At 60.3% G+C, this 57,671-nt stretch carries 52 protein-coding genes and 1 tRNA gene (2 of these 53 cut by a window edge); 42 read left to right on the top strand and 11 right to left on the bottom strand.

Features of this window, described 5'->3' with window-relative positions:
• From BD293_RS03215 to BD293_RS03190, 6 genes are all read left to right on the top strand, one after another.
• Window positions 1-592 carry the 3' portion of a CCA tRNA nucleotidyltransferase gene (locus tag BD293_RS03215; protein WP_142079836.1) on the top strand. Its footprint begins 542 nt before the window's first position, so the window shows 592 of its 1,134 coding nt (coding positions 543-1,134); the start codon falls outside the window, past its left edge; it ends in the stop codon at window positions 590-592.
• A gap of 129 nt (window positions 593-721) precedes the next feature.
• A complete protein-coding gene (locus BD293_RS03210; RefSeq protein ID WP_142084271.1) occupies window positions 722-2,548 on the top strand; it encodes an ABC transporter ATP-binding protein in 1,827 nt (608 codons plus the stop codon).
• Window positions 2,549-2,569: 21 nt separating this feature from the next.
• A complete protein-coding gene (locus BD293_RS03205; RefSeq protein ID WP_142079835.1) occupies window positions 2,570-2,986 on the top strand; it encodes a VOC family protein in 417 nt (138 codons plus the stop codon).
• Window positions 2,987-3,244: 258 nt separating this feature from the next.
• A complete protein-coding gene (locus BD293_RS03200) occupies window positions 3,245-4,453 on the top strand; it encodes a class I SAM-dependent RNA methyltransferase (RefSeq protein ID WP_142079834.1) in 1,209 nt (402 codons plus the stop codon).
• Window positions 4,454-4,490: 37 nt separating this feature from the next.
• Window positions 4,491-5,288: an ion transporter gene (locus BD293_RS03195; protein WP_142079833.1), complete on the top strand. Its 798-nt coding sequence runs from the start codon at window positions 4,491-4,493 to the stop codon at window positions 5,286-5,288.
• A gap of 86 nt (window positions 5,289-5,374) precedes the next feature.
• Window positions 5,375-5,878 carry a L,D-transpeptidase family protein gene (locus BD293_RS03190; RefSeq protein WP_142079832.1) on the top strand — a complete coding sequence of 168 codons (504 nt, stop codon included), beginning with the start codon at window positions 5,375-5,377 and terminating at the stop codon, window positions 5,876-5,878.
• A 2-nt stretch (window positions 5,879-5,880) separates the two neighbouring features.
• On the opposite strand, the gene BD293_RS03185 is transcribed toward BD293_RS03190, so the two are convergent.
• Window positions 5,881-5,967 (bottom strand) — tRNA-Leu (locus tag BD293_RS03185).
• Between the two features lie 57 nt (window positions 5,968-6,024).
• Complete coding sequence (locus BD293_RS03180; protein ID WP_170207050.1) at window positions 6,025-7,515, bottom strand: divergent polysaccharide deacetylase family protein; 1,491 nt, start codon at window positions 7,513-7,515, stop codon at window positions 6,025-6,027.
• A gap of 172 nt (window positions 7,516-7,687) precedes the next feature.
• Between BD293_RS03180 and BD293_RS03175 the strand changes: the two genes are divergently transcribed.
• The 23 genes from BD293_RS03175 (at window position 7,688) to BD293_RS03065 (ending at window position 34,108) form a co-directional block, all read left to right on the top strand.
• Entirely contained in the window at window positions 7,688-8,269 is a 582-nt protein-coding gene (locus BD293_RS03175) for an anthranilate synthase component II (RefSeq protein ID WP_142079830.1), read from the top strand.
• Window positions 8,266-9,288 carry an anthranilate phosphoribosyltransferase gene (trpD, locus tag BD293_RS03170; RefSeq protein ID WP_142079829.1) on the top strand — a complete coding sequence of 341 codons (1,023 nt, stop codon included), beginning with the start codon at window positions 8,266-8,268 and terminating at the stop codon, window positions 9,286-9,288. The genes BD293_RS03175 and trpD overlap by 4 nt, the downstream gene beginning before the upstream one ends.
• A gap of 20 nt (window positions 9,289-9,308) precedes the next feature.
• The gene (gene trpC, locus BD293_RS03165) at window positions 9,309-10,118 is read left to right on the top strand and encodes an indole-3-glycerol phosphate synthase TrpC (protein ID WP_142079828.1); all 810 of its coding nucleotides are present in this window, start codon (window positions 9,309-9,311) and stop codon (window positions 10,116-10,118) included.
• Window position 10,119: 1 nt separating this feature from the next.
• Window positions 10,120-10,599 (top strand): cyclic pyranopterin monophosphate synthase MoaC, encoded by a 480-nt coding sequence (gene moaC, locus BD293_RS03160; RefSeq protein ID WP_142079827.1) that lies wholly within the window; start codon window positions 10,120-10,122, stop codon window positions 10,597-10,599.
• Window positions 10,596-11,768 carry a molybdopterin molybdotransferase MoeA gene (locus BD293_RS03155; RefSeq protein WP_142079826.1) on the top strand — a complete coding sequence of 391 codons (1,173 nt, stop codon included), beginning with the start codon at window positions 10,596-10,598 and terminating at the stop codon, window positions 11,766-11,768. The genes moaC and BD293_RS03155 overlap by 4 nt, the downstream gene beginning before the upstream one ends.
• Window positions 11,769-11,847: 79 nt before the next feature.
• On the top strand, window positions 11,848-12,540 hold the full coding sequence (gene lexA, locus BD293_RS03150; protein WP_142079825.1) for a transcriptional repressor LexA: 693 nt from the start codon (window positions 11,848-11,850) through the stop codon (window positions 12,538-12,540).
• A 319-nt stretch (window positions 12,541-12,859) separates the two neighbouring features.
• Complete coding sequence (locus BD293_RS03145) at window positions 12,860-14,110, top strand: sarcosine oxidase subunit beta family protein (RefSeq protein WP_142079824.1); 1,251 nt, start codon at window positions 12,860-12,862, stop codon at window positions 14,108-14,110.
• An 85-nt stretch (window positions 14,111-14,195) separates the two neighbouring features.
• The gene (locus tag BD293_RS03140; protein WP_142079823.1) at window positions 14,196-14,483 is read left to right on the top strand and encodes a sarcosine oxidase subunit delta; all 288 of its coding nucleotides are present in this window, start codon (window positions 14,196-14,198) and stop codon (window positions 14,481-14,483) included.
• Entirely contained in the window at window positions 14,480-17,428 is a 2,949-nt protein-coding gene (locus tag BD293_RS03135; protein WP_142079822.1) for a sarcosine oxidase subunit alpha family protein, read from the top strand. Before BD293_RS03140 ends, BD293_RS03135 begins: the two co-directional genes overlap by 4 nt.
• Window positions 17,421-17,981, top strand: coding sequence for a sarcosine oxidase subunit gamma (locus tag BD293_RS03130; RefSeq protein ID WP_142079821.1), 561 nt, complete (start codon window positions 17,421-17,423; stop codon window positions 17,979-17,981). The genes BD293_RS03135 and BD293_RS03130 overlap by 8 nt, the downstream gene beginning before the upstream one ends.
• 225 nt (window positions 17,982-18,206) lie before the next feature.
• Window positions 18,207-19,172, top strand: a complete 966-nt coding sequence (locus tag BD293_RS03125; protein ID WP_142079820.1) for a PstS family phosphate ABC transporter substrate-binding protein — start codon at window positions 18,207-18,209, stop codon at window positions 19,170-19,172.
• Window positions 19,173-19,249: 77 nt separating this feature from the next.
• Window positions 19,250-21,874, top strand: a complete 2,625-nt coding sequence (locus BD293_RS03120; RefSeq protein WP_211840985.1) for an ABC transporter permease subunit — start codon at window positions 19,250-19,252, stop codon at window positions 21,872-21,874.
• A 21-nt stretch (window positions 21,875-21,895) separates the two neighbouring features.
• Complete coding sequence (gene pstA, locus BD293_RS03115) at window positions 21,896-23,686, top strand: phosphate ABC transporter permease PstA (RefSeq protein WP_142079819.1); 1,791 nt, start codon at window positions 21,896-21,898, stop codon at window positions 23,684-23,686.
• 9 nt (window positions 23,687-23,695) lie between these two features.
• Window positions 23,696-24,502 carry a phosphate ABC transporter ATP-binding protein PstB gene (pstB, locus tag BD293_RS03110; protein WP_142079818.1) on the top strand — a complete coding sequence of 269 codons (807 nt, stop codon included), beginning with the start codon at window positions 23,696-23,698 and terminating at the stop codon, window positions 24,500-24,502.
• A gap of 6 nt (window positions 24,503-24,508) precedes the next feature.
• Complete coding sequence (locus tag BD293_RS03105; protein ID WP_142079817.1) at window positions 24,509-25,537, top strand: ATP-binding protein; 1,029 nt, start codon at window positions 24,509-24,511, stop codon at window positions 25,535-25,537.
• Between the two features lie 61 nt (window positions 25,538-25,598).
• The gene (phoU, locus tag BD293_RS03100; RefSeq protein WP_142079816.1) at window positions 25,599-26,306 is read left to right on the top strand and encodes a phosphate signaling complex protein PhoU; all 708 of its coding nucleotides are present in this window, start codon (window positions 25,599-25,601) and stop codon (window positions 26,304-26,306) included.
• A 5-nt stretch (window positions 26,307-26,311) separates the two neighbouring features.
• Window positions 26,312-27,004, top strand: coding sequence for a phosphate regulon transcriptional regulator PhoB (gene phoB, locus BD293_RS03095; protein WP_142079815.1), 693 nt, complete (start codon window positions 26,312-26,314; stop codon window positions 27,002-27,004).
• Between the two features lie 260 nt (window positions 27,005-27,264).
• Window positions 27,265-28,161: a class II glutamine amidotransferase gene (locus BD293_RS03090; protein WP_142079814.1), complete on the top strand. Its 897-nt coding sequence runs from the start codon at window positions 27,265-27,267 to the stop codon at window positions 28,159-28,161.
• Window positions 28,162-28,164: 3 nt separating this feature from the next.
• Window positions 28,165-28,848: a GltB/FmdC/FwdC-like GXGXG domain-containing protein gene (locus tag BD293_RS03085; protein ID WP_142079813.1), complete on the top strand. Its 684-nt coding sequence runs from the start codon at window positions 28,165-28,167 to the stop codon at window positions 28,846-28,848.
• 13 nt (window positions 28,849-28,861) lie between these two features.
• Entirely contained in the window at window positions 28,862-30,205 is a 1,344-nt protein-coding gene (locus BD293_RS03080) for an FMN-binding glutamate synthase family protein (RefSeq protein ID WP_142079812.1), read from the top strand.
• A gap of 76 nt (window positions 30,206-30,281) precedes the next feature.
• Window positions 30,282-31,613, top strand: coding sequence for a type III glutamate--ammonia ligase (gene glnT / locus BD293_RS03075; protein WP_142079811.1), 1,332 nt, complete (start codon window positions 30,282-30,284; stop codon window positions 31,611-31,613).
• A 121-nt stretch (window positions 31,614-31,734) separates the two neighbouring features.
• Window positions 31,735-32,841, top strand: a complete 1,107-nt coding sequence (locus BD293_RS03070; protein ID WP_142079810.1) for an AAA family ATPase — start codon at window positions 31,735-31,737, stop codon at window positions 32,839-32,841.
• Complete coding sequence (locus tag BD293_RS03065; protein ID WP_170207049.1) at window positions 32,807-34,108, top strand: vWA domain-containing protein; 1,302 nt, start codon at window positions 32,807-32,809, stop codon at window positions 34,106-34,108. The genes BD293_RS03070 and BD293_RS03065 overlap by 35 nt, the downstream gene beginning before the upstream one ends.
• Here BD293_RS03065 and BD293_RS03060 read toward each other — a convergent pair.
• On the bottom strand, window positions 34,094-34,780 hold the full coding sequence (locus BD293_RS03060; protein ID WP_142079808.1) for a hypothetical protein: 687 nt from the start codon (window positions 34,778-34,780) through the stop codon (window positions 34,094-34,096). The two genes, BD293_RS03065 and BD293_RS03060, sit on opposite strands and share 15 nt — an antisense overlap.
• Window positions 34,781-34,952: 172 nt before the next feature.
• On the opposite strand from BD293_RS03060, the gene BD293_RS03055 reads away from it, so the two are divergent.
• Window positions 34,953-35,669 carry an SDR family NAD(P)-dependent oxidoreductase gene (locus BD293_RS03055; RefSeq protein WP_142079807.1) on the top strand — a complete coding sequence of 239 codons (717 nt, stop codon included), beginning with the start codon at window positions 34,953-34,955 and terminating at the stop codon, window positions 35,667-35,669.
• Window positions 35,666-36,418, top strand: a complete 753-nt coding sequence (locus tag BD293_RS03050; RefSeq protein ID WP_170207048.1) for an SDR family NAD(P)-dependent oxidoreductase — start codon at window positions 35,666-35,668, stop codon at window positions 36,416-36,418. Before BD293_RS03055 ends, BD293_RS03050 begins: the two co-directional genes overlap by 4 nt.
• A 39-nt stretch (window positions 36,419-36,457) precedes the next feature.
• Here the strand turns inward: BD293_RS03050 and cobT are convergent, their stop codons facing one another.
• Entirely contained in the window at window positions 36,458-38,326 is a 1,869-nt protein-coding gene (cobT, locus tag BD293_RS03045) for a cobaltochelatase subunit CobT (protein WP_142084268.1), read from the bottom strand.
• Window positions 38,327-38,776: 450 nt separating this feature from the next.
• Here cobT and BD293_RS03040 point away from each other — a divergent pair, with 450 nt between their 5' ends.
• Together BD293_RS03040 and BD293_RS03035 are read left to right on the top strand one after the other, a co-directional pair.
• Window positions 38,777-39,085, top strand: a complete 309-nt coding sequence (locus BD293_RS03040) for an H-NS histone family protein (RefSeq protein WP_211840984.1) — start codon at window positions 38,777-38,779, stop codon at window positions 39,083-39,085.
• A gap of 8 nt (window positions 39,086-39,093) precedes the next feature.
• A complete protein-coding gene (locus BD293_RS03035; protein ID WP_142079805.1) occupies window positions 39,094-39,999 on the top strand; it encodes a YihY/virulence factor BrkB family protein in 906 nt (301 codons plus the stop codon).
• Here the strand turns inward: BD293_RS03035 and map are convergent.
• Window positions 39,956-40,744: a type I methionyl aminopeptidase gene (gene map / locus BD293_RS03030; protein WP_142079804.1), complete on the bottom strand. Its 789-nt coding sequence runs from the start codon at window positions 40,742-40,744 to the stop codon at window positions 39,956-39,958. The genes BD293_RS03035 and map overlap by 44 nt on opposite strands.
• A 189-nt stretch (window positions 40,745-40,933) precedes the next feature.
• Between map and BD293_RS03025 the strand changes: the two genes are divergently transcribed.
• Window positions 40,934-41,209, top strand: a complete 276-nt coding sequence (locus BD293_RS03025; RefSeq protein ID WP_142079803.1) for a hypothetical protein — start codon at window positions 40,934-40,936, stop codon at window positions 41,207-41,209.
• Between the two features lie 5 nt (window positions 41,210-41,214).
• Here BD293_RS03025 and BD293_RS03020 read toward each other — a convergent pair whose 3' ends face one another.
• A complete protein-coding gene (locus tag BD293_RS03020; protein WP_142079747.1) occupies window positions 41,215-42,498 on the bottom strand; it encodes an IS4 family transposase in 1,284 nt (427 codons plus the stop codon).
• 200 nt (window positions 42,499-42,698) lie between these two features.
• Here BD293_RS03020 and BD293_RS03015 point away from each other — a divergent pair, with 200 nt between their 5' ends.
• The 4 genes from BD293_RS03015 (at window position 42,699) to rpsD (ending at window position 47,890) form a co-directional block, all read left to right on the top strand.
• Window positions 42,699-45,269, top strand: coding sequence for a PAS domain-containing protein (locus BD293_RS03015; RefSeq protein WP_142079802.1), 2,571 nt, complete (start codon window positions 42,699-42,701; stop codon window positions 45,267-45,269).
• A gap of 21 nt (window positions 45,270-45,290) precedes the next feature.
• Complete coding sequence (locus BD293_RS03010) at window positions 45,291-45,929, top strand: response regulator transcription factor (RefSeq protein WP_142079801.1); 639 nt, start codon at window positions 45,291-45,293, stop codon at window positions 45,927-45,929.
• A gap of 123 nt (window positions 45,930-46,052) precedes the next feature.
• Window positions 46,053-47,084 carry a Hint domain-containing protein gene (locus BD293_RS03005; RefSeq protein WP_142079800.1) on the top strand — a complete coding sequence of 344 codons (1,032 nt, stop codon included), beginning with the start codon at window positions 46,053-46,055 and terminating at the stop codon, window positions 47,082-47,084.
• 185 nt (window positions 47,085-47,269) lie between these two features.
• Entirely contained in the window at window positions 47,270-47,890 is a 621-nt protein-coding gene (rpsD, locus tag BD293_RS03000) for a 30S ribosomal protein S4 (RefSeq protein ID WP_142079799.1), read from the top strand.
• A 129-nt stretch (window positions 47,891-48,019) separates the two neighbouring features.
• Here rpsD and BD293_RS02995 read toward each other — a convergent pair whose 3' ends face one another.
• From BD293_RS02995 to argH, 5 genes are all read right to left on the bottom strand, one after another.
• Window positions 48,020-50,500 carry a DUF4175 domain-containing protein gene (locus BD293_RS02995; protein WP_142079798.1) on the bottom strand — a complete coding sequence of 827 codons (2,481 nt, stop codon included), beginning with the start codon at window positions 50,498-50,500 and terminating at the stop codon, window positions 48,020-48,022.
• Window positions 50,501-50,533: 33 nt separating this feature from the next.
• Window positions 50,534-51,799: a diaminopimelate decarboxylase gene (lysA, locus tag BD293_RS02990; RefSeq protein WP_142079797.1), complete on the bottom strand. Its 1,266-nt coding sequence runs from the start codon at window positions 51,797-51,799 to the stop codon at window positions 50,534-50,536.
• An 85-nt stretch (window positions 51,800-51,884) separates the two neighbouring features.
• Complete coding sequence (locus BD293_RS02985) at window positions 51,885-52,199, bottom strand: DUF2834 domain-containing protein (protein WP_142079796.1); 315 nt, start codon at window positions 52,197-52,199, stop codon at window positions 51,885-51,887.
• Window positions 52,196-52,333, bottom strand: a complete 138-nt coding sequence (locus BD293_RS22600) for a hypothetical protein (RefSeq protein WP_170207045.1) — start codon at window positions 52,331-52,333, stop codon at window positions 52,196-52,198. The genes BD293_RS02985 and BD293_RS22600 overlap by 4 nt, the downstream gene beginning before the upstream one ends.
• Window positions 52,333-53,721: an argininosuccinate lyase gene (argH, locus tag BD293_RS02980; protein WP_142079795.1), complete on the bottom strand. Its 1,389-nt coding sequence runs from the start codon at window positions 53,719-53,721 to the stop codon at window positions 52,333-52,335. Before argH ends, BD293_RS22600 begins: the two co-directional genes overlap by 1 nt.
• 190 nt (window positions 53,722-53,911) lie before the next feature.
• Here argH and BD293_RS02975 point away from each other — a divergent pair, with 190 nt between their 5' ends.
• The 4 genes from BD293_RS02975 to BD293_RS02960 form a co-directional block, all read left to right on the top strand.
• Window positions 53,912-54,757, top strand: coding sequence for an EAL domain-containing protein (locus tag BD293_RS02975; RefSeq protein WP_246086194.1), 846 nt, complete (start codon window positions 53,912-53,914; stop codon window positions 54,755-54,757).
• Window positions 54,758-55,086: 329 nt separating this feature from the next.
• Window positions 55,087-55,512 (top strand): universal stress protein, encoded by a 426-nt coding sequence (locus BD293_RS02970; protein WP_142079794.1) that lies wholly within the window; start codon window positions 55,087-55,089, stop codon window positions 55,510-55,512.
• A gap of 338 nt (window positions 55,513-55,850) precedes the next feature.
• Complete coding sequence (gene amaB / locus BD293_RS02965) at window positions 55,851-57,350, top strand: L-piperidine-6-carboxylate dehydrogenase (protein ID WP_142079793.1); 1,500 nt, start codon at window positions 55,851-55,853, stop codon at window positions 57,348-57,350.
• Window positions 57,340-57,671: the beginning of an NAD(P)/FAD-dependent oxidoreductase gene (locus BD293_RS02960; RefSeq protein ID WP_246086193.1), read on the top strand. The gene runs 946 nt beyond the window's last position; 332 of the gene's 1,278 nt are visible here — the first part of the coding sequence; the start codon lies at window positions 57,340-57,342; the stop codon falls past the right edge of the window. The genes amaB and BD293_RS02960 overlap by 11 nt, the downstream gene beginning before the upstream one ends.

Here is a 57,671-nt window from a genome sequence, read left to right as displayed (position 1 = left end):
CTTGGATGCCGACGCACTTGCGGCCTGCGCTGACGGGGCCGAGGGGCTGGAACAGCTATCGGCGGAACGTATCGGCGCTGAGATGCGCAAATTGCTGGGTGCGCCCGACCCTGCCCCTGCCGTCGCCGCGATGGCCCAGTGCGGTGTGCTGGCGCGCGTGGTGCCGGGTGCCGGCTCGGATGGATTGGCCCCTTTGGTTCATCTGGAGGCCGGGATGGAACCGGTCTGGACCCGCCGGATGCTGGTCTTGGGCGGGCAGACGGACCGTTTGCGCCTGACCCGCAAAGAGGCGCGCGACCTGAAGTTGGCGCGCGCCGCACTGGGCCAGATGGAACCACCGGCGCAGTTGGGCTACCGCCTTGGGGCGGCACTTGCGCGCGATGTCATTCTGGCGCGTGCAGTGGTTTTTGAAACGCCCCTGCCGCCAGATTGGCAACGCCAGATCGCGCGTGGGGCGCAGGCCCGCTTTCCTGTCCGCGCAGGTGATCTGCCGCATCTGCAAGGGCCGGAACTGGGCGCGCATCTGCGCGCGCTTGAGGCCCGCTGGATTGCCTCTGATTTCAGCATGAGCAAGGCTGATCTGCTGGCGTGACTGGCCTTTGCCCTGCCCCGCCCCTATATCTGAGGCAGAACCGGGGGCGATGTGTTACAGAAAATCACGACAGATACCGAGACTTCCACCCATATTGAGCGGCCCGGACCTGCGCAGCGTCTGGCCGGGATGATCAATGCGTTTGAACGCGCGCCCGGCGCGCCGCCCCGCAGTCTGTGGGCCTTTATTTTGTGGTCTGTGCAAGGGGCATGGCCGGTCTTGTTGCTGGCCGCCGTAATCTCGGCTCTTGTCGGCACAACCGAGGTGGTGTCTGCGCTGTTGCTGGGCATGATCATTGACGCAGTGGTTGAAACCGGCCCTGTTGATTTCTTCACGCAGCATCTGTGGCTGGTTGCGGGTTTCGTGATATTCTTCGTGGTTCTGCGCCCGGTCGCCTTTGGCCTGTCTTCGGCGGCAAACAGTATTGTGGTGCAGCCCAATGTCTATGTGCTGGTGCAATCGCGGTTGAACCGCTGGACGCTGGGGCAGCCGGTTACGTTTTTCGACAATGATTTTGCGGGGCGGATTGCCCAGAAACAGGTTCAGACCGCGCGGGCGCTGACGGATGTGGCGAATGAAACGATCAACACGATGGCTTTTGCGCTGGCCTCGATCATCGGTTCGGTCATTTTGCTGCTGACGATCGACGCGCGGATTGCCTTGGCGCTGGCGGTCTGGCTGGTCGGGTATCTGGCATTGATCCGGTATTTCCTGCCGCAAGTGCGCCAGCGGGCAGGCGCGCGGGCGGGCGCGCGCGCGCAGGTCAGCGGGCAGGTGGTGGACACGATCACCAATATCAAAACAGTCAAACTGTTTGCCCATTCCGAGTTCGAGGATCGCGCCGCGTTGAATGCAATGGGTGTGTTCCGCGACCGGGCTGTCGAATTTGGCGAAGTGCAGGCATGGTTTCGCTTCTGGCTGATGCTGGTGGCGGGTGTGCTGCCTGTGCTGCTGATCGGTGGCACGCTGTGGCTTTGGTCGCTGGGACAGGCCACTCCGGGGGCGATTGCTGCGTCAGGGGCGGTCGCTATTCGGATTGCGCAGATGACGGGCTGGGTCAGTTTCGTGCTGATGGCGATTTATGGCAATCTGGGCGAGGTAGAGGATGGGATGAAAACTCTGACGCGCCCGTCGAATCTGCAAGACGCGGATGATGCAGTGGAACTTGGCCGCGTCACAGGGGCGCTGCATTTTGACAACGTGAATTTTGCCTATGGCCGCCAGACCGGGGGCGTTGAAGGGTTGGATCTGAAGATCGCACCCGGCGAGAAGATTGGCATTGTCGGGGCCTCTGGTGCCGGGAAATCCACGCTCGTGGCGCTGCTGTTGCGGCTGTATGATGTCGAGGGCGGGCGCATTACCATTGACAGGCGCGATGTCAGGCAGGTCACACAAGAAAGCTTGCGGCGCAATATTGCGATGGTCACGCAGGAAACGGCGATGTTCAACCGCTCGGCCTTCGAGAATATTCGGTATGGCCGCCCGGATGCCACATTGGCCGAGGTCCAGCAAGCCGCCCGCGCGGCAGAAGCGCATGAGTTTATCCTGTCGCTGCAAGACCATGAGGGGCGGCATGGCTATGATGCGCATCTGGGCGAACGGGGTGTGCGCCTGTCTGGCGGACAGCGCCAGCGCATCGCCCTTGCGCGCGCATTCCTGAAAGACGCGCCGATTCTGGTGCTGGATGAGGCAACTTCGGCGCTGGATTCCGAGGTCGAGGCCGCTGTGCAGGACGCGTTGGAGCCGTTGATGGAAGGCAAGACCGTGCTGGCCATCGCGCACCGGTTGTCCACGATTGCCAAGCTGGACCGTATTATCGTATTGGATGATGGGCATATCATCGAGCAGGGCAGCCATGACGAATTGCTCAACGCGGGCGGCACATATGCCCGTTTCTGGGCGCGGCAATCGGGCGGGTTTCTGGGCTTTGACGACGATGCGGATATGACAGCCTGAGAAAGCGCGTGAGGGGGCGAAGTGACTGATCTGGAGCATATCACCCCAGTGGATTTCGGGCGCAGTCTACGCGGGATCGGGGTGAACCTTCTGTGTCGTGACGTGATGGGAATGGCTGCGTTCCTACACGATGTCTTTGATCTGGAAATCCACCGCGCAAGCAAGGATTTCGCGATCATCCGTCATGGTGACTGGATGATGCAATTACACGCGGATGCAACCTATCACGCGCACCCGCTTTTGGCCCTTGTCCCAGAGGTGCCGCCGCGCGGGACCGGCGCGCAGATTTATCTGTTCGGCGTGGACCCCGATCAAGCAGTTGCGCGCGCGCAGGCCGATATGGTGCTGGAGCAGCCTGCCGATAAGCCGCACGGGTTGCGCGAGGCGACGATCCTGTCGCCCGAAGGCTATGCGTTCAGTCCTGCGCGGGTGGTGTGAGTGGCGTCTGACGCGATATGACATGGCTGTTTTGAGGGAATTGTGGGCGGCCCTTTGAGTTGCGGCGGCCTTCGACCGCTTTTTGTGCGGGTCGGGTTACGCGCACATCGGATTATCCCGCAAACCACCCCTTCACGACCGAACGCAGGAAGGTTTTGTCTGTCGGGCAACACCATGATAAAGGCGCCGCAATATGCCGCCCTTGCACGTGCCGCGGGGCGGAAAATCTCAAGAACTAGCGCGCGATACAGGGGCCTTATGATCACAATCCTCCGCCTTGGCCATCATGGCGACGGCATTGCCGAAGGTCCGGTTTTCGTGCCACGCACATTGCCGGATGAAGTCGTGACCGGCGAGATCGTGCAGGGCCGGATGGATGCACCGCGTATCCTGACCCCCTCCCCGCTGCGTATCAGAGCGCCCTGCCCGCATTACCGCAACTGTGGCGGTTGCGCGTTACAACACGCACAGGCAGAATTCGTGACCGACTGGAAAGAGGGCGTGATCCGGCAAGCACTTGCCGCCCAAGGGTTGAGTGCAGAGTTTCGCGCGCCGCATATCTCGGAGTTGCACAGCCGCAGGCGCGCCAGTTTTTCAGGGCGTCGGCTGAAGAGAGGCGCTTTGGTCGGCTTTCACGCCCGCGCGTCCGATGTGATTACGCCAGTGCCAGACTGTCTGATCCTGCATCCCGACCTGACCGCTGCCCTGCCGCTGCTGGAAGAACTGACCGCCCGTTTTGGCGCGCGCAAGACCACGCTGTCGCTGTCACTGACGCGGTCCGATGCCGGGCTTGATCTGGCGGTTTCAGGTGGCAAGCTGCTTGATGATGCGTTGCGCGCGGAATTGGGCCAATGGGCGGGGCAAGCGGGGCTTGCACGGCTGGCATGGGAGGGCGAGGTGATCGCGCAGACGCAGCCGCCCTTTCACCAGATCGCACGCGCGCAGATCACGCCGCCGCCCGGTGGCTTTCTGCAAGCGACCAAACCCGCCGAGCAGGCCTTGCAGATCGCCGTCAGCGAGGCTGTGGGCAATGCCGCGCAAATCGTTGATCTGTTTGCAGGTTGCGGCACGTTTACGCTGCCATTGGCCGAGCGGGCAGAGATCCACGCGGTCGAGGGCGACGCGGACATGCTGCACGCCCTGGATGCGGGGTGGCGACAAGCCACAGGCCTGAAGCGCATCACCCATGAGGCGCGCGATCTGTTCCGCCGCCCGTTGCTGCCAGCCGAGTTGAAAAAATTCGAGGCCGCCGTGATCGATCCGCCCCGCGCTGGTGCCGAGGCGCAGACTGTCGCGCTGGCCGCTTCAACCATTCCGCGCATTGCCGCTGTGTCGTGCAACCCTGCGACCTTTGCGCGCGACGCAAAAATCCTCGTTGCAGGCGGCTATCGCCTTGAATGGGTGCAAATGGTCGATCAATTCCGCTTCAGCCCGCATGTGGAGCTTGCAGCCCAGTTCACAAGATAGCATATCGCGCCCTACAACCGAAAATCGGGGACCAATAATGCTTAGCCGTGAAAAGACCGCCGCGTTTCTGGATCAGCCATGGGTGCGCAACGGGATTATCGTTGTGATCATCTTCAACGCGATCCTGTTGGGCATGGAGACGTCTGACACGTTGATGGCGATTGCCGGGCCGCTGATCCTTGGGTTGGATGCGGCTTGCCTAACCATTTTCGTGGTGGAACTGGTGTTGAAATTCCACGCGCAGCGCGGGAAATTCTGGCGCTCTGGCTGGAATATCTTTGATTTCCTGATCGTCAGCATCTCGCTTGTGCCGGGGGCACAGGGCTTTAGCGTATTGCGGGCTTTGCGTATTTTGCGTCTACTGCGTGTCGTCTCGGTCAGCCCCAATCTGCGCCGCGTGGTCGAAGGGTTCATCAAGGCGCTGCCCGGAATGGGGTCGGTGTTTTTGTTGATGGGCATGTTGTTCTATATCGGCGCAGTTATGGCCACCAAGCTGTTTAAAGAGACGTTTCCAGACTGGTTCGGTGATTTGGGCAATTCGGCCTATACCCTGTTCCAGATCATGACGCTCGAATCGTGGTCGATGGGGATCGTGCGCCCGGTGATGGAGGCCTATCCCTATGCATGGGCCTTTTTCGTGCCCTTCATCATGGTTACGACATTCGCGGTGGTGAACCTGCTGGTGGGTCTGATCGTCAATTCGATGCAGGACGCCCATGCCGCCGAAAGCAATCAGGCCACATCCGATTACCGCGATGAAGTGCTTAAACGTCTTGCGGCCATCGAAGAGCGGTTGAACGCACAAGAGAAAGACAAAGTGCCGCCCGCCGAATGACGTATCCGTGATCTGGCATATGACAGGACTTGGCAGAATCGCGCCTTTAGGGCATGGTCATTGCAAAAAACCCTGAGGCAGCAATAATGATATTCTTTCGTGTCGTCGCCGCGCTGGTGCTGGTTGCCGTTTTGGCATCTTGCGGTGGCCCCCCAAGCAAATTTCGGACCTACAAAGGCCCAGAGGTGACGCATGTCGTCGTGTATAAGACGGCGCGCCGGATGGATTTGTGGCACTATAACCGCTTGTTGCGCAGTTTTGACGTGCAACTAGGCGGCAATCCGTTCGGCCATAAGCAGCACGAGGGTGACCGCCGCACACCAGAGGGCGATTACATCATCGACCGGCGCAACCCGAACAGCCGGTTTCACCTGTCAATCGGGATAGATTACCCGAACGAGGCCGATAAGGCGCGCGCCGAAGAAAATGGCTGGAAACCGGGCGGTGATATTTTCATCCATGGCCGTGGACCTCGATTCCAACAGGCGCGCGGTGACTGGACAGACGGGTGCATCGCGGTGACTGACCGGGAGATGGAAGATATCTATGCCATGGTGCGCGACGGAACGCCCATTCGCATATTACCATGACGTGGTGGCCGCTGTGGGAGTCGAACCCACACGCCCTTGCGAGCAACGGATTTTAAGTCCGGTCTGTCTACCAGTTCCAGCAAGCGGCCAATCACCGCGATGGTCTAGACTGCTGCGCAAGCGGCTTCAAGCCCAGAGTGCGCGGATCATTCTTGCTGCAACAGAATACCGGATACAGGCACAAGTGTGATCTGCCCTGCGCGGCGTTCTTCGCGCCACATCTCGATTGCGTCCAGTGTTTCCTCATTGGTGGCATCGCCAAAGACAATCACATTGCCGATCTGGCTGGCCTGAAACACAGCGCGGTCCAGAAACCGCCGGATGGTAAAGACACTTTCATCGCCTGCGTCCAGCACGCGGAACACTTCGGCATGTGCGACCCCTGCGGCTTCGGCAGAGCGTCCGGCTTGCGAAAGCCCGCCTGAAAAGGTCAAAAACCCATGTCCGTCCTGCGCAAGCAATGGCAGCACCTCGCGCAGAAGCGCTGCATTGCGGGCGACCCCGTTCTCTGGCAGGTCGATCACCCCGACAGCCTGCGGTAGCGCGTCAAAATAGGCATTCAGCGACACATCCAGATCAGACGCCGTGGCCCCCGCAGGCAGACCGGCAGCCAGTATCACAACCTCTTTGCCAGCCTCGTGGTAGATTTCGGCGGCTTCGGGTGCAGTGGGGTCCATCGGGTTCAACGCAATAGTAAAGGGAACCTCCAGCGCGGCAAGCATGCGCCGCCGGGCCATTGGCAGCCCAGGATCGGACAGGACCAAAGCCATTTTATCGGCAGTTCCGGGACCGGCCTGATACAGCGAATTGCGCTGCAATGCCGATTGTGGGGTGGCTGAGGGCAGTGGTTCCTGATCGACCACGATGGGCGCATCCGATCCTTCGCCGATGCGTGGCAGGCCTGATACGCGGGTTCCGGGTATCGTCTGGGGGGCGTCGTTTTGTGCGACTTGTTCTTCGGGCGCGTCCTCTATTTCAAGGTCAGCGCGGGCTTCAGGGGCATCCTCAACCCGACCGATGGGGGCGGGCGGCAACAACTGCGGCCCCTCTAACGCAACATCTGCTTGGGGCGCAGATGCCATGCGCGACGGCAATGGAACAGCACTGACCTGCGCTTGCGCTGCGGGCATCTCGGCGGCACTATCTTCGGTCATACCCTCGGACGGGGTGGGGATGTGCAGTTCAACCTGCGGGACGTTTTCGTCAGGTATGTCTGCGATGTCCATTTCGGTGGCGGGTTCCACGCCCGCCTCCTCTTCCGGCGCGCTCTCTACTTGTGGCACGCTGGCGCTCTCTGGCATCTGCTCGGGCAGACCTTCCGGCGCGGGGGCATCGGCGGCCATGTCGTCAGATACGGGCGCATCCGGCAGACCCTCGGCGGTATCTGCGGCGGGTGTGTCATCTTCCGGCGGTGCGACTTCGACCAAGGGCTGGTCCGTGTCGGCAAGTGTTTCTGGCGGCGCATCCTCAACAAGGGGCAAGGGCGCAAGGCCCACGTCCTCTGGCGTGGGCGGCGCTGTGCTTATGTCCTGCATTGGCGCATCATGCGCTGGTGGATAGACGACATTTACGCCGATAAACCCGACCAAAACCAGTCCGGTCCCGGTCGCAAGCCCTGCAAGTAGATTGCTGTCCACACCACGCCCCATATTATTAAATTACAAATGCCCGCGCTTATACTGCACGGTCTGGCATGATTCTTCCACAAATACGCGTGCGGATCAAACGGATTGGCGCGCGCGCCCTTGACCTTGCTAGCAAGGGGCGGGCATGTAGGTTTCCAATGGACCAGAACCCCGGAAATCGCCCATGCTGCTGCTGATCGATAATTATGACAGTTTCACCTATAATCTGGTCCATTACTTGGGCGAATTAGGGGCAGATGTGCTGGTGCGGCGCAATGATGCGCTGGATGTGCAGGAAGCGATGGCACTGAACCCGTCTGCCATTGTGCTGTCGCCCGGCCCCTGCGACCCGGATCAGGCGGGCATTTGCCTGCCGCTGACCCTTGCCGCTGCCGAGGCGCGCGTGCCGCTGCTGGGCGTTTGCCTTGGGCATCAGACCATCGGACAGGCATTTGGCGGGCGGGTTTTGCGCGCGCGGCAGATCGTGCACGGCAAGCTGGGGCAGATGCACCACACAGGACAAGGTGTCTTTCATGGTCTGCCCTCGCCGCTGATGGCCACGCGCTATCACTCGCTGGTGGTGGACCGCGACACCCTGCCCGATTGTCTTGAGGTCACAAGCTGGCTGGAAGATGGCTTGATCATGGGGCTGCGACACCGCGATTTGCCCGTAGAGGGGGTGCAGTTTCATCCCGAAAGCATCCGGTCGGAACATGGGCATGCGATGCTGCGCAATTTTCTGGATCAAGCTGCGGTTGGTGCATAATGGATGACCTCAAACCCCTGATCGGCATTGCCGCCACCCGCGCTCTGACACGGGCAGAGGCAGAGGCCGCGTTCAACCTGTTGTTTGAAGGCCAAGCCACGCCTGCGCAGACGGGCGGTTTTCTAATGGCCCTGCGCACACGCGGCGAAACCGTAGATGAATATGCCGCCGCAGCCAGCGTGATGCGCGCCAAATGCGTCAAGGTCCGCGCGCCCGAAGGGGCGATGGACATTGTCGGCACAGGCGGCGATGGCAAGGGCACGCTGAACATCTCGACCGCGACGGCCTTTGTGGTCGCAGGCGCGGGCGTGCCGGTGGCCAAGCATGGCAATCGCAACCTGTCATCAAAGTCTGGCGCGGCAGATGCGCTAGGGGCTTTGGGCATTGACGTTATGGTCGGCGCATCGGTGGTTGAACAAGCCCTGAACGAGGCCGGGATCGGCTTTATGATGGCCCCAATGCACCACCCCGCCATGCGCCATGTCGGCCCTGTGCGTATGGAATTGGGCACGCGCACCATTTTCAACATACTCGGACCACTGACCAACCCGGCAGGGGTGAAATACCAACTGACTGGCGCATTCTCGACCGATCTGCTGCGCCCTATGGCCGAAACACTGCGCGCCCTTGGGACCGAGCGCGCGTGGCTGGTGCATGGCGGCGATGGCACGGACGAGCTGTCGATTGCCGCTGAAAGTGCTGTCGTGGCGCTGGAAGCGGGCGCATTGCGCGAGTTCACCCTGCACCCCGAGGATGCGGGCCTGCCCGTGCACAAGTTTGAGGATTTGCTGGGCGGTGCGCCAGATGAAAACGCCCGCGAACTGCGCGCGGTGCTGCAAGGTGCGGGCCGCCCTGCCTACCGCGATGCTGTCTTGCTGAATTCTGCCGCTGCGTTGGTGATCGCGGGCAAGGCCATCGCGTTGAATGAAGGGGTGGAGCGTGCACGCGAAAGCCTTGCCTCTGGTGCCGCGATGCGCGCGGTCGAGATACTTGCCCGCATCAGCCCTGTAACTGCCTGAATTTCGGAAAGACCACAGCCATGGCCACCATTCTCGACAAGATCAAAAGCTACAAATTGCAAGAAATCGCGGACCGAAAGGCCGCGCGCGCGCTGTCAGATGTAGAGGACGCGGCACGCCATGCCCCCACCCCACGCGGCTTTGCCGCCGCCTTGCGCAAGGCTGAAACCACCGGCTACGGGCTGATTGCCGAGATCAAGAAAGCCAGCCCTTCCAAGGGGTTGATCCGCGCCGATTTCGACCCGCCTGCATTGGCCCGCGCCTATGAACAAGGCGGAGCGACCTGTCTGAGCGTGCTGACCGACACCCCCAGCTTTCAAGGCGCTGACAGCTTTTTGACTGCTGCGCGCACGGCCACCACATTGCCCGCGCTGCGCAAGGATTTCATGTATGACACCTATCAGGTGGCCGAGGCCCGCGCGCTGCATGCCGATTGCATTCTGATCATCATGGCCTCTGTCTCTGACGCGCAGGCGCAGGAACTGGAACAGGCCGCGGTCGCATGGGGCATGGATGTGCTGGTCGAAGTGCATGATGCGGCAGAACTGGACCGCGCCTTGGCGCTGGACTCGCCCCTTCTGGGGATCAACAATCGCAACCTGAACACATTTGACGTGACACTGGACACCACGCGCCAGTTATCGCGCCTTGTGCCACAGGGTAAAATGCTGATCGCGGAGAGCGGCATATACACCCCCGCCGATCTGGCCGATCTGGCGGGGTACGGCGCGCGCAGTTTCCTGATTGGCGAAAGCCTGATGCGCCAGCCCGATGTGGCCCAAGCCACCCGTACTCTGCTGGCCAACCCCCTTCAGCCAGAACAGGTGTAATGTGGAAAAACTGACACATTTTGACGCTGAGGGGCACGCTCACATGGTTGACGTGTCGCAAAAGTCGCATACCGCGCGTGTGGCTGTCGCCGAAAGTGCCGTGCAGATGCTGCCCGAAACACTGGCATTGATTACAGAAGGCCGCGCCAAAAAGGGCGATGTTCTGGGCGTCGCGCGACTTGCAGGGATCATGGGGGCCAAACGCTGCGCAGACCTGATCCCGCTCTGTCATCCGCTGCCCATCACCAAAGTCTCGGTGGACCTGACACCCGATGAAACCTTGCCCGGTGTGCGTATCCGCGCCGAAGTGCGCACCACCGGCCAGACCGGCGTCGAGATGGAGGCGCTGACCGCCGCCTCTGTTGCTGCGTTGACAATCTATGACATGCTCAAAGCCGCCGAAAAATCCATGACCATCACCGCCACGCGCGTCGTGTTGAAAGATGGCGGCAAATCTGGCCGCTATCAGGTGCAGCCATGATCTCGGTCGAAGAGGCGCTGACACATGTCTTTGCGTTAATTACGCCCTTGGGCACAGAGCAGGTCGCACTTGCACAGGCCTCGGGCCGCGTGTTGCGCGCACCTGTCACGGCGCAGCGCGACCAGCCCCCATTCGCGGCGGCGGCGATGGATGGCTATGCCCTCTCTGCTGCGACATCGCCCCAGACCAGCTACCGCGTCATCGGCGAAGCCGCGGCAGGCCACGCATTTGCAGGCCGTGTGGGCACAGGCGAGGCCGTGCGCATCTTCACAGGGGCGCCCGTGCCAGAAGGTGCTGACTGCGTGGTCATTCAAGAAGATGTCACGCGCGACGGTGACACGATCACCCTGACCGAAGACCGCGTGGCTGCGCGCCACATCCGCCCCCAAGGCACGGATTTCAGCGCTGGCGACCAGATCAGCGCACCGCGCCGCCTGCGCCCGTCAGAGTTGGCATGGCTGGCAGCAATGAACTGCGCCAATGCGCACGTCAGCCGCCGCCCCGATGTCGCAATTATCGCCACCGGGGACGAATTGGTCATGCCCGGCGAAGACCCGAAGCCCGATCAGATCATCGCCTCCAACGCCTTCGCGCTCAAAGCCATGGCCGAGGCAGAGGGCGCACGCGCACGCATCCTGCCCATCGCCCGCGATAATGAGGCCAGCCTGCGCGCCGTGCTGGACCTCGCCGCAGATGCCGACATGATTGTCACCATTGGCGGCGCGTCAGTCGGCGATCACGACCTTGTCGGGCCGGTCACGCACGCCATGGGGGCCAGCCGCGCCTTCTACAAGGTTGCCATGCGCCCCGGCAAACCGCTGATGGCCGGACGTCTGGAAGGGGCCTTGTTGTTGGGCCTGCCCGGAAATCCCGTCTCCTCAATCGTGTGCGGGCATCTGTTCATGCGCCCTGCCCTGCGCGCGATGCAGGGGCTTGGGGCCTATCCGATGCACAGTGCAACCGCCACGCTGGCCTGTGACCTGCCCGCCAATGGCCCGCGCACGCATTACATGCGCGCCACCCTTGGCCCCGGTGGCACGATTGCGCCCCACCCCGATCAGGACAGCGCGCTTTTGGGCGTGTTGTGTCAGGCTGATGCGCTGCTGATCCATCCCGCAGGCGACGGTGCCCGCAAGGCCGGTGAACAAATGCGGTATATCCTTGTGTGAAACAGTTGACACAGGCGCAGAACATAGATAGAACATTGCTACCGTAATTTGGGACAAAACCATAGCCGGGGGGCGCGCAGTGTTGACACGCAAGCAGATTGAACTTCTCAAGCTTATACATACACGCATGGAAACAGACGGGGTTGCCCCATCATTTGACGAGATGAAAGATGCCCTCGATCTGCGCTCGAAATCCGGCATTCACCGACTTATCACAGCACTGGAAGAACGGGGTTTCATTCGGCGCATGCATCACCGCGCCCGCGCAATCGAAGTGTTGAAATTGCCCGACGCGCTGCAAAAGCAGGGATTTGAAGCCAAAGTTATTGACGGCGGTGCCACCGAAAAACCAGCTCCACCTGCGCAAGCCCTGCCTGTGGACGCATCCTCGCTCAGCCTGCCGATCATGGGCCGCATCGCAGCCGGCACCCCGATCGAGGCGATCAGCGCAGTGGTCAACGACATCTCGGTTCCCGCCAGCATGTTGCGCGGCCGCTCCAGCCATTATGCGCTGGAGGTGCAGGGCGACTCGATGATTGATCTGGGCATCAATGACGGCGATATCGTTGTCATCCGCGAACAGGACACGGCTGATAATGGCGATATCGTTGTGGCCCTTGTCGATGGACTGGAAGCAACATTGAAAAAATTTCGCCGCCAGAATGGCATGATCGCGCTGGAAGCTGCCAATGCGGCCTATGAAACACGCCTGCTGCGGGATGACCAAGTGCAGGTTCAGGGGCGGCTGGTTGGTCTGATCCGCAGCTACTGACAGCGGTCCATTCCAGATAACCGCCTGCGCCAGCGATGGCACAAGCCCGATGCAGAAGGTGCCGCCACAACGGCACCAGTGCAAATGTCGCAGATCGACCATCTTGGATGGTGCGACGCGAGCTGCGGCTGCGCGTCGCATCAAGCACCAGCTCAAGACATGTGCACAGCCAACATGTTGCGCCTCTCATGGCCCCTGCCCGCCCTGATGACTGCGAATTTGTCAGGCCAGTGTCGCATCCGGTGACACCCATGTCCGATTCAAGCAAAGCGATATTCGGATTATTTGCTATCTCTGGCCCCGGCAAGGAGAGCACAGCATGCGCTATTCAGGATTTCGCGTCATCAAGGAAGCGTTGACCGGTCATAAGGGCTGGACACCAGCCTGGCGCGATCCGCAGCCAAAGCCGAAATACGACATCATCATCATTGGCGGCGGCGGCCACGGTCTGGCAACGGCCTATTATCTTGCCAAAGAGTTCCGCCAGAGCAATATCGCGGTTATCGAGAAAGGCTGGATCGGCGGCGGCAATGTCGGGCGCAACACCACGATCATCCGCTCGAATTACATGCTTGATGGCAATGAGCCGTTTTACGAGTTCTCGCTCAAGCTGTGGGAAGGGCTGGAGCAGGATTTCAACTATAACGCCATGGTCAGCCAGCGCGGCATTCTGAACCTGATCCATTCGGATGCCCAGCGCGATGCCTATATCCGGCGCGGCAATGCGATGATGCTGAACGGGGCCGATGCCGAACTGCTCAGCGCGGAGCAAGTGCGCCGCGAATACCCGTTCCTCAATTTCAACGATGCACGATTTCCCATCAAGGGCGGTCTGGCACAGCGGCGCGGCGGCACTGTGCGCCATGACGCAGTCGCTTGGGGCTATGCGCGCGGGGCCGACAGCCTCGGGGTCGATATCATCCAGAATTGCGAAGTGACAGGCTTTCGCATCGAGAACGGCCAATGCCTTGGCGTCGAGACATCGCGCGGCTTCATCGGGGCAGGCAAAGTCGGCGTTGCAGTTGCGGGCAATTCCAGCCGCGTCATGGCTCAGGCCGGAATGCGCCTGCCGATTGAAAGCCATGTGTTGCAAGCCTTCGTCTCGGAAGGGTTAAAGCCCGTCCTGCCCGGCGTCATCACCTTTGGCGCAGGCCATTTCTATTGCAGCCAGTCCGATAAGGGCGGTCTGGTCTTTGGCGGCGATATCGACGGCTACAACTCCTACGCCCAGCGCGGCAATCTGGCCGTCGTCGAAGATGTGATTGAGGGGGGCATGGCGCTCTTTCCCGGCCTTGGCCGCGTGCGTCTGCTGCGCATGTGGGGCGGCGTGATGGACATGAGCATGGACGGCTCGCCCATCATCGACCGCACCCATATTGACGGGCTCTATTTCAACGGCGGCTGGTGTTATGGCGGGTTCAAGGCCACGCCTGCCTCGGGCTGGTGTTTTGCCCATCTTCTGACCACCGACACCCCGCACCCGACCGCCGCCGCCTATCGTTTTGACCGCTTCGAGAAGGGCCGCATGATCGACGAAAAAGGTATGGGCGCGCAGCCCAACCTGCATTAAGGGCGCAGCACATGTTGCCATTTTCTTGCCGAAAATACTCAAATTCCACGGCCACCACCGGGACCAGCCGCCAAAGGGGGCGCGCATGATTATCAACCACCCATTGCTTGGCCCCTGTGATGCGCAGGAATTCACCTATTTGGGCGACGCCCGCCTGATTGACCGCCCCGATGGCATGGCTGCGGGCGCAGAAGCGGCGTTTTTCGACTACGATTATCTGCGTGACAATCCAGCGGGCTTGCACCGCGAATTGTGGTTCCATGAGCAGGGTGACCGCTCTTGGCTGGTGGTCACGCGCAATACCGTAACCCATGAGATCACCAATGTTGAACTGGCGCGCGATGTTGCGCGCAATTCGGGGCGCAGCGCATGAGCAGATTGCCAACAGGCGGCCAGATCGACCGCGCACGCAAGATCAGCTTCCGGTTCGACGGCCAGTATTACAAGGGCCATCCCGGCGATACTCTGGCCTCGGCACTTTTGGCCAATGGCGTGCGGCTGATGGGGCGCTCGTTCAAATATCACCGCCCGCGCGGTGTCTTGACCGCAGGCAGCGAAGAACCCAATGCGCTGGTCGAGTTGCGCACCGGCGGGCGGCAGGAACCCAACACCCGCGCCACCACGATCGAGCTGTTCGATGGTTTGCAGGCCAATTCCCAAAACGCCTGGCCCAGTCTGAAATTCGACGCGCTGGCGATCAATGACCGCTTTTCCAATTTCCTGACAGCGGGGTTTTATTACAAGACCTTCATGTGGCCCGCCGCTTTTTGGGAAAAGCTGTATGAACCCATCATCCGGCGCGCGGCTGGTCTTGGCTCTATCACGACCAAGGCGGACCCCGACCTTTATGACAAGGGGTTTCTGCATTGCGATCTGTTGATCATCGGGGCTGGACCCTCTGGTATGGCCGCCGCACTGACCGCAGGGCGGGCGGGCGCGCGGGTCATTCTGGCGGATGAGGATTTTCGCATGGGGGGACGGCTGAATGCCGAAACCTTCCAGCTTGGCGACGTTGCCGGCGCGCAATGGGCCGCACAAGCTGTGGTCGAGCTTGCCAGCCTGCCCAATGTCCGCCTGTTGCCACGCACGACCATTTTCGGGGCCTTTGATCATGGCATTTATGGCGCGGTGGAACGTGTGTCCGACCATCTGCCCAGCCCTGAAACTGGCAAGCCCCGACAAATCCTGTGGCGCATCTACGCGCAACGTGCGCTGCTATGCGCAGGGGCGATCGAGCGGCCCATCGCTTTTGCCAATAACGACCGCCCCGGCATCATGACTGCAAGCGCGCTGCGCACTTATGTCAACCGCTGGGCCGCCAGCCCCGCCGAGACTGTTGCCGTGTTCACCAATAATGACGACGGCCACCGCACGGCAGCTGACCTTTTGGCCGCTGGCGTTAAACTTGCCGCTGTGATCGACACGCGCGCCGATGCGCCCAGCTTGCCGGGGGTCGAGGTTCTGGCAGGGGCGCAGGTCACGGACAGCGCGGGCCGGTTGGGCCTGAAATCGGTCACGGTGCGTCTGGCCAATGGGCAAAACCGCAGGCTGAATGTCGGTGCCTTGGGGGTTTCTGGCGGCTGGAACCCGAATGTGTCGCTGACCTGCCACCAGCGCGGGCGACCTGTCTGGGACGATGCGATTGCCGCGTTTGTGCCCGGCGCGGAGCTGCCACAAGGTATGCGCGTTGTGGGTGCCGCAACGGGGCAGTTCAGCACCCATGCCGCATTGCACACCGGGGCCGCGGGCGCTGTGCAAGCACTGGCTGATCTGGGCCTGTCGTCCACGCCCGCCGATCTGCCGCATGCCGAGGATGCGCCGGTCAACATCAGCCCGTTCTGGCATGTTGGCGGCACCAAGCGCGCATGGCTGGATTTCCAGAATGATGTGACGATCAAAGATGTAAAGCTGGCGCATCAGGAAAATTTCCGCTCGGTCGAGCATCTGAAACGCTATACGACGCTGGGCATGGCAACCGATCAGGGCAAAACGTCCAATATGGGCGGGCTTGCCGTCATGGCCGCGTTGACGGGCGCAAGCATTCAAGCCACCGGCACGACCATCTTTCGCCCCCCCTATACGCCCGTTGCGATGGGCGCGATTGCGGGGCGGTCTACGGGTCGTGACTTCAAGCCTACCCGCCTGACCCCAAGCCACACATGGGCGACCGAGCAAGGCGCTGTCTTTGTCGAAGCGGGCATGTGGCTGCGCGCGCAATGGTTCCCGCGCGCGGGCGAGAAAGACTGGCGCGAGAGTGTGGACCGCGAGGTTCTGGCCACGCGCGCCTCTGTCGGGGTGTGCGATGTGACGACGCTTGGCAAGATTGATGTGCAGGGCCGCGACGCTGCGGCCTTCCTGAACCGCATCTATTGTAACGGTTTTGCAAAACTCGCCGTGGGGCGCGTGCGCTATGGGCTGATGCTGCGCGAGGATGGAATCGCGATGGATGACGGCACCGCCGCGCGTCTGGCAGAGGATCATTTCGTCGTCACCACCACCACTGCCAATGCTGTGCCAGTCTACCGCCATATGGAATTTGCACGCCAATGCCTGTGGCCGGATATGGATGTGCAACTGATCTCGACCACCGAAGCATGGGCGCAATATGCGATTGCAGGCCCGAACGCGCGCAAGTTACTGCAAAAGATCGTGGACCCTGCGTTTGATCTGTCGAATGACGCTTTCCCCTTCATGACGTGTGGTGAGATCACGGTGTGTGGCGGGTTGCGGGCACGGTTGTTCCGCATCTCGTTCTCGGGTGAGTTGGCCTATGAAATTGCCGTGCCCACCCGCTATGGCGATGCGCTGATCCGGCGGTTGATGCAGGAAGGCGCGGAATTTGATGTCACCCCTTATGGCACCGAAGCTTTGGGCGTCATGCGCATTGAAAAGGGCCATGCCGCAGGCAATGAATTGAACGGCACCACCACCGCCCGCGATCTGGGCATGGGCCGCATGGTCAGCGACAAGAAAGACAGTATCGGCACGGTCTTGTCGCGGCGCGAAGGGTTGAACGAACCTGACGGCTTGCGGCTGGTGGGGTTCCGGCCCAAGAGCCCGCAAGCGCGTGTTCTGGCGGGCGCGCATTTGCTGGAACTGGGCGCGGATATGACAGCGGCCAATGATCTGGGCTATGTGACCTCGGCCTGTTATTCGCCCAATCTGCAATCCTATATCGCCATCGGTTTCTTGAAATCCGGCGAGACACGCATGGGCGATGTGTTGCGCGCAGCCTCGCCCCTGACAGGGGATGATACCGAGGTCGAGATTGTCTCGGCCCATTTCATCGACCCAGAGGGAGAACGACTTCGTGCATGATCTGGCCCCCCTGACTGCCCTTGGTGGCAGCACACCTATGAGCGACACCATCGGCCCTGTGACGATTTTGGAAGCGCCGGACTGGGCGCTGGCTTCGGTCGCGGCGCGCCTTGGACAAGAGGATGCATGCAATGCAGCACTTGCCGATATTCTGGGCGCCCCCCTGCCCGGTATCGCGGCGCATGTGCAGGCGGCGCACATGGGCGCATTCTGGACCGGGCCGCATATCTGGATGATTGACGCCCCCTATCACAGCCACGAAAATCTGGCCGCCAGCCTGAAGGCCCGTTTGGGCGATTGCGCCAGCGTGACGGTGCAAAGCGACGCTTGGGTCCGATTCGACATTTCTGGCGACGGGTTGGAGCGGCTGTTCGAGCGGCTGTGCAACCTCGACCTTGGGGGGCGGGCAACAGGGACTGCGCGTCGCACAGTGATCGAGCATCTGGGCTGCTATGTTATTTGCCGCGCAGATGGGGTGCATGTTTATGGGCCGCGATCCTCGGCTAAAAGTCTGCATCATGCCATGACAAATGCAGCCCGCGCAGCCTTTTAGACGACAAGCCCGCGCCATACTTTCAACGACTACTCACCCCCCCTCTGTGCATTTCGCAGAGGGGGGGTTGCGTTTGTCTGCATACCAGGCCCGAATTGTCATGAACCTGTTACAAAACCTTATTATGGCTGTCACATCGCCGCGTTAGGCAGTGCGTGTCGTGCCGATAAACTGCGTTGGCACGTTATTTGAAAAAACTGACGTCACAACGTGACAGGAGATGACATGACACGTTTTTCGCTGCTGCTTGCCTCAAGCGCGCTGGCGCTGACCGGTGCTGCCAATGCCCAGAATGTTGACCCCAACCTGCCCAGCTACGAAGCTGGTTCGGGTGTGTCGGGCAACCTGACCTCGATCGGGTCGGACACGCTGAACAACCTGATGACGCTGTGGTCGGAAGGCTTCCGCAGCATCTACCCCAATGTTGCGATCCAGATCCAAGGTGCCGGTTCGGGCACAGCCCCGCCTGCACTGGTCGAAGGGACTGCCCAGTTTGGCCCGATGTCGCGCCCGATGCGCGGCTCGGAAATCGAAGAGTTTGAAGCACGCTACGGCTATGAGCCGCTGCCAATGCGCGGTGCGATTGATGCGCTGGGTGTGTTCGTACACCGCGACAACCCCATCGAGTGCCTGAGCATGCAGGAAGTCGATGCAATCTTCTCGTCCACCCGCGCCGGTGGTGCAGATGAAGCCATCACCACATGGGCCCAGGTTGGTCTGGAAGGCGAATGGGCAGACCGTCCTGTTGCCATGTATGGCCGCAACTCGGCTTCGGGCACCTATGGCTACTTCCGCGAAGTGGCTCTGTTCGGCGGCGATTACAGCCCCGAAGTGCGCGAACAGCCCGGCTCCTCGACTGTTATTCAGGGCACTGCCGCTGATATCGGCGGGATCGGCTATTCCGGTGTTGGCTATGCGACCGCTGATGTGAAAGCGGTCAATATCCGTGGCGCGGATGGCAACTGCTACGCGCCGACCGCAGAGGATGCCAGCTCGGGCAATTATCCGATTGCACGCTTCCTCTATATCTACATGAACGTGGACCCCAATGCAGAGCTGGAGCCGCTGCGCGCCGAATTCGTGCGCTATGTCTACAGCCGGCAAGGCCAGAACGATGTTGTGCGCGCCGGCTTCTTCCCGCTGGTGAACGCTATCGCCGAGCAGGATCTGGCTGCATTCGGCCTGAACTAAGGGTCTGACCCTGTCGGGTGGGGCGGTGCACACCGCCCCACCCCTTTTTTTATTTTACAACGTGATGGACACGCAACATGAGCGATTTGGCCCCCACCACAAGTGAGCGCGGCAAAGCGGCACGGCAGCGGCGGATGACCACCCGGACCAGTGTTGTCATTGGCGAAAAACTGGCGGGAGGAATTATCACTGTCGGCGGGCTGATGGTGATTGTTGCCGTTATGGGGATCATGGTGTTCCTGTTTCGGGTGGTCATGCCACTGATGGCGGGCGGCGAATTACAGGGCAACACCCGCTACCAGTTGGACACGCAGCAAGATGTTATCTGGACCAATGGCGACGAATTCCAGACCCTTGGGCTGGCTGTCGCCGCTGAAGGTCGGGTCATCACCTTTCATATTCCCACTGGCACCGAAGTGTCGCGCGAACAGTTTGATTTCCGCGGCGCAGAAGTCACGGCCGTGGCCGGAACTTTGCAGCGCGACCGTGTTGCTTTCGGCTTTAACGACGGGGTTGTGCGCTTTGCCACTCTGGGTGTGGAAACCGAGACAACGGCGCGGCGCGCCCTGCCCAGCGGATTGACTGAAATCGACACACGCGACCGTATGCTGGATGGGCGTGTTTATACCGAAGTGGGCACAGGTGATTTCAGAACCTTGTTCGCGCAGATCGAGTTGGGCGACGGGCAGCAAATCTCTGACTTGCCGATCATTGCCATTGATTACCGCATCGGTGGCACGCGCGAGCGGCCCACCATCGCATTTGCCACAGTGGATGCCGACAACCGCGTGCGGGTCAGCCAGTCACGTGTGCAAATCAACATGATGACGGGCGAAGAAACGGTCACGACCACAACGACCGATCTGCCGCCGCTGGTCGGCCTTGCGGCCGATGCCGAGGTGACCGACATTCTGCTGTCCGGTACAGGCGACCGCGCCATCGTGTCCAGCAGTGACGGCTTTGTTTTCCGCTACGACCTGCGCGATATGAACGCGCCTTCGCTGGCCGAAGTCCGGCGCGTGGCCGATGACGGCATTGCCGTAACGGCGATGACCTTTCTTTCGGGCGAAGACACATTGATTGTGGGGACCGAAGACGGTGGGCTGAACGCGTTTTTCCGCCTTCAGACCGGCACCACAGAAACAACAGACGGGCGGGAGTTGATCCGCGCGCGCACGCATCGCGCCATGCCTGCGGCGATTGTCGATGTGTCGCCAGCGCAGCGCCAGAAAGAATTTGTCGCCATCGACGCCGAGGGCAATGTCTGGGTGCATCACTCCACCTCGGATCAGGTGTTGTTTGAACTCGCGCGCTCTGGCGATGTGAGTACAGAATCCAGCGGCATGATTTTTCCGCGCTCGAACGGGGTGATGCTCGTGTCGCAGGGCGGCGAGATTGAGGCGTGGCAGTACACACAGCGCCACCCCGAAGTCACGCTGGGCGTGCTGTTCAGCAAGGTCTGGTATGAAGGCTATATGGAGCCGACCTATGTTTGGCAATCCACCGCTGGCACGGACCTGGCAGAGCCGAAATACTCGCTGGTGCCGCTGATTTTCGGCACGATCAAGGCGGCCAGCTATGCCATGCTGTTTGCCGTGCCCATCGCACTGATGGCGGCGATTTACACTTCGGAATTTGTGGACCAGCGTGTGCGCGGCACCGTCAAGCCGATGATGGAGATGATGGAATCGCTGCCAACCGTGGTTCTGGGTTTCATTGCCGCACTCGTGCTCGCCCCCTTGGTCGAGGAATGGATTGGCGCTGTCTTGCTGGGCTTCTTTGCTTTGCCGACCGGGTTGATGATCGGGGCGTTTGTCTGGCAAGCCCTGCCCAAGAGTGTCGCGCTGAAATATGACGGGTTTCCGAAATTTGCGCTGATGGGCGTCACAATTCTGCTGACAGCGTGGATCGCGGCCAGTCTTGGGGCCAGTTTCGAGCGGGTCCTGTTCTATGGGGATTTCAAGGGCTGGACCACCGGACGCATCGGCACAGGCACGCCGTTCATGTTCCTGATCCTGCTGCCGCTGTCCTATCTGGCTGTGAGTTGGGGCTTTCGCAAACTGTACGGGCACCATTGGCGCGACCTGATCGGCAATATGGAGCGTTCGCGCGCTGGTATGTTCGATGCAGGCCGCTGGATTGCCATGCTGGTGGGCGCGATGCTGCTGTCCTACGGCTTTGCATCGTTCCTGACGCTGATCGGCTATGACCCGCGCGGGTCGTTCATCGACAGCTATCAGCAACGCAACGCGCTGGTGGTGGGGTTCATCATGGCATTCGCCGTGACCCCCAACATCTACACGCTTGCCGAAGATGCGCTGAACTCGGTGCCAGGGCATTTGCGCGCGGCCTCCTTGGCGTGCGGGGCGACACCGTGGCAAACCGCGCGTTGGGTCGTGTTGCCGACGGCGGCATCGGGCGTGTTCTCGGCAGTGATGATGGGCATGGGCCGCGCGGTGGGCGAGACGATGATCGTGGTCATGGCGGCGGGCAACACGCCGATCATGGAATGGAACATCTTTTCGGGCCTGCGCACATTATCCGCCAACATCGCAATTGAATTGCCCGAGGCAGTGAAGGACGGCACCAATTACCGCGTGTTGTTCCTTGCGGCGCTGACGCTGTTCATCATGACCTTCATCATCAATACCGTTGCGGAATTGATCCGCCAGCGCTTTCGCAAGCGCGCTTTCAATCTGTAAATCTTGGGCCTGGGGACAGATATGACCAGCTTGAACGAACAATTGCCACCCGCATCCGGCGCGGCCGGTGCGGCCGGGGTCGCTGCAAAAGACGCCGTGAAGGGCAGACGTGTCCGGCGCTTCTCGGCCGACCTGTCGGCCACAGGCGAGCCTGCCCTTTGGGGGTTTGGCGGCGCACTTGCGCTTGGGATCATCCTGATTGCAGGCTTTTTGATGATGGTGCTGTATAATGGTGCCACGACATTCTGGCCCAAACCCATCGCGCAGGTTGAACTGACAGATGGCACCGTCATCGCCGGTGTTGAGCGGCGCGGCACGATCTTCCGGCCTGATATGCCCCGCCTTGCAGAAGATGTGCGCGCCGAGGTCGAGGCCAATGACGGCTTTGCCTATCGCACCCTATACCAGACTGCGAATTTCGACCTGTATGGCGATGATTTCCAATGGGTCGCAGACTTTGAGACCCAGAACGTCACCCAGCCCGAAGTTTTCTATTACTTCGAGCGCCAGACTTGGGGCGTGTTTGTCGGACGTATTGCGGGGATGCAGATTGACGGCCAGCAGATGGACTATGATCCCGCTGTTCTGCGCCGCGAACAATCCTTGGCCCGCGACCGCTTCAACCAGATCCGCCGGATCGAGCGCACAGAGATTGGACGGATCAACCACCAGATCGAGCGCGAACGTTTGGCCCAGCGGCGCGCGCTATTGGAAGAAGGCGCGTTGCAGCAAGGCGAGACTGCGGATGTCGATGGTCTGGCGTCGCAAGCCCGCGACGGGGTTTTGGCAGAGTCGCAGGCGCGTATTCAGGAATTGCAGGCCGAATTCGAGGTGCTGCAAGCCCGCGTCAATGAAATCCGCGCGACAGACCGGCGCTACACTGTCACCTTGGAAGAGGTAGGCGGGCGCACAATCGAGCCGGAAATAAGCCAGATCGTGCGGTATTTCCCCGCCAATACGATCAGCATCCCGGAGAAGATCGGCATCTATTTCTCGCGCTGGTGGGAGTTTGTTTCGGCCGAGCCGCGCGAGGCCAACACACAGGGCGGCGTTCTGCCTGCGATCTTTGGCACTGTTGCCATGACCTTGCTGATGGTGGTTTTCGTGGCCCCGTTCGGTGTCATCACAGCGCTTTACCTACGCGAATATGCCAAACAGGGGCGGGTCACGTCGATTGTACGTATTTCGGTCAACAATCTGGCCGGTGTGCCAAGCATTGTTTACGGTGTGTTTGGCTTGGGGTTCTTCGCCTACACAATGGGTGGGACGATTGACCAGTTGTTCTACCCCGAAGCGCTGCCAAACCCGACCTTTGGCAAGGGTGGTATTCTGTGGGCGTCATTGACGCTGGCGCTGTTGACCGTTCCTGTGGTCATCGTGGCCACCGAAGAGGCGCTGGCGGCGGTGCCACGCTCCATGCGCGAAGGGTCGCTGGCGTGCGGCGCGTCGAAATGGCAAACCATCCGCTATGTGGTACTGCCCAAGGCCCTGCCCGGCATCATGACCGGCATGATCTTGGCAATGGCACGCGGCGCGGGCGAAGTGGCCCCGCTGATGCTGGTGGGCGTGGTCAAACTGGCCCCTGCCCTGCCGATTGACGGCTTCTACCCTTTCATCCACCTTGATCGCAGCTTCATGCATCTGGGCTTTCACATCTTCGATGTGGGCTTTCAATCGCGCAACTCCGAAGCAGGCAAACCGATGGTCTTTGTCACCACATTGCTGCTTCTGGCGCTGATCGTTGCTATGAACGCGACGGCCATCATCGTCCGCAACCGCCTCAAGCGCAAATACGCAACCGGCCAGTTCTGAGAGAGCATCATGGACACTATAGAATTCGAACCCACCTCGTACCATGTCAAGAAAAGCCCGGATGGGGCCTGCCTGAATATTGAAAATTTCAATCTGTGGTATGGCGAAGCGCAGGCATTGTTTGACTGCAATCTGGAGATTCAACAGGGGCAGGTGACAGCGCTGATCGGGCCATCGGGCTGCGGCAAATCCACCTTGTTGCGCAGTCTGAACCGGATGAATGATCTGGTCGACGGGCTGAAGATCAATGGCAAGATCACGGTGGATGGCTTTGACATCTATGGCAAGGGTGTCGATGTGATTGCGTTGCGCAAGCGTATGGGCATGGTGTTCCAAAAGCCCAACCCCTTTGCCATGTCGATCTATGACAACATCACCTACCCGCTGCGCGTGGATGGGGTCACAGAGAAATCCATTCTAGACGAGACGGTCGAGCGCGCCCTGCAACAGGCCGCCTTGTGGAAAGAGGTCAAGGACCGCTTGCAGGAAAGCGCCTTGGGTCTGTCGGGCGGGCAGCAACAGCGCCTGTGCATCGCGCGGGCTGTCGCCTCTGACCCCGAAGTTCTGCTGATGGATGAGCCGTGCTCGGCGCTGGACCCGATTGCTACGGCGCGGATCGAGGAATTGATCGAAGAGTTGAAGGGCACCTATTCGATTGTCATGGTCACACACTCCATGGCGCAGGCCGCGCGGGTGTCGGATAACACCGCGTTCATGTATCTGGGCCGCCTGATAGAGTTTGGCGACACCGAAACGATCTTTACCAATCCCAAGAAAAGCCGCACCAATGACTATGTCACCGGGCGGTTTGGATAATCATCAATGAACGACACGGCATTGCAGGCCTTGATTGCAGCCTTTTCCGATCCGGTCCTGCTGGTCGATCTGGAAGGGTTTGTGGTTGCGGCCAATCCCGCAGCGATAGACCTGTTCGGTATGCGCATTCGCAGCGCGCAGTTGCGCGCGCATTTGCGTCAGCCCGAAGTCTCAAGCATGTTGGAGCGGGTTCTGGCCGGGTCAGATGGCGAGAGCGCCAGTTTTCAGTCGCATGGCACGCAGGGCGAAACGATCTGGCAAGTCGCGGCGCGCCGCATGGATGGCGCGCGCATTCTTATCACCATGCGCGACATTTCCGATCTGGAAGCGGCCAGCGCGCAGCGTCGTGATTTTGTCGCAAATGTCAGCCATGAGTTGCGCTCGCCGCTGACGGTTCTGGCAGGCTTCATCGAGACACTGCAAGGCCCGGCGGGTGATGACCCGCAAACACGCGCAGAATTTCTGGGCATCATGTCGGAACAGGCTTCGCGCATGACTGGCCTTGTCGCGGATTTGCTATCGCTGTCGCGTGTTGAGAGTGTCGAGAAAATCCGCCCGCGCGGCACAGTCGCGCTTGATGCGGTCATCCGCGCAACGCTTGCCGCCTTGCGCCCCCAGATCGAGAATGCGGGGCTGACAGTCACATGCGACCTGCCGGAATTGCCTGAAATTCCGGGCGATTATGACCAGCTTGTGCAAGTCTATCACAACCTGATCGAGAACGCCCTGAAATACGGCGCAAGCGGTGGCCGCGTCGAGATAACGGGCCAGCAAATTGCCAGTATGCCCGGCTATGACAGCGCGGTGCTGCGCATGTCGATCAGGGATTACGGCGAAGGGATCGACCCGATCTATGTTCCCCGCCTGACAGAACGGTTTTACCGCGTCGACAAGGCGCGCTCGCGCGACAGTGGCGGCACGGGGCTGGGGCTGGCGATCGTCAAGCATATTCTGGGGCGTCATCGCGGGCGGCTTGTCATTCAATCGCAGCCGGGGCAAGGGGCACGGTTTGACACAATCCTGCCGTGTAGCTGAAACTGTCACATCACTGTTACGTCCCGACGGTATTCCGTCAGTGTGGAAAAGGACCAATACCATGAAACCGCATACACTTTCGGCCTTTGACCGTGATCTTGAAGCCATCAGCCTGAATGTGCTGACCATGGGCGGGCATGTCGAAGCCGCGATCATGAACGCCGCCCGCGCGCTGGAGCAACGCGACGAAGACCTTGCTGCGCAGGTTGTGCAGGGGGACAAGGTGATCGACGCCGCCGAAGAAGAAATCAACAATCAGGTCGTGCGCCTGCTGGCTTTGCGCCAGCCCCATGCCGATGACCTGCGCGCCGCCGTGGCCGTCATGAAAATGGCCGGCGAGTTGGAGCGGCTGGGCGATTACGCCAAGAACATGGGCAAGCGCGTTCCCATCCTGATCAACGCGCCCATGATCGAGGGGGCCGCCGGTGCGCTGCGGCGGCAGGCGCGGCTGGTCGGCCATATGCTCAAAGACATGCTGGACGCTTTTGCGCGCATGGACGCCGAACTGGCGCGCGATGTCATCACCCGCGATATTGAGGTGGATGACATGACCAACGCGCTGTTCCGCGAATTCATCACCCATATGATGGAAGACCCGCGCAATATCACGCCCTGCCTGCATTATGTGTTCATTGCTAAGAATATCGAACGCATGGGAGATCTGGTCACGCATGGGGCCGAGCAGGTCATCTTCGTGACCGAGGGCAGACATGCCGAGCCGCGCGAGAAGGGCCATTCCACAGCAACGATTGCCGGCCCGAAGGAGTGAACTTTATGTCGGACGCCGATACCCCGCTGGTTCTGATCGTCGATGACGAACCTGCACAGGTTGCGCTTCTGAGCTACAATCTGAAAGCTGCGGGTTTTCGCATCGCAACGGCCAAGGATGGTGAAGAAGCGCTGCTGGCTGTCGCCGAACTTGGCCCCGACATTGTGCTGCTGGACTGGATGCTGCCGCGCCTGTCCGGGCTGGAAGCCTGCCGCCAGATCCGCGCAACCCCCGAGGGGCGCGAGGCGTCGATCATCATGGTCTCTGCCCGGTCTGAGGAAAGCGACCGTGTGCGCGGGCTGGACACAGGCGCGGATGATTACATCATCAAGCCCTATTCCGTGGCCGAATTGATTGCGCGCGTGCGGGCAAACCTGCGCCGTCTGCGCCCGACAAGCACAGGGCAGACGCTGGAATACAATGATATCCGGCTGGAGCCGGACAGCTATCGCGTCAAGCGCGGCGACCAGAACCTGCATCTTGGTCCGACAGAGTTTCGCCTGCTCGCGGCCTTTATGGAACGCCCCGGCAAGGTCTGGACGCGCGAAGCGCTGCTCGACCGGGTTTGGGGACGTGATATCTATATCGACACACGCACGGTTGATGTGCATGTGGGACGTCTGCGCAAAACGCTGTGCGCCGCAGGCGGCGAAGACCCGATCCGCACCGTACGCGGGGCCGGTTACGCGATGGGCTGACAGCCCGTCGCATCCCTGTCACGAATCATCTTTCCGTTTGAAATATCCGCCTGCCGCGCCACCGTGCCGGACAGAAGCGCGGCGGGCTTTGCCTCGTTGCGCGCCCGCGCAGGTCTCGCCCTGCGCGTGCGCGGGGCTATTTGCGTAAAAATCCGGCAAATAATCACCCAGCAGGAAAAAATGTTTCTTGCAAGTTGAACTCATCCACGGATACACCTAAGCCTGAGATTAACACTTCCATTCGAGAAGGAGCAGCACAGATGTGCGGAATTGTTGGATTGTTCCTGAAAGACAAATCCCTGGAGCCACGACTTGGCGCGATGCTGACGGACATGCTGGTCACCATGACCGACCGTGGCCCCGACAGTGCCGGGATAGCGATCTATGGGGACGGAAATGCGGCATTGTCGAAACTCACTGTGCAATCGGATCAGGCCGATGCAGATTTCGCCACGCTTGCGGCGGATCTGGGTGCTGCGATCGGGGCCGAGGTTGATCTGCGCCGTGCAGACAGCCACGCGGTTCTAAGCCTGCCTGCCGACAAGGCCGAACATGCCCGCGCCGCCCTTGCTGAGTTGCGCCCCGGCCTGCGGGTCATGAGCGATGGCGCGAATGTCGAAATCTACAAGGCCGTGGGCCTGCCCAAGGACGTGGCCGCGCGGTTCAATCTGGCGGCGATGTCGGGCACGCATGGGATCGGGCACACCCGCATGGCCACTGAATCGGCCGTCACGACACAAGGCGCGCATCCGTTCTCGACCGGGTCCGACCAATGCCTTGTGCACAATGGCTCGCTCTCCAACCACAATAACTGGCGGCGCAAATTGCGGCGCGAAGGCGTGCGGATCGAAAGCCAGAACGACACCGAAGTGGGCGCGGCCTATCTGACATGGAAAATGCAGAACGGCGCGTCACTGGGCGAAGCGCTGGAAGGCACGCTTGAAGACCTTGACGGATTCTTCACCTTTGTTGTCGGCACCAAGAATGGCTTTGGCGTGGTCCGTGATCCGATTGCCTGCAAACCCGCTGTCATGGCCGAGACTGACCAATATGTGGCCTTCGGATCTGAGTATCGCGCGCTGGTGAACCTGCCGGGGATTGAGGCGGCCCGCGTCTGGGAACCCGAGCCCGCAACTGTCTATTTCTGGAGCCATTGACCCATGCAAACGATTGATCTTGCAACCCAAACCCTGCGCGACATGAACGCAACCCTTCAGGCGCAGACAGACCAGACCAACGCAACGCAATGGGATATTGAAAACCCGCGCGGCGCACATGCCATCGCTGTGGGGCTGGATGCCCCGATTGAAGTGACTGTGCGCGGCTCTACCGGCTATTATTGCGCAGGCATGAACAAGCAGGCGACGGTACATGTCACCGGCTCGGCAGGGCCGGGTGTGGCCGAAAACATGATGTCGGGCACGGTTATCATTGACGGTGATGCCAGCCAGTATGCCGGGGCCACCGGGCGCGGCGGGTTGCTGGTCATCAAAGGCAATGCCGCGTCACGCTGCGGGATTTCGATGAAAGGCATCGACATCGTCGTGCAGGGAAATATCGGTCATATGTCGGCCTTTATGGGGCAGGCAGGCAATCTGGTGGTCTGCGGCGATGCGGGCGACGCTTTGGGCGACTCGCTCTATGAGGCACGTCTGTTCGTGCGCGGCTCGGTCAAAAGCCTTGGCGCGGATTGTGTCGAGAAGGACATGCGCCCCGAGCATCTGGAAATCCTGCGCGATCTTCTGGACCGTGCAGGGGTTGATGCCAAACCAGAGGAATTTCGCCGCTACGGATCAGCCCGAAACCTGTATAACTTCGACATTGACAATGCTGCGGCGTATTGAGGAAACCTGACTCATGAATGAACACGACAAGCGTATTCCGCAGACAGTGCCGATCCAGTCGGCAACTTTCTCAAACCCGATCAATGCCGAAATCCGGCGTGCGGCGGCAACGGGCATCTATGACATTCGCGGGGGTGGCGCGAAGCGCAAAGTTCCGCATTTCGATGATCTGTTGTTTCTGGGTGCCTCCATCAGCCGCTACCCGCTGGAAGGCTACCGCGAGAAATGCGACACCAGCGTCACCCTTGGCACGCGGTTTGCCAAGAACCCGATCAAGCTGGACATTCCCATCACCATCGCGGGCATGAGCTTTGGCGCACTGTCGGCGCAGGCCAAGGAAGCGCTGGGGCGCGGCGCGTCGGCGGCGGGCACCTCGACCACCACAGGCGATGGCGGCATGACCGAAGAAGAGCGCGGGCATTCGCAAACACTCGTCTATCAATACCTGCCGTCACGCTATGGCATGAACCCTGATGACCTGCGCCGGGCAGATGCGATTGAAATCGTGGTGGGTCAGGGTGCCAAACCGGGCGGGGGCGGCATGTTGCTGGGTCAGAAGATTTCCGACCGTGTTGCCGAAATGCGCACCCTGCCCAAGGGGATCGACCAGCGCTCGGCCTGTCGTCACCCCGACTGGACCGGCCCCGATGATCTGGAAATCAAGATTCTGGAGTTGCGCGAGATCACGGGCTGGCGCGTCCCGATCTATGTGAAAGTGGGCGGCACGCGGCCCTATTACGACACGGCGCTGGCGGTCAAGGCGGGCGCGGATGTGGTGGTTCTCGACGGGATGCAGGGCGGCACAGCGGCCACGCAGGATGTCTTTATCGAGAATGTGGGCCTGCCAACCCTCGCCTGCATCCGCCCTGCGGTGCGCGCGTTGCAAGACCTTGGTATGCACCGCGAGGTGCAACTGATCGTCTCGGGTGGCATTCGGACTGGGGCCGATGTAGCCAAGGCCATGGCCTTGGGCGCGGATGCAGTGGCGATTGGCACGGCCGCGCTGATCGCGTTGGGCGATAATGATCCGAAATGGGAGGCAGAGTATCAGAAGCTGGGCACCACAACTGGTGCCTATGACGACTGGCACGAAGGCCGCGACCCCGCGGGCATCACCACCCAAGACCCCGAACTTGCCGCGCGGCTGGACCCTGTGGACGCAGGTCGGCGCTTGCGCAATTACCTGAAGGTGATGACGCTGGAAGCGCAGACCATCGCGCGCGCCTGCGGCCACAACCACCTGCACAATCTGGAACCCGAAGACCTGTGCGCCCTGACAATGGGGGCCGCGGCCATGGCCCAGATCCCGCTGGCAGGCACAGACTGGTATCCCGGCAAACCGGGAACCGCTTACTGAAATCAAACGCGGGTCAGACAACGTTCTGGCCCGCGCCTTTCTTTATCGAACACGCGACCAACAGGGACAGGACAGCATGACACAAGATCTTGCAAATTTCGCAGCCGAGCGCGGCGTCAAATACTTCATGATTTCCTTCACCGACCTGTTCGGCGGCCAGCGCGCAAAGCTGGTACCGACGCAGGCCATTGCCGATATGCAGGAAGATGGTGCCGGATTTGCCGGTTTCGCCACATGGCTGGACCTGACGCCTGCGCATCCCGACATGCTGGCCGTGCCGGACCCGGCTTCGGTCATTCAAATTCCGTGGAAGCCCGAAGTGGCATGGGTGGCGGCGGATTGCGTGATGGAAGGGCAGGATGTCGCACAAGCCCCGCGCAACGTGCTTCGCCGCCAGATTGCGGAAGCCGCGAAAGAGGGCTTGCATGTCAAAACCGGCATCGAGGCCGAGTTTTTCTTGCTGACCCCTGATGGCCAGCAGATTTCCGACCCTTACGACACCGCCGCGAAACCCTGCTACGACCAGCAGGCGATCATGCGCCGCTATGATGTTGTGCGCGAGATTTGCGATTATATGCTCGATCTGGGCTGGGGCCCGTATCAGAACGACCATGAAGATGCGAATGGCCAGTTCGAGATGAACTGGGATTTCGACGACGCACTTGTCACTGCGGACAAGCACAGTTTCTTCAAATTCATGGTCAAATCTGTGGCCGAAAACCACGGCCTGCGCGCGACCTTCATGCCTAAACCCATCGAGGGGCTGACCGGCAATGGCTGCCACGTGCATGTGTCGGTCTGGGATGCGCCGGGGCGCGGCAAGGGCAAGAACGCTTTTGCTGCCGAAAAGGGCGAAGGGCCAACCCGCGAACTGGGCCTGTCCGATCAGGGCGCGGCTTTCTTGGGCGGGATCATGAAACACGCCAGTGCCTTGGCCGCGATCACCAACCCGACTGTGAACAGCTACAAGCGCATCAACGCGCCGCGCACCATGTCAGGGGCCACATGGGCCCCCAATTCGGTCACATGGACCGGCAATAACCGCACCCATATGGTGCGCGTTCCGGGGCCGGGGCGGTTTGAATTGCGCCTGCCGGATGGCGCGGCGAACCCCTATCTTTTGCAAGCCGTGATCATTGCGGCGGGCATGAGCGGCATTCACTCCAAGGCCGATCCGGGCAAGCGCTGGGATATCGACATGTATGCCGAAGGCCACAAGGTCGAAGGCGCACCGAAACTGCCGCTGAACCTGCTGGATGCGCTGCGCGACTACGAGGCCGATGACGAACTGGTGGCGATGATGGGCAAGGAATTCTCGCAAGCTTTCCTCAAGCTCAAGCGGCAGGAATGGAATTCCTTTGTGTCGCATTTCAGCCGCTGGGAACGCGAGAATACGCTCGACATCTGAACCCGAGGCCACCCCTCTCGCGCATATCTGGCGCGAGAGGGGGGCGGCGCGATCAGGCTTGCCAAACGGCGCAAGCGGGCCAGATACTGATGCCTAGCACATCAGTGGAACGCGGTCGGTCATGGTTAACACCCCCTCAATTGCAACAGGTCAGGCGCTTTTGCTGTTGCGAGCAGGGTGGGAAGCGCAGAATGCGCACGGATTTTTGGCAAGCTGGATGCTGCATGGCAGCCCCGGCATCGGCAAGACCGAGATCGTCCAGAAATTCGCACGTGACATCGGCGCGCGGCTGTATGACCTGCGCCTGACCACGATTGAGCCGCAAGACCTGCGCGGCCTGCCCTTTTTCGATCTTGAGGCAAAGCGCACAATTTGGTTCCGGCCCGAAGACCTGCCCGACGACCCGAATACCCCGTCAGTTCTGTTTCTGGATGAATTGACCGCCGCACCGCCGCATCTTCAGCCCACAGTCTACGGTTTGTTACAGGAACGCCGTGTCGGCCCACATAAGCTGCCCGACAGCTGTTTTCTGGTTGCTGCGGGCAATATGGTCGAGGATGGCGCGATTGCCTACGAAATGGGAACCGCGCTGTCAGACCGGTTGATCCATCTGCGCCTTGGGGCCAATGCCGATGACTGGTTGCGCAACTTCGCTGTGCCCAATGCGCTGGACCCTGCGGTGATTGCCTTTATCCGTACGCGACCGGACTGCCTTGATACCACGCAAGACGCCTTGCGCCGTTGTGAGATGATTGCCTGCACACCGCGATCTTGGGCGCGCGCCTCGGCGCTGATGGGCACGATCAAGGATCGGGGTTTGCGCAACATCGCCCTTGCGGGCGTGCTTGGCGAAAATGTCGCGGCAGAGTTTCGCTTGATCGCCGAAGATATCGCCGCCACAGTCCAGCTTGAAGCGCTGCTGGCCAACAAGGACCGCGCAGCACTTTACCCGGCATCGCTGCATGGCATGACCGCGCTGGTCTATGCGCTGGTGGGGCGGGCGGACGCACAGAACTTGCCCTTGATTATCGAGATCATGGCTGAATTGCGGGGGCTGGCGGAACTGCGCGGCGCGCCCTTCGCAGCCATGCCACTGGCGGAGCTTGGCACGCATGGGTTTGAATTGCTGATCGCCAAAGCATTAGAGCATGGCTGGCAAGAGTCATTCCTGAGTTCGCCCGCCTATGCGGCCTATGCCAGCGAACGCGGCGCTGCGGGCCTTGGCTGAGTTGCGCCACACAAGACGCGCGACCGCCGCCTTGCAGGCCCTGACTGAAGCGGATCCTGCACTGGCGGCACTCTCGCTTTGGTGCCGGCACCGCGATGATGACGATACCCCTTTGGCCGCAACATGGGGGGATGAAATTCGCTATGGCGCAGGGTTTGAGGCGCTGCCCTTGCACGAGCAGATCGGACTTGCGGGCCATCATATCCTGCATGTGGCGCTGCAACATCCCGGCCGGATGCAGGCGATGGTCGAGCGGCTGGGGCCGGATTTCGCACCAGACCTGTGGCAGATCGGCTGCGACGCGCTGATAAACGAAGCGTTGCTGGCCGCAGGCCATGCCCTGCCCCGCCCGGCGCTGACACTGTCGCGCCTGATGCAGTCGATTGGCACAGAACCGGACGCCCAAAACCTGCTGGCCGAATGGGATGCAGAGCGGCTGTATCATCGCCTTGTGCAGACCGGCACCCGCGGGGGGCGGGGGCAGAATGCGCGCCGCGAGACAGCCGCCACGGCGCGCGCCCATGCACAAGAGCAAGGATTTCAGCCAGACTTCGCCCCTGCGGATGCGGATGACAGCTCTGCGCCAGATCATAGCGATACAGGCGACTGGCGCGCGCACCTGGCGCGCGCGCTGTCCGCAGGGCGCATGGCGGGTGTGGGTCTGGGTGCGCTTGGGCTGCGTCTGGCTGATCTGCCGCAACCCCATACTCCGTGGGAAGTGGTGCTGCGTCGGCTGTTGCTGCGCGCCATGCTGCAAAAGCCTGCGCCAAGCAGCACGCGCCCCGCGCGGCGGTGGCTGGCGCAGGCAGGTCTTGCTGTACAATCGGGCGCAGCCCTGCCCCCTTGGCAACCCCGCCTGCAAGCACCGCAAGCCAGCCCCGCGATTGTGGTGGCGCTGGATTGCTCCGGCTCGATCCCAGTGGAGGTGTTGCGCCGGTTGATGGCCGAAGCCAGCGGCATTGCCCGACGCCTGCAAGCCCGCGTGACACTGCTGATATTTGACGAGGATATCCACAGCGAGATCCCGCTCGATCCCGCCAACTGGCGTCAGACCTTGGCAACGCTGGACCTGCCGCAAGGCGGCGGCACCGATTTCCGTCCGGTTCTGGCACATGCCAGCCATCTGGCCGCGTCAGTTCTGGTCGTGCTAAGCGATCTTGACGGCCCCGCAGGCGACCGCGCCCCAAACTGCCCTGTCATATGGGCCAGCCCCGATGCACAGCCCCGCGCCATGCCCTTTGGGCATGTGCTGTCACTCGCCCGCTGAGCGCGCGGCCATCAGGGCCGCCATCCGCGCATGGGCCGATATCTGGGCAGGGGCAAAGCTCACATCATGTATCTCGATCTTGCGGGCCAGCCCGATGCGCTGCAAGGCGCGCTCGGTCAGGGGGGGTACGAAAAGCGTGTCTTCGATCAAAGCACGCTCTTGCGCATCCAGCGCCAACAGCTCTGGCCCCTCCTCCGACTGAACGGACACCAGCGACAGGGGCGCGACCCGCAGCAGGTCGGATTGCTCGACCACCAGATGCAGGCAGCCCGAGTCCAGCCCGCGCCGCGCGGCGATCTTGGTCAGGATGGCGCGGGCCCGTGCGCGCAGCATGTCCAGCCCGCTATCTGCCTGCGCCTCAGACACCAAGGCCGCGCGCTGGGCAGGCGTGGCGCGCAGCAGCCGTGCCTCGACCAGATAGATCGCTATCAGCATCAGGATCGGAGCTTTTGCGATGATGATCGCGTAGTCCTGCCAGACCAGTGCGGCAATCACGAAGGGCAACAACGAAAGCGAATAGCGCAGCACCTCCGTCTCGAACACCACGCGCAGGCACAGCCGCCAGCCCCCCTGCCGGGGCCACAGGAAGGTGCGCCCCAGAAACCGCCGGGGCAACCAGCGGATATCGAGGGCGGTGCGATTGGCGACTGTGTCGGGGCTTAGAATGAACATGCGGTAAGTATGGCGCAGAAAGCCGCGCCATCAAGGATCGGAAGGTATGAGAAGCGTCGTGACAAGGCGTGTCCCAGAAAGCGCATTGACCTTGCCCGCCTCTGTCACATCTTCGACGGGGTGCATATAAGGCGAGGAAGCGCGATGCGCGGGGCCGTGGGGAGAGTTAACAATGTCAGAAAAAACCTGCCTGCTGACAGGGGCCTCGCATGGGTTGGGGCTGGCGCTGGCGCAAGAGCTGGTCGTGCGGGGCTACCGGGTGCTGGGAACGGGACGCAGGCCCTTGCAGGACTTGCCCAACGATTACCCAGATTGCGCCTATCTGCAAGTGGACCTGAACCAACCGGGTGCGGCCTTGCAGATCACGGAATGGACCACGCAGCAGGTGGCAGGCACTCTGCCCCTTGCGATTCTGAATGCAGGTGCCGGGCGGTATCGCCCCTTGCACGCCGAGACGGCGGCCGAGATGACAGAGGTTCTTCAGATCAACTTTGACACCAATCTACAGCTTGCGCAGGCGCTATACCCCAAGCTGCAAGGTGGCACATTGGGGCTGATTGGGTCTGTCGCGCATAGGGGTGCAGCGGGGATGCCGGTCTATGCCGCCAGCAAGGGCGCGCTGGATGGGTTCGGGCGTGCCTTGGCCGAAGAATGGCGCGGGCAGGTTCGCGTGCGGGTTCTGCATCCCGGCCCGGTCGCAACCGGCATGTCAGAACGCGCAGGCCGCCCGCGCGACATGATGGACAGTCTGTTCCTGTCACCGCGCGCTGTGGCGATGACTTTGCTGGACAGGCTAAACGCCCCGCGCGGGGCAGACCGGCAAGTCGTGTCCTTCGCGCAAGTGGGCCGCAACATGCTGTGGCGAAAACTGGCAAGGAGTGCGCGATGAACATTTTGCTGACAGGGGCAGCCAGTGGGCTGGGTGCTACATTGCTGAATGCCTGCGTTGCGCGCGGCGACCGTATAAGCGTGATTGATCTGGATGCCCGCCCGGCCGGTCTGCCCCCGACAGTAACGTGGCTGCGCCACGATCTGTCTGCCACCGACCCCGCGACATGGGGCCAGATCGCATTGGAACTGGTACAGCACGGCCCCTATGATCTGGCGGTTCTGAGTGCGGGAATAAGTGCCACAGGGCGCTTTGAAACCATTTCGCCAAATGCCCACCAACAGGTCAGCCGCGTCAATCTGCACGCGCCAATGCAACTCAGTTTGCTGCTGCACCAGCAAGGTGGTTTTACAGGGGCTGCGCGATTGGTTTTTGTCGCGTCATTGTCGTGCTTTACCGGTTATCCGGGTGCGGCAAGTTATGGGGCCAGCAAGGATGGGCTGGCCGCCTTCGCTCGGTCCTTGCGCAAGCCCATGAACCGCGCGGGCGTTGCCGTGCATCTGCTATGTCCCGGCCCGATGGACACGCCCCATGCCACAAAATACGCCCCGAAAGGCGCGCGCGCAGATCGCAGGATCGCGCCGGAACTGGTGGCGCAGATCGTGCTTGATGCGCCGCGCGGGCGCTTCGTGCTGTTGCCGGGCAATGCGGCGAAGCTGGCGGCCCTGCTGGGCCGCATTGCGCCTGCGCTGATGACGCGGATCATGGGCCGCGTGCTGTTCGCAAAACTTAAGGATCAAACGCCATAACCCGTCGCAGTGATGTTCAGCGCAGGAGGCGGCACGGATTTACCGCGCGCGATTGATCCCACGGAATTTCGCACGGGCGCGGGGGTCTTTGTCAAACAGGGCCGCCAGTTGTTCGGTCATCGCTCCGGCCAGTTGCTCGACATCCGTGATGGTGACTGCGCGTTCGTAATAACGTGTCACGTCATGGCCAATGCCAATTGCCAGCAACTCGACCGCTTTGCGCCGCTCGACCATGGCGATCACATCGCGCAGGTGTTTTTCAAGGAAATTCGCGGCATTCACGGATAGCGTGGAATCGTCGACCGGTGCGCCGTCGGAAATGACCATCAGGATACGCCGCGCCTCTGGCCGGGCCATCATGCGCCGATGCGCCCATTCGAGCGCCTCGCCGTCGATATTCTCTTTCAGCAGGCCCTCTTTCATCATCAGTCCCAGATTGGGGCGCACGCGCCGCCAAGGTGCATCGGCCTGCTTATAGATGATATGGCGCAAATCATTCAGCCGCCCAGGTTGCAGGCTGCGCCCGTCTTGCAGCCAGCGCTCACGCGATTGCCCGCCCTTCCATGCGCGGGTGGTGAAGCCAAGGATCTCGACCTTGACATTGCACCGCTCCAGCGTGCGGGCCAGAACATCGGCGCAGATTGCCGCAATCGAGATGGGCCGCCCCCGCATAGAGCCGGAATTGTCCAGCAGCAGCGTGACCACCGTATCACGAAACTCGGTGTCTTTTTCCTGTTTGAACGACAGCGGTGTGGTCGGGTTTGCAACGACACGCGCCAAGCGGCCAGCATCGAGAATCCCCTCTTCCAGATCAAACAGCCATGACCGGTTCTGCTGCGCTTGCAGGCGGCGTTGCAGCTTGTTGGCCAGCCGCGACACGGCGCCCTTCAGCGGTTCCAACTGTTGGTCCAGATAAGCGCGCAGGCGTTCCAGTTCCGCTGGTTCGGCCAGATCCTCGGCGCGGACCTCTTCGTCGAATGCAGTGCTGAACACCTTGTAATCGGCGCTGGCTTCGGAATGGGGGGGCGGTGCAGGTGGCTCTAGCGGGGCGTCGGCCTCGGGCATTTGGGTTTCATCGGACATTTCGTCATCCGAATCGTCATCCAGCGCCACATCTGCCTGTGCACTGTCCTGCGCGGGGCTGTCTTCCGATCTGTCCTCATCCGATTGCTCGTCCTGCCCTTCGCTGTCAGGGTTCTCCGGCTCCTCTGCCTGATCTTCGGTGTCGTCTTGGCTGGCATCATCCTCATCGCCCGTCTCATCGGGATCATCACCAAGCTGGTCGCCATAGCCCAGATCTTCGATCATCTTGCGGGCAAAGCGGGCGAACGCGCCCTGATCGGTCAAGACTTTCTCCAACCCGTCCAACGTACCGCCTGCGCGTTCCTCGATGAAACCGCGCCACAGGTCCAGCACGTGGCCTGCGCCCTCTGGCAACTCGCGGCCTGTTGCCAGTTGGCGGATCATGTAGGATGCGGCCACCGACAAGGGCGCATCTTGACGGTCGCGTATCTGGGTATAGCCTTTGCGCGTGGCCTCATGGGCGATGCGTGCGTCGATATTCTTGGATGTGCCGGGCATATGGCGGGCGCCAACGGCCTCGCAGCGGGCTTCTTCCATCGCCTGATACAGGTCGCGCGCCATCTGGCCTTGGGGCATGTACCGCGCATGGAGCGCGGTGTCATGGTAGCGGTGCCGCAGGGCTAGCGTGTCAGCCGTGCCGCGCGCCAACAACACCTCATCACGCGTCATACGGCGCGTGATCTGCGGCAGGCGCATGGCATCGCCACTCATCCCCGGTGGATCGACCGAATAGGTCACTGTCATCTCCCGCGCATCCGCCATCGTGCGCGCGGCCTCGGAAAGGGCCTTCTTGAAGGGGTCGGCGGGATTGTCGGTGCGGGTCATGCGCGGGTCCGGTTCCAGAATGTCATGGGTCGAGAGATAGACCAGCGCGCAGGGAAAAGAAAGAATTTCACAGCATTTCTTGCATTGAAACTGCCGCCCGACCACGCGCCTGCGCATCGGGTCAGACCGCGGCGATGCATGGCTGCAGGCCGAGCAATGAACAGACCCATTTACCTGCATATTGGCATCGTATGCCAAGCACATCTTAGGGGACGAAATTACATTGCGGTTAATTTCATGGTCTGCCTATCCTGTCACGTGTATGTGAATACTGGAACTCCACTCAAAATAGGTGTGTTTCATTTGAGCAGATCGCAAATAATTTGAGAGAGAGCATCATACTAAAGGTCTATCCTAATAGAAATGTCCCTGATTATTGATTTTTCACTTGCAGAAGCTAATGTTATGGTGTGCAGATCTAGAGTATCGTTGCATGCAGGAGTGAGTGAAATGGACCTTAGCACATTATCCTTAGACGAATTAAAGAAGCTTCATAAAGACGTCACTAAAGCGATTGATTCATATGAAGATCGCGCCCGCAAGAAAGCCCTTGCCGAAGCAGAAGCCGTTGCGCGCCAGCACGGGTTCACAATGGATCAGCTTTTTGGCAAAAGCGTGAAGGCAACGCGCGCGGTTGTTGCACCGAAATATGCCAACCCCGCAGATCGATCACAGACCTGGACAGGGCGCGGGCGCAAGCCAAGATGGGTCATTGCTGAGCTGGAATCGGGTAAAACACTGGACGACCTGAGTATTTGATTAAACGTATGCCAAAATTTCGGGCCTCAATCCGCTTTGTAATGGATATGTACAAAGCGATGAACGCTCGCAATATAGGGCTGCTCTCTGCGGGAGTGGCCTTTTTCGCACTTCTGGCGGTATTCCCTGGCATTGCTGCGCTGGTGTCCGTTTTCGGCGTTTTTGCTGACCCGCTGATGATTCAGGATCAACTTGCACTGCTGCAAGATTTGGTTCCACCTGCGGCATTCACCTTGATGAGTAATCAGATCACGCGGATCGTTTGGGCAAGCGAAGGCGTGCTGGGATGGACCAGTGCGATTTCAATTCTTGTCGCACTTTTTCTGGCACGGCGGGGCGTAGACGCAATGCTGATCGGGCTATGCGCCATTCACGGCACACCGCGCCGATCAGGCGTTTCACACGCATTGCGTGTGGCGGTGATTACCTTAGGAATGCTGATCGTGGGCGTGGTGGCCCTACTTTCAATATTGGTATTGCCCGTATTATTCGCTTTTTTCCCGATAATAGGCGTTCAAGCCCTGCTTATTGAGGTGACGCGGTGGTTTGTGTCCCTGGGGCTGGTTGCGCTTTGGATATGGGTATTCTACCGCATCGGGCCAAACCGTTCTGACAACTCAACCGCAGTTTTGAACCCCGGCCTTGTGACCGCGATGGGTCTTTGGGTCAGCGCCTCGGCTGGATTTTCGTATTATCTCAGCAATTTCGGAAATTATAACGAAATATATGGCTCTATCGGGGCGGTGGTTGCCTTGCTGATGTGGTTTTATATTTCTGCCTATGCTGTGCTTTTGGGTGCTGTTCTGAACGCAACACTGGAAATGCGCAACGCCGAATCCGAGAGTTCCGATACTGAGGAGCAGGATCTATTCACGCCCAAGTTGGATGAAACCGACCCGCCGGAGACAGGGTAAACAACTCAAATCCGGAGGACGTCACGCCAATCGAATGCTCGAACTGGGCAGATAAAGATTTATCGCGTGTAACGGCTGTCCAGTCATCGCCCAAAATTTTTGTTTCAGGCCGCCCCAGATTGACCATTGGTTCGATGGTGAAAAACATTCCCTCTTCCAGCCGTGGCCCCTGCCCTGCGCGGCCATAATGCAGCACGTTGGGCGGTGAATGAAACACACGGCCCAGACCATGGCCGCAAAAGTCGCGCACGACTGACATGCGCTGGCTTTCGACATAGCTTTGGATCGCATGCCCGATATCGCCAAAAGTATTGCCAGGGCGCACAGCCTCGATTCCCAGCATCAGCGCATCATAAGTGACTTGAATAAGCCGCTCTGCCTTGCGCGGCAATTCACCCGCGACATACATCCGCGACGTATCTCCAAACCACCCATCCACGATAACCGTGACATCAATGTTCAAAATATCACCGGGCTTCAGAACCTTAGGTCCGGGGATGCCATGACAGACCACATGATTTACCGAAATGCAGCTTGCATGCTGATAACCCCGGTAGCCAATCGTAGCAGACTCTGCCCCGGCGGCCGCGACCTTTTCGGTAATGATCCGGTCGATTTCAGCCGTGGTCTGCCCCGGAAAGACATGTTCTGCAATTTCATCAAGGATCGTTGCGGCCAACCGACCAGCCTTGTGCATGCCCGCGAAATCCGACCCCTCATGCAGGCGGATTCCTTCTTTTGTCATGCGCCCATCGTGCTTGTCGTCCACGGTTCGACCTCTTAGTTATCATTCCGAGTGGCAAAATAGAGGCACATCGTCCAGAAAACCAGACTGTGCAGCGCGCTTTCATCAGGATTTTTCAGATAGTCGGCTGCATAATGGAATATGTTACCCATTCGCCCCCGAAGTCGGCCTAGAAAACAGGACATTGAGATGGGCTTTAGTGCCAACGCCGCGAACCGCACCGCGACATCTGATCCCGTGATCGCCCTTGCAGAAGCGCAAACCCTGCTGCTTCAAAGCTCCAATGCGCGACTGGACGCAGAAATCGTCGCGGTGTTGAAGATGATTGCGCAGGCCCATGACGCCGATCGCGCCTATCTGTTTATGATTAAGGATATGATGTTCGTCGAGAACACGCATGAATGGGTCGCCCATGGGACAAAGCCCGTACAGGAAGATCTGAAGGTTACCCCCGAAATCGGCTAGGCGATTCACACATTTCTGAGTTTCCATCCGTGTGAGACGGATTTGAAGTATTGTAGGCCATGTCGGAATGTAATTGGACCTGGCGGTTTGGATTTTGGGTAGCCGTCCCATCCGCCGAGCTTGGCGATGATCCACGCGGCCCAGGCAAGTGTTTCCGGCGGGTGAGGGTTTTTCTGGAGCGCGGTCTTGCCTTCGAGTTCGGGCAGGAGAGCATGAAGGGTCTGGATTTCGGAGGATGAGAAGGCGATTTTGGCGTCTTGCCCGGACTTGCCATCGCGCGCCTGAACGAGTTGCATGATGGTGCAGGCCGCGCGGGCGGCAATCGCGGTCAGCTTGATCAACCGCTCGGCATTTTCCAGTTGGCTGTCCTCCAGTTGCAACCCCTGTTGCTTCAGGGTGCGGAAGAATTGTTCGATATGCCAGCGTTGCCGGTACCAGCTTACCGCGCGCCAGGCCATGTCCGCATCCTCGACCTTGTGAGTGGTCAAAAGCCGCCATGAGATGGGCTCGGCGCCCGGTGGCGCATTCACCTCGCTGACTTCGATCAGGCTGACCTCCACCGTCTCGGCCAGCCCCGGCTGTCTGGCCAGATTGGCAGGACGCTTGATCGTAACGGGGCCAAATCGGGCCTCAAGTCTGGCGGTGCGCGCCGGGCGCCCTGGGCGTGCGCGCATCGCCACTTGTGCCGTACCTGCCAATTTCAGCGGGGCAGAGGACAGCTTGCCGCCACCTTCCAGGATTGAGCGATCCGTCATGGCACGGGTCAGGATGTGAAAGCCCGGCTCCGGCAATCGTGCCCATTTCTCATAGATATCGCTCTCGCGATCGCCGATTTCAGTCACCATATGCGCCTGGGCCAGAACTGTCTTGGCAGCCTCTGCCGTGCTCAGCCACCGATGCGATTCCTTCTCGGACAGGGGGCGGGCCCGGTGGGGAACACTTACGCGGCCATCGCGTGTCCATATCCGGCCCGCGGCCAAACCCAGAATGCCACCCGTCTCGGCATCCACACCCAGCATCGCGTGGAGCAAAACACCGCGCCCAGACCCCTTGCCGATTGCACCCAGTCCGCGACTGCGCTCTTTGGTTGTCGAGAAATTGAAGTCGCTGCTGTCCTGAATCGCAAGAATATGCCGCCCCGCGCAGGCTTGCGAAAGCTCCGCTCCCCAGCCTTCAATCACCGCCTCAGCCGTCACGCGCGGATTGGCCAGAAAGCGCGAAAATCCGACAATCCCACTGCGGCGGCCACCCGCCAGACGCCGAAGACAGGTGCTCGTGCGCGCCACCATTGCTGCGAGCAGCAGACCCCCCTTTTTGCCAGGCGTTCGTCTCCGAAATCACCCAGCCTCCAGCCTTCCGAAGTCACCACAGACGCCCTCCCACTTTAGGTAGAGCGATCGAATCATGCGCAACAAAAACGGTCAAGTGCCGAAAACCGGAGCGCACAGCCAAAGATGTGTGCATCCCTTAGCTTCATTTAGGGGGGGCTATGTTCTGGGATGCCTTTCGTCGTGACGGAATGCTTGCGCTCGCGGATACCAGCACTGTTCCTGCCGGGTCCGACATACACAATATTCTGGTGCAGCAAGACATAAAATCCATGATCGCGGCCCCGCTCTGGAACGCGGATGACATCTCGGGGTTTGTCGGGCTGGATTTCTGCCGCAAAGCAAGGTCATTCGGAGCGCGCGACTGCGCCTTGATCCGAAGCCTTGCCGCCAGTCTGAGTGCGGCGCTCAAGCACCGCCAGCAAACCCGCCAACAAGCCCGTCTTGAAACAGACCTCCAAACCGCGCTTGACAGAATTTCCTCTATGGTCAGAGCGTTGCCCGAACTGCTTTTGGAAACAGATCGCCATGGTGTCGTTGTCGGCTTTCATCAAAGTCCGCCACTGATCCTTGCGCTTGCCCCGGAAGAGGTGATTGGCCACCCCCCCGAACAGTTTCTACCCCCGCATGTGGCAGCGATCTCGCGCAAGGCAATGGCGCAGGTCGATGCCAGCGGCTGGTCCGAAACACTGAGTTACACGATCAATATTGATGGCCGGGCCAAGCGATTTGCTTTGCACGCGACCAGACGCGGCGCATCCGCTTCACGCCGGTCACAGGGATATCTGTTCGTTGTGCGCGATGTGACGGAAAGCTACGAGCAGACACACCATTTGCGCTTGCTCGGGCGCATGGCCGACCTGTCCAGCAACCTGATCATGCTGACGGATGAAGAGCAGCGGGTCACATGGATGAACCCTGCCGCTATCGCAAGAACCGGCATCTCGCTGGACGCAGCACTGGGGCGCGACCCTGTCGACATCTTGCGCCTCGACACCTCGGACAGTAGCGCAGCGGATGACCTGCGCCACAAGCTCAAGAAGTTTGACCAGTTCAAGCAGGACGTCGCCGCCACAAGCTGGACCGGACTGCCCTATTGGGTTGATTTGAATGTGCAATCCTTGACCAATGCAGAGGGCAAACTTCAGGGGTATATGATCGTCGCCAGCGATGTGAGCCTGCATAAACTGGCCGAAGCGCGCGCTTTGCGAGAACGGATCAGCACGATGGATCTATCAGATGATGCTATCGCTATCACCCAGCCGGATGGCTACATTGCCTATATGAATTCGACTATGCGGCGTGTCATGTATGTATCTGCCGATACCCCGATTCAGACCCTGACATGGCACGACATCAACCCGCAGCCTCTGCGGGATCAATTTGCCAAGATATTGCCCGAACTTTACAGTCAGGGGCAGTGGAATGGCGAAGTTGCCTTTCCTCAACAGAACGCAGCCGACCGATATTTTGACATGTCGATATGGGTCCAGAGCGACGGCACATTCTTGACAATCGCACGCGAAATTACAGCGCGCAAAGCAAGCGAAAAAAACAATGCGCTGCTGCGAGAGCAGCTTCATATCGCCCAAAGCCGCCAGCAGATCGCGCAGCTAGCCGGGGGACTGGCGCATGATATTTACAACTTTATGGCGGTGATTATGCATACCATCGAGGCCATGAAGCAAGATTCGGGGCATACAACACACGAAAGCCTTGCGCGGATCGAGTCTGCGAGCGCACAGGTTTTGTCTTTGTTGAAGAACATGAGCAAGCTTTCAACGCGCGAAGCGCAGCGCAGCGTGAGGGACATACGCCCGATTGTAAAACAGTCCACCGACTTGTTGCGCCCCAGCCTTGGGGGCGACGCAGAACTGACGCTCACACTGCCAGACGATCCGATCAACATACTGTGCGATCAGACTGAATTGATGCAGGTTCTGATCAATCTGATGATCAATGCCCGCGATGCGTTGCCGCTTGGCGCATGCCTGTGTGCACAGATCAGCGTTTGCGTGGACCGCCTTGAGCGACCGGAAAATAATTTTCCGCTCGATGTGGGAACTTTCTGGCCTGAGCATCGTTATACTGTGTTGGAAGTTCGCGACACCGGCATTGGTTTAAGCACAGAACTGAAAAAAAAGATGTTTGATCCTTATTTTTCTACCAAAGGTGAACATGGCACTGGACTGGGTATGAGCATTGTTTCTGGCATTCTGTTGTCCAACAAAGCAGCGTTGCGCGTTCAGTCAGAACCGGGCAAAGGGACGCGCGTGCAGGTTTTCTGGCCAATCGCATCTGATGCAAGCGCGCCGGAATTGGCGGCGGCAGGCGTCGAAGAAACACCGTCCCTTGTTGGCCTGAATGTCTTGCTTGCTGGCGACGATGAGACGGACTTGACAGAAATGTCAAAGTTGCTGTCAAGCGCTGGCGCCGAAGTTGCCAGTTGTGCGACCCCGCAAGAAGCGATTTCCGCCGTGCAGGATGACCCCGGTAACTGGGATGTTATCGTCGTAAAAACCAACACAGCAACGCCCTCTGTCGACACGTGGGCGAAAAGCTTCCGACAGGCAGAATTATCAATTCCGGTCATCTTGACAGTTGCTGAAGGATCTTTGCATTTTGCAACACCTTCCGCGCAAAATGAAAACGACATAGTTTTCCACCGGGCTGATGCAGCGTCAGTACTGGAAACACTATCTCACCACACAAAGCTGCGGACGACACATTAGAGTCTAGCTAGGGCACATTATATGCGACTTCTGATTGCCGACGATCATATGCTCTTGCGAGACACACTCTGCTCATTCCTAGAGCAAGAGCACGATATTGAAATTGTCACCGCAGGCACCATTGACGAAGCAACGCAAATACTAGCGCGTGCCGAAAGGTTCGATCTGGTGCTGCTTGATTACAGTATGCCAGGCATGAACGCCTTGGAGGGGCTGGACGCCATCCTCAAAATGCCCGATGCGCCCCCCGTTGCACTGTTTTCTGGCATGGCCCCACGCGCTGCCGTCGAGCGGGCATTTTTGATGGGTGTACAGGGGTTTTTGCACAAATCCATGACAGCATCGTCACTTTTGAACGCCATACGCTTTATGGCATTGGGAGAGCGGTATGTTCCTGTCGATCTGTTAACAGAAACTGACCCGCAAAGCGAGGGGCCACTGTGCGCCGCTCCGAATGTGCCTGAGCGTCCGAAATTGACCACGCGCGAGAACGAGGTTCTAAAGGCGCTATGTGATGGCAAGACCAACAAGGAAATTGCCCGCATTCTGAAACTAAGCGAGCCGACCATCAAGCTGCATGTGAAAACCCTATGCCGGCGCTTGGGGGTGAGTAACCGCACGCAAGCCGTGATGGCGGCGCTCACGCATGGCTGGCCCTGAAGAATCACACACGCGCCCCAACGCATGCGCCCGCCGATGATGATATAACCACTGGTTTTTTTGAAAAAATTTTGCTATCGTCTGCGTAAGCTGCACTGCAAAAGCAGCATAGACGAGGCTGGCATGACAATGGCAATACCGCATGACGGCGTGTTCGCGATAAGCTGGGACATGACGCAGATTGACGGCGCAACCGGAATAGACCCTTCATGGTTGCGTGTCGGGGCAAGCTGGCAATGGCGGGGTGCGGCAATGCGCCTTGATGGCCAGCAATCAGTCTTGCCTTTGCCTGCACCGATTGAAATTCACGATATCCGAGAGAATGCGCGCGCGATCGCGCAACGACTTAGCGGTGCCCTGCCCCGACCATCAGGTGTTGAAGATTTCGCGGGGCCACCCGCTGGCGGGTTCACTGTGACCGACGGTTCTGCAAGCTATACCGCCCGCATTGCCGACACTGGGCTGCAAACGCTTGTTATCTTTGAGGGTCCGATGCCACCACAAGGCCAGACCTGCTGGATCACCCATCATCGCCCGGCCCCCTGCGCTGCGCGAAACCCGTCGCAAGATGTGATCTGCTTTGCGTCCGACACACTGATTGCAACACCGCAGGGGGCACGGCCAGTCGCTCTGCTCAAGGTCGGTGACAAGATCATGACACGCGACAACGGCCCGCAACCAGTGCTCTGGCTTGGCCAGAGCATGCTGTCGGGACCAGCACTGCGCCGCCATCCGCAATTGCGCCCCATCCGGCTGCGGCGCGGGGCACTGGAAGACGGGATGCCGAGTGACGATCTGTGCGTCTCGCCCGGACACAGGATCGTTGTCAGCGGGGCACAGGCGCGCGCATTGTTTGGCTGCGAAGAAGTGCTGGTCCGTGCAAGCGACCTGATCAATTTCAGAACAATCACGCAAGATCCGGCGCTTCATGGCATCTGTTACCGGCATTTGCTGCTGGAAGAACACCAGATCATCTATGCCAATGGCGTGCCAACCGAAAGTTTCCACCCGGCACTGGCCCCGGCGCAGACCCTGCGCGAGCACAAGCGCGCCTTGCGGCAGCTGTGTGAAAACTGGGTGACAGCGCCGGAAAGCTATGGCCCGACCGCGCGCCGCTGCCTAAATCTGGCCGAAGCGGCCCTTCTCGCAGCCTGAGCGACAGCTTGCATTGACACCACCCGCGCGCTCTGTATAAGCGCGCAATCTGTGGCGCTTCTGCGCCTTGGACATCATTGGTGTTGGGGGCCCTTGCAAAAGGACGCCTGTCGCCCGCCACACGCGGGAGAGGACAACGCCCTTCATATTGCCCCATCCGGGGCTGCAACCGAAGGAGATCAGCCGTGACCAAACGCACGTCTGCCAAATACAAACTTGACCGCCGCATGGGCGAAAACATCTGGGGCCGTCCAAAAAGCCCTGTGAACCGCCGCGAATATGGCCCCGGCCAGCATGGCCAGCGCCGCAAGGGCAAAATGTCGGATTTCGGCACCCAGCTGCGCGCCAAGCAAAAGCTGAAGGGCTATTACGGCGATCTGACCGAAAAGCAGTTCCGCCGCATCTTTGCCGAAGCCGAGCGTATCAAGGGCGATACGGGTGAAAACCTGATCGGCCTGCTGGAGCGTCGCCTTGATGCCGTGATCTACCGTGCGAAATTCGTGCCGACAGTCTTTGCCGCGCGCCAGTTCGTCAACCACGGGCATATCACCGTGAACGGAACACGCGTGAACATTCCAAGCTACCGCGTCAAAGAAGGCGATGTCATCGCAATCCGCGACAAGTCCAAGCAGTTGGCCATCATTCTGGAAGCTGTTGGTCTGGCAGAACGTGACGTACCCGACTATCTGGAAGTCGATCACTCCAAGCTGACCGCGACTTTCGTGCGTATGCCTGCACTTGGCGATGTTCCCTATCCGGTTCAGATGGAACCAAACCTTGTGGTGGAATTCTACGCGAAGAACTGATCTTCGCCATACCCCAGCAGAATTTCAAAGCCCCGCCAGTCTGGCGGGGCTTTTTCGTGGTCAGATTGTCAGCGTCTTGTCACTGCCGCGACTGCGCGCTCTGTTGCACAGGCTCCTCGTCACAGCAGGTCAGAACCGGTCCAGAAGCCGGCGCAGGTAATCCAGTTCGGCCTCGGGGCGCTCCAGCTCTGCCGAGCGGCGGCGCAGCTCTTCCAGCAAGTCCTGCGCGCGGCGATAGACGTCTTCGCCTTGCAGCAGGTCATCGTCGGTCCCGACTTCGCCACCCTGATTGCGCTCGCGGCCCAGCGGGTCGCGGTTGCTGCCATCACCGCCCTCATTGCTGGCCTGATCGCCTTGCTGGTCGCGCTGGTCCTGCGCACGGGCCTCGTTCATCGCACGCATGCCGTCCCGCATGGCCTCCATCGCGTCGGCTTGCCGACTCAGGGCCTCGCCCGTCTCGCCGTTCTCCAGGGCTTCTGCGGCTTCTTCCATCGCGCGCTGCGCGCGCTCCAGCGCTTCGAGTGCGGCATCGCCTTCGGGCGTTCCTTCGCCTGGAAGGGGTTGCAATTGCTGGTCACGCAACTGATCGGCCAATCCGCGCTGACGCTCTCCAAGCTCTTCGCCCCGCCCCTCGCCCTCGCCTTCACCTTCGCCTTGTTCGCCCTCGGCGGACTCGTCGCCGTTGCGGAATTCATCCTGAAGCTCGTTGAACGTGTCATCAGACAGGTTTTGCTGGTCGCGCAGGGTTTCGCCCAGACCTTCCATTGCCTGATCGCCGGGCATGCCTTCGCCGCCCTCACCTTCAGCCACCTGCAAATTCTCAAGCAACTCGTTCAACTGTGCCAGAAGCTCCGCCGCTTCGTCCATGCGGCCTTCTTCCATCAACTCCTGAATACGGTCGAGCAAGTCCTGAATCTGGTCTTGCGTGATTTCCATGCTTTCGCCATCCATCGGCGGCTCGCCACGTTCGCGCGGCTGCTCGGCAAGCTGGCGCATGTAATCGCGCATCGCTTCGCGCAACTCGTCCATCAATTCCGCGATTTCGGCGGGATCTGCGCCACTGCGCACCGCTTCATCCAGCCGCTCTTGCGCCCGACGCAACCGCTCGCGCGCATCAGCCAACTCGCCTTCTTCCAGCAAGACGGCCAAATCCCACAATTTTTCCGACAATTCGTCACGCAGGGTGCCATCCATTTCGCCCTGATCTAGGCTGGCCAGTAACATCTCGCGCGTCTCAGTAAAGCGGATGCGTGCCTCGACCGAGCGGAAGGCCTCTTCCGGCCTGTGCCCGATGGCTATCATCAATTCGCCAACGCGCCGCGCGTTTTCGCGTGTCCACAGCAGATCACGCCGCATTTCGATCACCGCAGCCGCTGTTGGGTCAAAGAACCGCCGTCCGGGCAGGACCATCTCTGTGGCGCCGGTTGTCGCCGTCTGACCGCGCGCATCTTCCACTTGCAGCGCGATTGTCACAGGCAGATTGGCCCAAGGATGCTGCGAGAAATCCTCGATAAAGGCGTCCTCAATCTCGGCGCGCGAACCAGACGCAGGCATCGGCAAAGACAAGGCCATATCGCTGCGCGGCTCTGGTTCCGCTGCAAGCCCGAAGCGCCGCTCGACATTCTCTAGATCAAGGGCGACCTGTACCTCGCCATCGACAACACCGTAATCATCTGTTGCGATGAAATCCTGACGCATCAGCCCGCCACGCTCGCGCTCCGCGCGCCCGCGCAACGCCACTTCTGGCGGCTGGTCCACTAGGGCGACGACTTCCCAGTCACGCCCCGCGGGGCCGCGCACACTCAACCGGCCCGAGCGTTCAATCTCGAAATCCTGCGCCATCTCGTTGGGGTCATACTCGCCGCGGTCAGACAGGCTTTCCTGCACCGACATGATGCCTTCCTGACCATAGAACCGCACAGTCACACGGCTGCCTTGCGGCAGGTCCAGACGGACACGGTCCACCTCATTGAGGTATAGGCTGGGGCGGCCGGTATAGCTGGGCGGTTGCACCCAGACTTCCCATGACGGGCCAAGGGCTACGGCTTCGGCGCGGCCCGGTATCTGCGCAATCTCTGAAATCTCGCTCACGCGCGACGGGGCACCGAACAAGACAGCCGTCACAAAGCCCGTCATTGCAATGTAGCGCAACCCGAACCGGTCATATTGTGCAAGCCGCAGATTGCCCGGAACGGCCCGCGCCTGTGCCAGTCGCGCTTGCATTCGGGCCAGATGTGCGGCCCAGACACGGCGTGAGGCGTCATCACCGGACCCGATGATCTGTTCATCCGCCAAAGCGCTGAGTGGTCGCCCCGGCATGGAGGCATCCAGCCGCGCGGCGGCATCCGCGCGGGTGGGAATGCGCAACCGCCAAGCACCAAGACCAAATGCCACAAGCGCCAGCACGAGTGTCGTGACAACGCCCGAGAGCGCCCAGACGGGGGGCACAGCATCCTGTGCGCCAAACCCGAGTGCCGCAATCGCAAACAAGATCACGGTCGTGAAGGGCCAGAAAGCGCGGGCCAATCGCTCCAGCCACAGCCCTGTCAATGTGCCGCGCAGCGCGCGTGTCAGGGCCGGGTTGGTTTCGCTGGCTTTACGTCTGCGCATACACCCTCGCTTGTGCTTACAGGTCTGCTGGTGTCACAGCCATGTGGGCAACGTATCGCGATTAATGATCTCGTCAAAGCTTGGACGCGCCCGGATGACAGCATATTGATCATCTTTCACCAGAACTTCGGGGATCAAAGGGCGCGTATTGTATTCCGACGCCATGACCGCGCCATATGCCCCGGCGGAGCGGAAGGCGACAAGATCACCCGGCGCAAGTGGCGGCATGTCACGCCCTTTGGCAAAGGTATCGCCCGATTCGCAGACCGGTCCGACAATATCAACCGGGCTTTGCGCGACTGCGGCAACAGGTTCCAGCACCGGCACAATATCATGATAGGCCCCATACATGGCCGGGCGGATCAGGTCGTTCATGGCCCCGTCAAGGATCAGGAAATCACGCCCCTCGCCTTCTTTCAGGTAAATCACCGAGGCCACAAGAATACCGGCATTGCCCGCGATCAACCGCCCCGGCTCTATCTCGATCTCGACATCCAGATCGCCCAGCACACGCTGGATCATCGCGCCGTATTCCAGCGGCAGCGGTGGCGTTTCATTCGAGCGGGTATAGGGAATGCCAAGCCCACCCCCCAGATCCAGCCGCCGGATGGTGTGGCCATCAGCGCGCAACACGCGCGTCAGGTCGGCAATCTTGGTGAATGCGGCTTCAAATGGCGCAAGGTCTGTCAATTGGCTGCCGATATGCACGTCGACGCCCACCACATCAATGCCCGGCAATGCGGCGGCTTGTGCATAAATCTCGCGCGCGCGGCTGATGGGGACGCCGAATTTGTCTTCTTTGCGCCCGGTGGCGATTTTCTCGTGGGTTTTGGCGTCCACATCAGGATTCACGCGCAGCGTGATCGGGGCCACAGCGCCCAGTGACGTTGCCACATCCGAGAGCACGCGCAATTCTTCGGCCGATTCGACATTGAACTGCCGGATACCGTTGCGCAGCGCAAAGGCCATTTCCTCGCGGGTTTTGCCGACCCCCGAGAAAACAATGCGCGCGCCCGGTATGCCCGCAGCCAATGCCCGGCGATACTCGCCCCCCGACACGACATCCATTCCAGCACCCAGATCGCCCAGCGTGCGCAGGATCGCCTGATTGGACAGCGATTTGATGGCAAAGCAGACCAGATGATCCATGCCCGCCAGCGCCTCCTGAAACAGGCGGAAATGACGGGTCAGCGTGGCCGTGGAGTAACAATAGAACGGCGTGCACACCTCAGCGGCGATTTCGGTCAGGGGCACATCTTCGGCATGCAGGATGCCACCACGATATTGGAAATGGTCCATCAGAGGCGCTTTCAGTCAAACGGCAGGAGAGGAAGAGAGGGCGGGAGCCTCCGGCGGGAGTATTTGGCGCAAGAAAAAGATCCGATCACTCTGGTCGTGAACGCAGGAACAGGTAGAGAGGCAGCCCACAGGACACCCCGATACAAAAGGTGGCGGGGATGGCCAGAAGCCCGATAAAGCGGCGGCGCTGCCATGTTTCGACCAGCACGAACACTGTCAGCGCGACAGCCGCAATGGTCAGATCCCAGACAAGACCAGTTGTCGAGGCATTGGCGTGCCACGCATCGACCATCGCCATTAGCGACCATTCATTCTGCACAAACCATGTGATGAACCAATACATCGGATGGATCGTGCCCCAGATGGCAAGGGCCAGGAATATCAGGCGCAGGGGACTCATAGTCTTGTCTTCGCGCCCATCGTGACCTCACCGCTCAGGCCGATGCCTGCGGCGGGTTGGCCAGGATGGGTTGGGGGCGCTTCTGCCCCGCAGGCGGCAAGTGCGAGCAGGACGGCGAGTGCTGCGTATTTCATCAAAGCCCCTCTTTCCAGCGCGCGACTTGGGCGCGCACATTCTCTGGTGCAGTGCCGCCATAACTTGTCCGGCTGGCGACCGAGTTCTGCACACCCAATACAGAATAGACCGCCTGCGTGATTTCGCCATGTATTTTCTGCATCTCGTCCAAGCTGAGATCGGCCAGATCGCAGCCCTTATCCTCGGCCAGCTTGACCAGAGCGCCGGTCACATGATGCGCCTCGCGGAAGGGCAGGTTCAGCGCGCGCACCAGCCAGTCGGCCAGATCGGTGGCGGTGGAAAAGCCGGACGAGGCCGCCGCCTCTAAGGCTGCGCGATTGGCGGTCAGATCACGCACCATCCCTTCCATCGCAGCAAGCCCGAGGATCAGGTTATCAGCCGCGTCAAAGACCTGTTCTTTGTCTTCTTGCATGTCCTTCGAATAGGTCAGCGGCAGCCCCTTCATGACCGTGAACAGCGCAACTGTCGCGCCCAAGATGCGGCCCAGCTTGGCGCGCAGCAATTCGGCGGCATCGGGATTGCGTTTCTGGGGCATGATGCTGGAGCCGGTCGAGAAGCGGTCTGACATGCGCACGAACCGAAATTGCGCCGAGGACCAGATCACCAGCTCTTCGGCAAAACGCGACAGATGCATGGCACAGATCGAGGCCGCGCCCAGAAATTCCAGCGCAAAATCGCGGTCCGAGACAGTGTCGAGCGAGTTTGATGTGGGCCGGTCAAAGCCCAATGCCTGCGCGGTCATGTGCCGGTCAATCGGAAAGGACGTGCCCGCAAGGGCCGCCGCGCCAAGCGGGCATTCATTCATCCGCGCGCGCGCATCTTCAAAGCGCGATCTGTCACGGGCAAACATTTCGACATAGGCCAGCATGTGATGGCCCCATGTGACAGGCTGCGCCGTTTGCAGATGGGTGAACCCCGGCATGACCCAATCCGCGCCCGCCTCTGCCTGCGCCAGAAAGGCAGAGATCAGGGCATCAAGCCCCGAGATGGCCGCATCGCATTGCGCGCGCACCCACATGCGAAAATCCAGTGCCACCTGATCGTTGCGTGACCGGGCCGTGTGCAGCCGTCCGGCGGGGGCGCCGATAATCTCGCTCAACCGCGCCTCGACATTCATGTGAATGTCTTCCAGCGCGGTTGAAAAGGTGAATGTGCCCGCCTCGATTTCCTCCAGCACTTGCACCAGACCAGTGTCGATTGCGGCGGCATCTTCGGCCTTGATGATCCCGGTTGCGGCCAGCATGGCGGCGTGGGCGCGCGAGCCTGCGATATCTTGCGACGCAAGTCGCTTGTCAAACCCGATCGAGGCATTGATCGCCTCCATGATCGCGTCTGGACCGGCGCTGAAGCGCCCGCCCCACATTGTATTTGCCGATTTCTTGTCCATGGCCAGTACCCCGTAGCAACGCAATTGCGCCACGGCTATACGCCTGCGCCGACCCGAAGGCAATCAGAGCCTCAGCCACCGCGAGGCCCCAAAGCCGCTCGAAATAAGCAGAGCATTTTAATGACCTGCCCAGAATTAACGGCGATTTAAGCCATCGCAGACAAGGTAGCCAAAACGTCGGAGAGCCCTTATGTCCATGCGCCGCCTGAACCCAAGCAGTATTGTTGATGCCGCCCATGCCTCGCCCCTGTCTTGCGCTGCGGAAAAACAGCGCAAGGACACGCTGAGAATGGTGCGGGCAGCACTGGATGAACGCCGCGCCGTTCTGGCCTTTCAGCCAGTCGTGCAGGCGCGCATGCCTAAGCGCGCTGCTTTCTACGAAGGGCTGATCCGAATCATCGATCCGACGGGACGGGTCATTCCAGCAGCCGATTTTATGGATGCGGTCGAAACCAACGAAATGGGTCGGCGCATTGACTGTCTTGCGCTGGAAATGGGTTTGGCCACGCTTGCGCGGGAACCCTCGATCCGGATCTCGGTCAATATGTCTGCGCGCTCGATCGGGTATCCGGAATGGCTGGCCACGCTGGAGCGCGGTTTGCGTCATACGCCCTATATCGCAGAGCGGCTGATCCTCGAGATTACGGAATCCTCGGCCATTCTCGTACCGGATATGGTCACGCTATTCATGCAGGATATGCAGGAAAGGGGCATATGTTTCGCGCTGGACGATTTTGGCGCGGGCTATACGGCGTTCCGATATTTGAAGGACTTTTACTTTGATATCGTCAAGATTGATGGCGCTTTCATTCGGGACATCGCCCATGAGGCGGACAATCAAATTCTGGTGCAGGCCTTGGTATCTATCGCGCGGCATTTCGATATGTTCACTGTGGCCGAATCCGTCGAGACGGCGGAAGATGCACAAACATTGGTCCGGATGGGGGTCGACTGCCTGCAAGGGTATTATTTCGGGGCACCGTCCATACAGGAACCTTGGAAAGTATCGAACCTGAAGCCCCGCCAAACAGGATGATGCCAAACCAACCGAATGCGGGGGGCTATGCAAATATGGGCCTGCGCCAATTGCCAAGTGCATAAGGCATAGAGCGCCGATTGGGCTTATGGCACCCGACCGGCAGCCATATCAGATGAGACAGCGCGCGATTGGCGACTTGATGCGCATGAGCAGTCGGGGAACGGGGCGCGCCCGAAGCTCTGGCGCTTTGCTTTCGGAAACCTGCGCCAAATCAGTTAAGGGTTGCTTAAACGGTGCGGGTCATGTCCAATCCGATCAACAAGATTTGACGCGCGGCTTCAGTCTGTGCGTGCAGTCACCAAGCACCGCCGCATTCGGAGGGAACCATGGCGAAAAAGATCTTGTTGCCAATCGACCTGAATTCACCGGTTTCATGGATAAAACCGCTGGCAGAAGCGCAAGAGATGCTGATTAAGGGCGGCGAGTTGCATGTCGTCAGCGTCTTGCCTGATTTCGGCCTGTCAATGGTCGGAACGTTTTTCAAGGCCGGGTTTGAACAAACCGCCTTGCACCAGTTCGGCGAAGCGTTGCGCAACTGGATCAAACAAAACGTGCCCGTCTCGGTCGAGGTGCACCCGCATATCTTGCACGGGAACATTTACGACGAAATCCTGCGCGCAGCAGACAAGCTCGAAGTCGACCTGATTATTCTGGCGGCACACCGCCCCGAAGCGAAGGATTATCTGCTTGGGCCAAATGCGGCCAGAGTGGTGCGACATGCAAAGCAGTCTGTCTATGTGGTGCGCGATTAAGCTTTTCTCCGCGATAGGCCAACGGATACACGCAGCGATTCCGATCGCTCAACAGCCATAAACCTCTCGTCGCGAATAGCGCGAGAACTTATACCGCGCGCTTCCCTGCCAGTAACACCGCCGGGGTGCGGGTTGAGAGATCATGCCCGACAGCACAGGCCGCATATCTGCCCTTGTCATTTGCCAGTGTGGATGCTGAACATGGCGCAGGGTTTGCCCGCGACACAACGCGGGACGGACAAAAATGTACAGGGCGCGGCAGACGCGCAGGGCGTTGCGGCCTTTGCGGCTTGCGTGCCGCACAGGGTCGCCACGTCACAGATGAAGGAGTTAACACCATGACACATAAAGAGATTCTGGCTGCCGCTGGCCTGAATGAGGCAGCGCTGACAGGTGGCACACTGGCCGTCTACTCCCCCATTGACGGGGCCGAAGTGGCAAGCTTGCACGAAACCGACCCCGCCGAAATGCCCGCCATCATCGCGCGCGCGCAAATCGCCTTTCGCCAGTGGCGTAATGTTCCAGCACCGCGCCGTGGCGAGTTGGTCCGCCTGTTCGGCGAGGAATTGCGCGCAGCAAAGGCCGAATTGGGGGCAGTGGTCACGCTAGACGCTGGCAAAATCACATCCGAAGGTTTGGGCGAAGTTCAGGAAATGATTGATATCTGCGATTTCGCAGTCGGCCTGTCTCGGCAGCTTTATGGTCTGACCATCGCCTCGGAACGCCCCGGGCACCGCATGGCGGAAACATGGCACCCGATGGGGCCGGTCGGGATTATCTCGGCGTTCAATTTTCCTGTGGCTGTCTGGTCTTGGAATGTCGCATTGGCGTTGGTTTGCGGCAATCCGATCATCTGGAAACCCTCTGAGAAATCGCCCCTGACTGCAATGGCCGCGCATCGCTGTCTGGAACGTGCGCTGGTCAAGTTTGGTGACGCGCCTGACGGCCTGAGCCAGCTTGTCATTGGCGGGGCAGAGATCGGGGCCGCGCTGGTGGACAGCCGCGATGTGCCGATTGTATCTGCGACCGGCTCTACCCGCATGGGCAGCCTTGTCGGGCCAAAGGTCATGGCGCGCTTCGGGCGCCCGATTCTGGAACTGGGCGGCAACAACGCCATGATCGTGGCCCCGTCGGCGGATCTAGACATGGCAGTGCGCGCGATTGTCTTCAGCGCCGTTGGCACTGCCGGGCAGCGCTGCACATCGTTGCGCCGCCTGATCGTGCACGAATCGATCCGCGAAGGGCTGGTCGAGAAACTGAAAGCCGCCTACTCCACGCTGCCTGTGGGTGATCCGCGCGCATCGGGCACATTGGTTGGCCCATTGGTCGACAATGGCGCGCGGGCGCGCATGTTGGAACAGCTGGACCGTGCCCGCGCCGATGGTGGCATCGTGCATGGCGGCGAAAGCGTGTCAGACGCGGTGCCGCAGGGCGGGGCCTATGTCACGCCTGCTTTGGTCGAAATGCCCAGCCAGACCGAGTGCGTGCGCGAGGAAACCTTTGCGCCGATCCTGTATGTGATGAGCTATGAAACGCTGGAAGACGCCATCGAGATGCAAAACGATGTGCCGCAAGGGCTGTCATCGTGCATTTTCACCCTGAATCTGCGCGAGGCGGAGACATTCCTGTCGGCTGCCGGGTCTGATTGCGGGATCGCCAATGTCAATATCGGCCCGTCCGGCGCGGAAATCGGTGGGGCATTTGGCGGCGAAAAGGAAACAGGCGGCGGGCGTGAAAGCGGCTCTGACGCGTGGAAAGGGTATATGCGCCGCCAGACCTGCACGGTGAACTACTCGGCGGAATTGCCATTGGCGCAAGGGGTGCGCTTTGACATCTGAAACGACCCTGTGGCACGCCTCTGCCCGAGAGGAGTTCGGCGCGGGCCCACTCACGCGGGACATGACGGTCGATCTGGCCGTGGTCGGGGGCGGTTTCACAGGGTGTTCTGCGGCATTGGAGGCAGCGCGCACAGGCGCGACTGTCTGCTTGCTGGAAGCAGAAGCAATCGGCCATGGCGGGTCGGGGCGCAATGTCGGGCTGGTCAATGCCGGTCTGTGGTTGCCGCCTGAGGCCCTTACCGCGCAGATGGGGCAGGACGCAGGATTGCACCTGATCCACACGCTGGCCGGTGCACCCGCGCAAGTGTTCAACTTGATCGC

The organism is Roseinatronobacter monicus, assembly GCF_006716865.1.
Classification (GTDB): Bacteria; Pseudomonadota; Alphaproteobacteria; order Rhodobacterales; family Rhodobacteraceae; genus Roseinatronobacter; species Roseinatronobacter monicus.
The sequence above is the reverse complement of the archived record's forward strand: the minus strand, read 5'-3'. Positions and strand labels throughout refer to the sequence as shown.

Coding starts and splice junctions, on each gene's coding strand:
- BD293_RS02970 (WP_142079794.1), top strand. CDS start 55,087: ATGGCGAAAAAGATCTTGTTGCCAATCGACCTGAATTCACCGGTTTCA.
- BD293_RS02995 (WP_142079798.1), bottom strand. CDS start 50,500: ATGCGCAGACGTAAAGCCAGCGAAACCAACCCGGCCCTGACACGCGCG.
- BD293_RS03200 (WP_142079834.1), top strand. CDS start 3,245: ATGATCACAATCCTCCGCCTTGGCCATCATGGCGACGGCATTGCCGAA.
- BD293_RS03195 (WP_142079833.1), top strand. CDS start 4,491: ATGCTTAGCCGTGAAAAGACCGCCGCGTTTCTGGATCAGCCATGGGTG.
- BD293_RS03120 (WP_211840985.1), top strand. CDS start 19,250: ATGAGCGATTTGGCCCCCACCACAAGTGAGCGCGGCAAAGCGGCACGG.
- BD293_RS03020 (WP_142079747.1), bottom strand. CDS start 42,498: ATGGTGGCGCGCACGAGCACCTGTCTTCGGCGTCTGGCGGGTGGCCGC.
- BD293_RS03140 (WP_142079823.1), top strand. CDS start 14,196: ATGATTATCAACCACCCATTGCTTGGCCCCTGTGATGCGCAGGAATTC.
- pstA (WP_142079819.1), top strand. CDS start 21,896: ATGACCAGCTTGAACGAACAATTGCCACCCGCATCCGGCGCGGCCGGT.
- BD293_RS03015 (WP_142079802.1), top strand. CDS start 42,699: ATGTTCTGGGATGCCTTTCGTCGTGACGGAATGCTTGCGCTCGCGGAT.
- BD293_RS03155 (WP_142079826.1), top strand. CDS start 10,596: ATGATCTCGGTCGAAGAGGCGCTGACACATGTCTTTGCGTTAATTACG.
- BD293_RS03105 (WP_142079817.1), top strand. CDS start 24,509: ATGAACGACACGGCATTGCAGGCCTTGATTGCAGCCTTTTCCGATCCG.
- BD293_RS03080 (WP_142079812.1), top strand. CDS start 28,862: ATGAATGAACACGACAAGCGTATTCCGCAGACAGTGCCGATCCAGTCG.
- phoU (WP_142079816.1), top strand. CDS start 25,599: ATGAAACCGCATACACTTTCGGCCTTTGACCGTGATCTTGAAGCCATC.
- BD293_RS03190 (WP_142079832.1), top strand. CDS start 5,375: ATGATATTCTTTCGTGTCGTCGCCGCGCTGGTGCTGGTTGCCGTTTTG.
- BD293_RS03135 (WP_142079822.1), top strand. CDS start 14,480: ATGAGCAGATTGCCAACAGGCGGCCAGATCGACCGCGCACGCAAGATC.
- BD293_RS02975 (WP_246086194.1), top strand. CDS start 53,912: ATGTCCATGCGCCGCCTGAACCCAAGCAGTATTGTTGATGCCGCCCAT.
- BD293_RS03070 (WP_142079810.1), top strand. CDS start 31,735: ATGGTTAACACCCCCTCAATTGCAACAGGTCAGGCGCTTTTGCTGTTG.
- argH (WP_142079795.1), bottom strand. CDS start 53,721: ATGGACAAGAAATCGGCAAATACAATGTGGGGCGGGCGCTTCAGCGCC.
- glnT (WP_142079811.1), top strand. CDS start 30,282: ATGACACAAGATCTTGCAAATTTCGCAGCCGAGCGCGGCGTCAAATAC.
- BD293_RS22600 (WP_170207045.1), bottom strand. CDS start 52,333: ATGAAATACGCAGCACTCGCCGTCCTGCTCGCACTTGCCGCCTGCGGG.
- BD293_RS03055 (WP_142079807.1), top strand. CDS start 34,953: ATGTCAGAAAAAACCTGCCTGCTGACAGGGGCCTCGCATGGGTTGGGG.
- lysA (WP_142079797.1), bottom strand. CDS start 51,799: ATGGACCATTTCCAATATCGTGGTGGCATCCTGCATGCCGAAGATGTG.
- BD293_RS03065 (WP_170207049.1), top strand. CDS start 32,807: ATGCCAGCGAACGCGGCGCTGCGGGCCTTGGCTGAGTTGCGCCACACA.
- BD293_RS03145 (WP_142079824.1), top strand. CDS start 12,860: ATGCGCTATTCAGGATTTCGCGTCATCAAGGAAGCGTTGACCGGTCAT.
- BD293_RS03050 (WP_170207048.1), top strand. CDS start 35,666: ATGAACATTTTGCTGACAGGGGCAGCCAGTGGGCTGGGTGCTACATTG.
- BD293_RS03210 (WP_142084271.1), top strand. CDS start 722: ATGATCAATGCGTTTGAACGCGCGCCCGGCGCGCCGCCCCGCAGTCTG.
- BD293_RS03035 (WP_142079805.1), top strand. CDS start 39,094: ATGCCAAAATTTCGGGCCTCAATCCGCTTTGTAATGGATATGTACAAA.
- BD293_RS03125 (WP_142079820.1), top strand. CDS start 18,207: ATGACACGTTTTTCGCTGCTGCTTGCCTCAAGCGCGCTGGCGCTGACC.
- BD293_RS03060 (WP_142079808.1), bottom strand. CDS start 34,780: ATGTTCATTCTAAGCCCCGACACAGTCGCCAATCGCACCGCCCTCGAT.
- cobT (WP_142084268.1), bottom strand. CDS start 38,326: ATGACCCGCACCGACAATCCCGCCGACCCCTTCAAGAAGGCCCTTTCC.
- BD293_RS02985 (WP_142079796.1), bottom strand. CDS start 52,199: ATGAGTCCCCTGCGCCTGATATTCCTGGCCCTTGCCATCTGGGGCACG.
- amaB (WP_142079793.1), top strand. CDS start 55,851: ATGACACATAAAGAGATTCTGGCTGCCGCTGGCCTGAATGAGGCAGCG.
- map (WP_142079804.1), bottom strand. CDS start 40,744: ATGACAAAAGAAGGAATCCGCCTGCATGAGGGGTCGGATTTCGCGGGC.
- BD293_RS03010 (WP_142079801.1), top strand. CDS start 45,291: ATGCGACTTCTGATTGCCGACGATCATATGCTCTTGCGAGACACACTC.
- BD293_RS03025 (WP_142079803.1), top strand. CDS start 40,934: ATGGGCTTTAGTGCCAACGCCGCGAACCGCACCGCGACATCTGATCCC.
- BD293_RS03040 (WP_211840984.1), top strand. CDS start 38,777: ATGGACCTTAGCACATTATCCTTAGACGAATTAAAGAAGCTTCATAAA.
- phoB (WP_142079815.1), top strand. CDS start 26,312: ATGTCGGACGCCGATACCCCGCTGGTTCTGATCGTCGATGACGAACCT.
- BD293_RS03005 (WP_142079800.1), top strand. CDS start 46,053: ATGACAATGGCAATACCGCATGACGGCGTGTTCGCGATAAGCTGGGAC.
- BD293_RS03175 (WP_142079830.1), top strand. CDS start 7,688: ATGCTGCTGCTGATCGATAATTATGACAGTTTCACCTATAATCTGGTC.
- trpC (WP_142079828.1), top strand. CDS start 9,309: ATGGCCACCATTCTCGACAAGATCAAAAGCTACAAATTGCAAGAAATC.
- BD293_RS03090 (WP_142079814.1), top strand. CDS start 27,265: ATGTGCGGAATTGTTGGATTGTTCCTGAAAGACAAATCCCTGGAGCCA.
- BD293_RS03085 (WP_142079813.1), top strand. CDS start 28,165: ATGCAAACGATTGATCTTGCAACCCAAACCCTGCGCGACATGAACGCA.
- pstB (WP_142079818.1), top strand. CDS start 23,696: ATGGACACTATAGAATTCGAACCCACCTCGTACCATGTCAAGAAAAGC.